General features: G+C 65.0%; 54 protein-coding genes. 25 read left to right on the top strand and 29 right to left on the bottom strand.

From position 1 onward, the window contains the following. Positions 1-2: 2 nt before the first annotated feature. From NLI84_RS11165 to NLI84_RS11155, 3 genes are all read left to right on the top strand, one after another. A complete protein-coding gene (locus NLI84_RS11165) occupies positions 3-632 on the top strand; it encodes a hypothetical protein (protein ID WP_255990182.1) in 630 nt (209 codons plus the stop codon). 110 nt (positions 633-742) lie between these two features. Further along, positions 743-1,945: an amino acid aminotransferase gene (locus tag NLI84_RS11160; RefSeq protein ID WP_255990181.1), complete on the top strand. Its 1,203-nt coding sequence runs from the start codon at positions 743-745 to the stop codon at positions 1,943-1,945. Positions 1,946-2,072: 127 nt separating this feature from the next. Next, positions 2,073-4,982 (top strand): HD domain-containing phosphohydrolase, encoded by a 2,910-nt coding sequence (locus NLI84_RS11155; RefSeq protein ID WP_255990180.1) that lies wholly within the window; start codon positions 2,073-2,075, stop codon positions 4,980-4,982. A gap of 27 nt (positions 4,983-5,009) precedes the next feature. On the opposite strand, the gene murJ is transcribed toward NLI84_RS11155, so the two are convergent. Next, positions 5,010-6,548, bottom strand: a complete 1,539-nt coding sequence (murJ, locus tag NLI84_RS11150) for a murein biosynthesis integral membrane protein MurJ (RefSeq protein WP_255990178.1) — start codon at positions 6,546-6,548, stop codon at positions 5,010-5,012. A gap of 185 nt (positions 6,549-6,733) precedes the next feature. Between murJ and rpsT the strand changes: the two genes are divergently transcribed. After that, positions 6,734-7,000: a 30S ribosomal protein S20 gene (rpsT, locus tag NLI84_RS11145; protein ID WP_255990177.1), complete on the top strand. Its 267-nt coding sequence runs from the start codon at positions 6,734-6,736 to the stop codon at positions 6,998-7,000. 60 nt (positions 7,001-7,060) lie between these two features. On the opposite strand, the gene NLI84_RS11140 is transcribed toward rpsT, so the two are convergent. After that, the gene (locus tag NLI84_RS11140; RefSeq protein ID WP_255990175.1) at positions 7,061-7,411 is read right to left on the bottom strand and encodes a hypothetical protein; all 351 of its coding nucleotides are present in this window, start codon (positions 7,409-7,411) and stop codon (positions 7,061-7,063) included. A 126-nt stretch (positions 7,412-7,537) separates the two neighbouring features. Here NLI84_RS11140 and NLI84_RS11135 point away from each other — a divergent pair, with 126 nt between their 5' ends. Both NLI84_RS11135 and NLI84_RS11130 read left to right on the top strand, forming a co-directional pair. Further along, on the top strand, positions 7,538-8,647 hold the full coding sequence (locus NLI84_RS11135) for a diguanylate cyclase domain-containing protein (protein ID WP_255990174.1): 1,110 nt from the start codon (positions 7,538-7,540) through the stop codon (positions 8,645-8,647). Between the two features lie 357 nt (positions 8,648-9,004). Next, positions 9,005-9,601 carry a TetR/AcrR family transcriptional regulator gene (locus NLI84_RS11130; protein WP_255990172.1) on the top strand — a complete coding sequence of 199 codons (597 nt, stop codon included), beginning with the start codon at positions 9,005-9,007 and terminating at the stop codon, positions 9,599-9,601. Between the two features lie 65 nt (positions 9,602-9,666). Here NLI84_RS11130 and NLI84_RS11125 read toward each other — a convergent pair whose 3' ends face one another. From NLI84_RS11125 to gpmI, 8 genes are all read right to left on the bottom strand, one after another. Next, positions 9,667-11,280, bottom strand: coding sequence for an NAD+ synthase (locus NLI84_RS11125; RefSeq protein WP_255990170.1), 1,614 nt, complete (start codon positions 11,278-11,280; stop codon positions 9,667-9,669). Between the two features lie 150 nt (positions 11,281-11,430). Beyond that, positions 11,431-12,399, bottom strand: a complete 969-nt coding sequence (locus tag NLI84_RS11120) for an E3 ubiquitin ligase family protein (RefSeq protein ID WP_255990169.1) — start codon at positions 12,397-12,399, stop codon at positions 11,431-11,433. A gap of 3 nt (positions 12,400-12,402) precedes the next feature. Continuing rightward, positions 12,403-12,993: a LemA family protein gene (locus NLI84_RS11115; RefSeq protein ID WP_255990168.1), complete on the bottom strand. Its 591-nt coding sequence runs from the start codon at positions 12,991-12,993 to the stop codon at positions 12,403-12,405. Between the two features lie 79 nt (positions 12,994-13,072). Next, on the bottom strand, positions 13,073-13,861 hold the full coding sequence (locus NLI84_RS11110; protein WP_255990167.1) for a HesA/MoeB/ThiF family protein: 789 nt from the start codon (positions 13,859-13,861) through the stop codon (positions 13,073-13,075). Positions 13,862-13,922: 61 nt separating this feature from the next. After that, entirely contained in the window at positions 13,923-14,294 is a 372-nt protein-coding gene (locus tag NLI84_RS11105) for a hypothetical protein (RefSeq protein WP_255990166.1), read from the bottom strand. 86 nt (positions 14,295-14,380) lie between these two features. Continuing rightward, positions 14,381-15,856 carry a S41 family peptidase gene (locus NLI84_RS11100; RefSeq protein WP_255990165.1) on the bottom strand — a complete coding sequence of 492 codons (1,476 nt, stop codon included), beginning with the start codon at positions 15,854-15,856 and terminating at the stop codon, positions 14,381-14,383. A gap of 26 nt (positions 15,857-15,882) precedes the next feature. Continuing rightward, positions 15,883-17,178, bottom strand: a complete 1,296-nt coding sequence (locus NLI84_RS11095; protein ID WP_255990162.1) for a murein hydrolase activator EnvC family protein — start codon at positions 17,176-17,178, stop codon at positions 15,883-15,885. A 39-nt stretch (positions 17,179-17,217) separates the two neighbouring features. Continuing rightward, the gene (gpmI, locus tag NLI84_RS11090; protein WP_255990161.1) at positions 17,218-18,765 is read right to left on the bottom strand and encodes a 2,3-bisphosphoglycerate-independent phosphoglycerate mutase; all 1,548 of its coding nucleotides are present in this window, start codon (positions 18,763-18,765) and stop codon (positions 17,218-17,220) included. Between the two features lie 159 nt (positions 18,766-18,924). Here gpmI and NLI84_RS11085 point away from each other — a divergent pair, with 159 nt between their 5' ends. Continuing rightward, positions 18,925-19,239 (top strand): ArsR/SmtB family transcription factor, encoded by a 315-nt coding sequence (locus NLI84_RS11085; RefSeq protein WP_246120830.1) that lies wholly within the window; start codon positions 18,925-18,927, stop codon positions 19,237-19,239. 297 nt (positions 19,240-19,536) lie between these two features. Further along, positions 19,537-19,680, top strand: coding sequence for a hypothetical protein (locus NLI84_RS11080; protein ID WP_255990159.1), 144 nt, complete (start codon positions 19,537-19,539; stop codon positions 19,678-19,680). 87 nt (positions 19,681-19,767) lie between these two features. Here the strand turns inward: NLI84_RS11080 and NLI84_RS11075 are convergent, their stop codons facing one another. From NLI84_RS11075 to argJ, 4 genes are all read right to left on the bottom strand, one after another. Further along, the gene (locus NLI84_RS11075; protein ID WP_255990158.1) at positions 19,768-20,607 is read right to left on the bottom strand and encodes an AraC family transcriptional regulator; all 840 of its coding nucleotides are present in this window, start codon (positions 20,605-20,607) and stop codon (positions 19,768-19,770) included. Between the two features lie 239 nt (positions 20,608-20,846). Beyond that, the gene (locus NLI84_RS11070) at positions 20,847-21,749 is read right to left on the bottom strand and encodes an AraC family transcriptional regulator (protein WP_255990157.1); all 903 of its coding nucleotides are present in this window, start codon (positions 21,747-21,749) and stop codon (positions 20,847-20,849) included. 114 nt (positions 21,750-21,863) lie between these two features. Beyond that, entirely contained in the window at positions 21,864-22,193 is a 330-nt protein-coding gene (locus tag NLI84_RS11065; RefSeq protein WP_255990156.1) for a YnfA family protein, read from the bottom strand. A gap of 192 nt (positions 22,194-22,385) precedes the next feature. Next, a complete protein-coding gene (gene argJ / locus NLI84_RS11060) occupies positions 22,386-23,615 on the bottom strand; it encodes a bifunctional glutamate N-acetyltransferase/amino-acid acetyltransferase ArgJ (RefSeq protein ID WP_255990272.1) in 1,230 nt (409 codons plus the stop codon). Between the two features lie 485 nt (positions 23,616-24,100). Here argJ and NLI84_RS11055 point away from each other — a divergent pair, with 485 nt between their 5' ends. The 4 genes from NLI84_RS11055 (at position 24,101) to NLI84_RS11040 (ending at position 27,976) form a co-directional block, all read left to right on the top strand. Beyond that, positions 24,101-24,631: a riboflavin biosynthesis protein RibA gene (locus NLI84_RS11055; RefSeq protein ID WP_255990154.1), complete on the top strand. Its 531-nt coding sequence runs from the start codon at positions 24,101-24,103 to the stop codon at positions 24,629-24,631. A 124-nt stretch (positions 24,632-24,755) separates the two neighbouring features. Continuing rightward, complete coding sequence (locus NLI84_RS11050) at positions 24,756-25,499, top strand: alpha/beta hydrolase (RefSeq protein WP_255990153.1); 744 nt, start codon at positions 24,756-24,758, stop codon at positions 25,497-25,499. Positions 25,500-25,810: 311 nt separating this feature from the next. Then, on the top strand, positions 25,811-27,058 hold the full coding sequence (locus NLI84_RS11045; RefSeq protein WP_255990152.1) for a 6-phosphofructokinase: 1,248 nt from the start codon (positions 25,811-25,813) through the stop codon (positions 27,056-27,058). A 216-nt stretch (positions 27,059-27,274) separates the two neighbouring features. Beyond that, positions 27,275-27,976, top strand: a complete 702-nt coding sequence (locus NLI84_RS11040) for a MarC family NAAT transporter (protein ID WP_255990151.1) — start codon at positions 27,275-27,277, stop codon at positions 27,974-27,976. Here the strand turns inward: NLI84_RS11040 and miaA are convergent. The 3 genes from miaA to mutL are packed head-to-tail and all read right to left on the bottom strand — an operon-like array spanning position 27,927 to position 31,503. After that, positions 27,927-28,865 carry a tRNA (adenosine(37)-N6)-dimethylallyltransferase MiaA gene (gene miaA, locus NLI84_RS11035; protein WP_255990150.1) on the bottom strand — a complete coding sequence of 313 codons (939 nt, stop codon included), beginning with the start codon at positions 28,863-28,865 and terminating at the stop codon, positions 27,927-27,929. The genes NLI84_RS11040 and miaA overlap by 50 nt on opposite strands. Further along, entirely contained in the window at positions 28,862-29,650 is a 789-nt protein-coding gene (locus tag NLI84_RS11030) for a hypothetical protein (protein ID WP_255990149.1), read from the bottom strand. The genes miaA and NLI84_RS11030 overlap by 4 nt, the downstream gene beginning before the upstream one ends. Continuing rightward, entirely contained in the window at positions 29,650-31,503 is a 1,854-nt protein-coding gene (gene mutL / locus NLI84_RS11025) for a DNA mismatch repair endonuclease MutL (protein WP_255990148.1), read from the bottom strand. Before mutL ends, NLI84_RS11030 begins: the two co-directional genes overlap by 1 nt. Before the next feature lie 186 nt (positions 31,504-31,689). On the opposite strand from mutL, the gene NLI84_RS11020 reads away from it, so the two are divergent. Continuing rightward, positions 31,690-32,022, top strand: a complete 333-nt coding sequence (locus NLI84_RS11020) for a hypothetical protein (RefSeq protein ID WP_255990147.1) — start codon at positions 31,690-31,692, stop codon at positions 32,020-32,022. A 54-nt stretch (positions 32,023-32,076) separates the two neighbouring features. On the opposite strand, the gene NLI84_RS11015 is transcribed toward NLI84_RS11020, so the two are convergent. Both NLI84_RS11015 and tsaE read right to left on the bottom strand, forming a co-directional pair. Then, positions 32,077-33,387, bottom strand: a complete 1,311-nt coding sequence (locus tag NLI84_RS11015; RefSeq protein WP_255990146.1) for an N-acetylmuramoyl-L-alanine amidase — start codon at positions 33,385-33,387, stop codon at positions 32,077-32,079. Next, entirely contained in the window at positions 33,357-33,836 is a 480-nt protein-coding gene (tsaE, locus tag NLI84_RS11010; RefSeq protein WP_255990145.1) for a tRNA (adenosine(37)-N6)-threonylcarbamoyltransferase complex ATPase subunit type 1 TsaE, read from the bottom strand. The genes NLI84_RS11015 and tsaE overlap by 31 nt, the downstream gene beginning before the upstream one ends. Here tsaE and queG point away from each other — a divergent pair. From queG to NLI84_RS10975, 7 genes are all read left to right on the top strand, one after another. After that, entirely contained in the window at positions 33,831-34,907 is a 1,077-nt protein-coding gene (gene queG / locus NLI84_RS11005; protein ID WP_255990144.1) for a tRNA epoxyqueuosine(34) reductase QueG, read from the top strand. The genes tsaE and queG overlap by 6 nt on opposite strands. Beyond that, positions 34,904-35,551, top strand: coding sequence for a 5-oxoprolinase subunit PxpB (pxpB, locus tag NLI84_RS11000; RefSeq protein ID WP_255990143.1), 648 nt, complete (start codon positions 34,904-34,906; stop codon positions 35,549-35,551). The genes queG and pxpB overlap by 4 nt, the downstream gene beginning before the upstream one ends. Then, positions 35,548-36,483 carry a 5-oxoprolinase subunit C family protein gene (locus NLI84_RS10995; protein ID WP_255990142.1) on the top strand — a complete coding sequence of 312 codons (936 nt, stop codon included), beginning with the start codon at positions 35,548-35,550 and terminating at the stop codon, positions 36,481-36,483. The genes pxpB and NLI84_RS10995 overlap by 4 nt, the downstream gene beginning before the upstream one ends. Next, positions 36,471-37,226 carry a 5-oxoprolinase subunit PxpA gene (gene pxpA, locus NLI84_RS10990; protein ID WP_255990141.1) on the top strand — a complete coding sequence of 252 codons (756 nt, stop codon included), beginning with the start codon at positions 36,471-36,473 and terminating at the stop codon, positions 37,224-37,226. Before NLI84_RS10995 ends, pxpA begins: the two co-directional genes overlap by 13 nt. A gap of 243 nt (positions 37,227-37,469) precedes the next feature. Then, entirely contained in the window at positions 37,470-38,279 is an 810-nt protein-coding gene (gene murI, locus NLI84_RS10985; protein WP_255990140.1) for a glutamate racemase, read from the top strand. Positions 38,280-38,363: 84 nt separating this feature from the next. Then, a complete protein-coding gene (locus tag NLI84_RS10980) occupies positions 38,364-38,705 on the top strand; it encodes a CidA/LrgA family protein (RefSeq protein WP_255990139.1) in 342 nt (113 codons plus the stop codon). Then, positions 38,702-39,433 (top strand): LrgB family protein, encoded by a 732-nt coding sequence (locus NLI84_RS10975; protein ID WP_255990138.1) that lies wholly within the window; start codon positions 38,702-38,704, stop codon positions 39,431-39,433. The genes NLI84_RS10980 and NLI84_RS10975 overlap by 4 nt, the downstream gene beginning before the upstream one ends. A 101-nt stretch (positions 39,434-39,534) precedes the next feature. Here the strand turns inward: NLI84_RS10975 and NLI84_RS10970 are convergent, their stop codons facing one another. The 4 genes from NLI84_RS10970 to recG all read right to left on the bottom strand — a co-directional run bounded on the left by NLI84_RS10970 (position 39,535) and on the right by recG (position 45,108). Further along, positions 39,535-40,038 (bottom strand): putative pterin-binding protein, encoded by a 504-nt coding sequence (locus tag NLI84_RS10970; protein ID WP_255990137.1) that lies wholly within the window; start codon positions 40,036-40,038, stop codon positions 39,535-39,537. Then, positions 40,035-42,137: a hybrid sensor histidine kinase/response regulator gene (locus NLI84_RS10965; protein ID WP_255990136.1), complete on the bottom strand. Its 2,103-nt coding sequence runs from the start codon at positions 42,135-42,137 to the stop codon at positions 40,035-40,037. Before NLI84_RS10965 ends, NLI84_RS10970 begins: the two co-directional genes overlap by 4 nt. A 96-nt stretch (positions 42,138-42,233) precedes the next feature. Next, positions 42,234-42,782, bottom strand: coding sequence for a putative metalloprotease CJM1_0395 family protein (locus NLI84_RS10960; protein ID WP_255990135.1), 549 nt, complete (start codon positions 42,780-42,782; stop codon positions 42,234-42,236). 301 nt (positions 42,783-43,083) lie between these two features. Then, a complete protein-coding gene (recG, locus tag NLI84_RS10955) occupies positions 43,084-45,108 on the bottom strand; it encodes an ATP-dependent DNA helicase RecG (RefSeq protein WP_255990134.1) in 2,025 nt (674 codons plus the stop codon). Positions 45,109-45,278: 170 nt separating this feature from the next. Here recG and NLI84_RS10950 point away from each other — a divergent pair, with 170 nt between their 5' ends. Further along, entirely contained in the window at positions 45,279-45,683 is a 405-nt protein-coding gene (locus tag NLI84_RS10950) for a VOC family protein (RefSeq protein WP_255990133.1), read from the top strand. 34 nt (positions 45,684-45,717) lie between these two features. Here NLI84_RS10950 and NLI84_RS10945 read toward each other — a convergent pair whose 3' ends face one another. The 3 genes from NLI84_RS10945 to yiaA form a co-directional block, all read right to left on the bottom strand. Further along, complete coding sequence (locus tag NLI84_RS10945; protein WP_255990132.1) at positions 45,718-46,320, bottom strand: glutathione S-transferase family protein; 603 nt, start codon at positions 46,318-46,320, stop codon at positions 45,718-45,720. Positions 46,321-46,363: 43 nt separating this feature from the next. Then, positions 46,364-46,684: a hypothetical protein gene (locus NLI84_RS10940; protein ID WP_255990131.1), complete on the bottom strand. Its 321-nt coding sequence runs from the start codon at positions 46,682-46,684 to the stop codon at positions 46,364-46,366. A 150-nt stretch (positions 46,685-46,834) separates the two neighbouring features. Then, complete coding sequence (yiaA, locus tag NLI84_RS10935) at positions 46,835-47,260, bottom strand: inner membrane protein YiaA (RefSeq protein ID WP_255990130.1); 426 nt, start codon at positions 47,258-47,260, stop codon at positions 46,835-46,837. On the opposite strand from yiaA, the gene NLI84_RS10930 reads away from it, so the two are divergent. After that, positions 47,259-47,462 carry a hypothetical protein gene (locus NLI84_RS10930; protein WP_255990129.1) on the top strand — a complete coding sequence of 68 codons (204 nt, stop codon included), beginning with the start codon at positions 47,259-47,261 and terminating at the stop codon, positions 47,460-47,462. The genes yiaA and NLI84_RS10930 overlap by 2 nt on opposite strands. A gap of 75 nt (positions 47,463-47,537) precedes the next feature. On the opposite strand, the gene NLI84_RS10925 is transcribed toward NLI84_RS10930, so the two are convergent. Next, complete coding sequence (locus NLI84_RS10925; RefSeq protein WP_255990128.1) at positions 47,538-48,614, bottom strand: rhomboid family intramembrane serine protease; 1,077 nt, start codon at positions 48,612-48,614, stop codon at positions 47,538-47,540. Positions 48,615-48,812: 198 nt separating this feature from the next. Here NLI84_RS10925 and NLI84_RS10920 point away from each other — a divergent pair, with 198 nt between their 5' ends. Continuing rightward, a complete protein-coding gene (locus tag NLI84_RS10920; protein ID WP_255990127.1) occupies positions 48,813-49,586 on the top strand; it encodes a DUF4397 domain-containing protein in 774 nt (257 codons plus the stop codon). A gap of 99 nt (positions 49,587-49,685) precedes the next feature. Here the strand turns inward: NLI84_RS10920 and NLI84_RS10915 are convergent, their stop codons facing one another. Beyond that, positions 49,686-51,470 (bottom strand): ABC transporter transmembrane domain-containing protein, encoded by a 1,785-nt coding sequence (locus NLI84_RS10915; RefSeq protein WP_255990126.1) that lies wholly within the window; start codon positions 51,468-51,470, stop codon positions 49,686-49,688. A gap of 290 nt (positions 51,471-51,760) precedes the next feature. On the opposite strand from NLI84_RS10915, the gene NLI84_RS10910 reads away from it, so the two are divergent. Further along, positions 51,761-52,162, top strand: a complete 402-nt coding sequence (locus NLI84_RS10910; protein WP_255990125.1) for a hypothetical protein — start codon at positions 51,761-51,763, stop codon at positions 52,160-52,162. A 73-nt stretch (positions 52,163-52,235) separates the two neighbouring features. Here NLI84_RS10910 and aceB read toward each other — a convergent pair whose 3' ends face one another. Then, positions 52,236-53,831 (bottom strand): malate synthase A, encoded by a 1,596-nt coding sequence (gene aceB / locus NLI84_RS10905; RefSeq protein WP_255990124.1) that lies wholly within the window; start codon positions 53,829-53,831, stop codon positions 52,236-52,238. Positions 53,832-53,936: 105 nt separating this feature from the next. On the opposite strand from aceB, the gene NLI84_RS10900 reads away from it, so the two are divergent. Next, entirely contained in the window at positions 53,937-54,833 is an 897-nt protein-coding gene (locus tag NLI84_RS10900; RefSeq protein ID WP_255990123.1) for a LysR family transcriptional regulator, read from the top strand. Positions 54,834-54,898: the final 65 nt, after the last annotated feature.

The following is a 54,898-nucleotide window of genomic DNA, read 5'->3' as shown; positions in this document are numbered from 1 at the left end:
CCATGAGCGATCAACCCATCGTCGAAATCATCACCACGGACCAGCCCGTGATCGAGGCTGCGGGCGATGCATCGACCACGCCGTCCGTGCTGCAGCGCTTTCGCCTGCAGCTGATGATCGCCGGTGGCGTGCTTGGGGTGATCCTGCTGCTGGGCATCGGCCTGGCGGTCGGTTATTTCGTGCGGGAGTTCAACGAAAAGCAGTACGTCGACCAGATCACGCTGCTGCGCAGCGCGCTGCAGCGCAATGCCGATGGCTGGCGCGAAGCGCGGCTGGCCACCGAAGCGATGCAGGGCAAACTGACCGAACTCAACGCCACTCACGCCGCGACCGAGGCCTCCTACGCCGTGCTCAAGGGCGAGTTCGAGGCGCTCAAGGCGCAAGTTGCCGCGGCCAGCGCGGCTGCGCATGCCGCTACCCAGCCACCCGCGGCGGCCGCGGCACCCGCCGACAAGGGCTACTTGCGTTTTGGCAACACCCGTTGCGTGGTGCGCCCCGGGCAGAAATTGAGCGAGATGGCCGGTTGCCTCAAGCGGGAGCCGATCACCTCGGGCACGTCGAATGCCATCAAGCCGGTTCCCGATGCTGCGGCCACGCCGGCGCCTACCAAGCCGCATGCGCCGGCGCCCTGATTTACCCGCTGTTACGCCGGCCCCCTGTCAGCGCGGGCGGCGGGCTGTGTAGAATGGCGTTTTCATTGTCGATGGGCGAAGTTGCGCCCGAAAACGCCTTGGAGCACTGCATGACCGCCTCGATCTTTGCCGCCGTGGAAATGGCGCCCCGTGACCCCATCCTGGGTCTGAACGAAGCCTACAACGCCGACACCCGCAGCAACAAAGTGAACCTGGGCGTCGGCGTGTACTACGACGACAACGGCAAGCTGCCGCTGCTGGCCGCCGTCAAGGCCGCTGAGGACGCCCGGCTGAAGAACGCGCCGCCGCGCGGCTACCAGCCGATCGAAGGCCCGGCCGTCTACAACAACGCCGTGCAGAACCTGCTGTTCGGCGACAAGAGCGAGCTGACCGACGCCGGTCGCGTCGTCACCGCCCAGGCCCTGGGCGGCACTGGCGCGCTCAAGATCGGCGCCGATTTCATCAAGCGCCTGTCGCCCGATGCGACGGTCTACATCAGCGATCCGAGCTGGGAAAACCACCGCGCACTGTTCGAATCGGCCGGTTTCCAGGTCGAAAACTACCCGTACTACGATGCCGTCACCCGCGGCGTGAACTTCGCTGCGATGAAGGCCGCGCTGCTGTCGTACGCGCCGGGCTCGGTCATCATCCTGCACGCCTGCTGCCATAACCCGACCGGTGCGGACCTCACCGACGCGCAATGGGGCGAAGTGGTCGAAGCCTGCCGCGAGCGGGGTTTGGTGCCCTTCCTCGACATGGCCTACCAGGGCTTTGCCGACGGCATCGACGCTGACGCGGTCGCCGTGCGCGCCTTTGCTGCCTCGGGCTTGCAGTTCTTCATCTCCAGCTCGTTCTCCAAGAGCTTCTCGCTCTATGGCGAGCGCGTTGGCGCGCTGTCCATCATCACCAGCGGCAAGGAAGAGTCGGGTCGCGTATTGAGCCAACTGAAGCGCGTGATCCGCACCAACTACTCCAACCCGCCGATCCACGGTGGCGCGCTGGTGGCCGCCGTGCTGTCGAGCACCGAGCTGCGTGCGCAGTGGGAAGCGGAGCTGGCCGGCATGCGTGACCGCATCCGCGCAATGCGCTCGGGCCTCGTCGACACGCTGAAGGCCCGTGGCGTGGCGCAGGATTTCTCCTTCGTGGTCAATCAGCGCGGCATGTTCTCCTACACCGGCCTCACCGCAGCCCAGGTCGAGGTGCTGCGCGCCGAGCATGGCATCTACGCCGTGTCGACCGGTCGCATCTGCCTGGCCGCGCTCAACAGCGGCAACATCGGCTACGTGGCTGACGCGATCGCCCAGGTGGTCTGATCCCGCACAGGTCGTGCCGGAAACGCCCCGCCTTGTGCGGGGCGTTTTGCTTTGTGGCGGGGCGAACGGTGGGCGAAACGGTGATGCGCCTTCTAAACTCAAACAGCGCCCGCCCGATGCCACTGCCATGTCCCAGACCGAACGTGTCCGCTATCCACTGCATATCCATATCTCCTGGTTGTTCCTGCTGCTGATCGCCGTGTTTGCGACGATCAGCATTATCTACAACGACCGCCAGGCCAGCCGCATGTTGCTGTCGGCGTCGCAATCGCTGTTTGGCCGCATCGGCGAGCAGACCACGCAGCGGGTCAGCGCGCTGTATGGTGGCAGTACCACGGTGGTCGATCTCTTGGCGCAGCACGATTTTGCGCGGGCGGGCTCGCTCGACGCTCGTCTAATCAACCTGCCTTATCTGGTACGCGCGTTGCAGAGCCAGCCGGCACAGTCGGCGATCTACGCGGGCAACACTCGTGGCGATTTCTTCCTGTTGCGACACTATGACGCGGCGACGATGCGGGCCCGTTTCTCACCGCCCCCTGGCACGGTCTGGCTGGTGCAGAGCGTGGAGCGGCCTGCCGGCAGCGTGGTTGGGCGCTATCTGTATTTCGACGCTGCCTTGCGCCGGCTGGGCGAACAGCTTGATCCGGCCTACCTGTTCGACGCGCGCCAACGACCCTGGTACGGCGCGGCAGTGGCGCAGGATCTGGTGGTGGCCACTGCACCGTACGTGTTCTTCACCACGCGAGAGGTCGGCACCACGCTGGCCCGGCGCACGCCGGATGGCAATGCCGTGGTCGCGGTCGACATCACGCTGTCGGCATTGTCGACGGCGCTCGCCGCCGAACGCATCACACCGGGGGCCGAGCTTGCGCTGGTCGACGCCCAGGGTCGGATGGTCGCCTACCGCGATCCGGCCCGTATCCTGCGCACCGATGGTGCGAATGGTTTCAAGCTGGCTGACGTTGAGTCGTTGGGCGTGGCCGTGCTGCCGGCGACGCTGGCGCTTGGCGCCGGCACCCATCGTGTCAAGGCGGAGCGACGGGATTGGCAGGGGCATGTGGCGAGCATCGCTGTACCGGGCGGCAAGCAGCAGCTGTCGCTGGTCCTGGCCGCGCCCGAGGATGAATTGCTGGCCGACGCGCGTCGCTTGCGCCGCGAAACCGTGATGATCGCCATCGGCCTCTTGGCGTTGATGATTCCGCTGACGGTGTGGCTGTCCCGGCTGGCGTCTCGCCCGCTGGTCGCCTTGACCCGCGAGGCGCGCGATATCCAGGCGCTGCATTTCGAGCGGCCGATGACCGTGAGCTCGTTCATCTCGGAAATCGACGAGCTGGCGCAGGCCATGAGCGTGATGAAGTCGACCATACGGCAGTTTGTCGATATCGGCGCCGCGCTGGCGTCCGAGCGACACTTCGATACGTTGCTGGCACGCATCCTGGGCGAAACGATTCATATCGCCGCGGCCCATGGCGGGGTGATCTATCTGCGCGAGGCCGATGGCCGGCTGGCGCCAGCGCAGGTGCGCTGGGAGGAGGGGCCGGCGCAGGGTTTGCCGCCCTGGGTGGCGGTGGACGCAGAGCATCCGGTGGCCGAGGCCGCACACAGCGGGCGGACGGTGACGGTGACGCACGGCATCGCCACGCTGGCCGAGTGGTTCGAAGGCATGGCCGAATTTAGCCGGCCGATGACGCTGATCGCGATCCCGCTGATAGACCGGCGCGGTGCGTCGCTCGGGGTATTGCTGATCCTCGAGGACGATCGTGATGCGCTGGGCGCCAAGCGCGAGGTCAGTCCTGAGCTTGTGGCGCTGATCGAGGCGCTGTCCGGCAGTGCGGCGGCCGCCATCGACACGCAGAAGCTGATCGCCGAGCAAAAGGCACTGCTCGAGGCTTTCATCCAGCTGGTGGCCGGCGCCATCGATGCCAAGAGCCCCTATACCGGCGGCCATTGCCAGCGTGTTCCGGTGCTGACCCAGATGCTGGCCGATGCCGCGTGCGATGCAGAAACGGGACCCTTTGCCGGCTTCACGCTCGATACTGACGAGCGCGAAGCGCTGCGCATCGCCGCCTGGCTGCACGATTGCGGCAAGGTCACCACGCCGGAATACGTGGTCGACAAGGCGACCAAGCTCGAAACGCTGTACGACCGTATCCATGAAATCCGTACCCGGTTTGAGGTGCTCAAGCGCGATGTCGAGCTGACCTACTGGCAGGGCGTTGCGGCCGGTGGCGATGCGTCGGCGCTGGCCGTGGCGCGCGACGCCGAGCTTGCCCGGCTGGACGATGATTTCGCCTTTGTCGCCGCCTGCAACCTCGGCAGCGAGTTCATGGCGCCGGACAAGATCGAGCGCTTGCAGCGCATCGCGACTCGGAGCTGGCGCCGCACGCTGTCCAATCGATTGGGTGTCTCGCACGAGGAGCACCTACGCATGGCGGCGTTCCCGGAGCCGTCGCTGCCGGTGGACGAGCCCTTGCTGGCCGACCGCCCCGAGCACGAAATCGCGCGCTCGTCCCATGATGTGCTGCCGGACGAATACGGCTTCACCATGCGTATGCCCGAACATCTGTATCACCGTGGCGAGCTGTACAACCTGTCGGTGGCGCGTGGCACGCTCACGATGGAGGAGCGCTACAAGATCAACGAACATATCGTGCAGACCATCGTGATGCTGGAGAAACTGCCGTTCCCGCGCCATCTGGCCAGCGTGCCCGAGCTCGCCGGCGGCCATCACGAGAAAATGGATGGCACCGGTTATCCCAAGGGGCTGAGTCGCGACGAGATGAGCGTGCCGGCGCGCATGATGGCGATCGCGGACATCTTCGAAGCATTGACCGCGATCGACCGGCCGTACAAGGAGGGCAAGAAACTCTCGGAAGCGCTGGCCATCATGGCGCGCATGGCGCGGGAGGCGCATGTCGATGTGGCGCTGTTTCGCCTGTTCGTCGAATCGGGCGTCTACCGGCGCTATGCCATGGTCTATCTGCAGCCGGGGCAGATCGACACTGTCGACGAGGCTGCGTTGCTGGCCAGCGTGTAGCGACGGTGCGGCCGGCCGATGGCCGGCTTACTGCACGGCGCGGCGCGAGAAGTCGCGTGGCCGAAAACCCAGCGCGGCCAGCGTACCGAAATAAGCCACGAGACCGGCTGCGACCAAGATGCCCAGCCAAGTGAGGCGCAGCAACAAGCCCGCGCTATGAAAGGCCGGTAGCAGCCATTGCGCCGCGATCAGCACGGCGGCCATCACAGTAACGGCGGTGACGAGTTTGGCGAAGAAGCGTGGCCAGCCCGGCTGCGGGGTGTAGATGCCGTGGCGGCGCAGTTGCCGCAGCAGCACGCCGGCGTTGAAGCAGGCGCCAAGGCCGATGGCGAGCGCGAGGCCCGCGTGCTTGAGGTGCCAGACGAAGGCGAGGTTCATCAGCTGCGTCAGCGTCAGCGTGACGAGTGCAATCTTCACCGGCGTCTTGATGTTCTGCCGTGCATAAAAGCCCGGCGCCAGGATCTTCACCATGATCAGGCCGACGAGGCCGACCGAATAAGCGATCAGCGCCTGCTGCGTCATCGCCGCATCGTGCAGGGTGAATTCCTTGTACTGGAACAGCGCGATGGTCAACGGGCCGGAGATCACCGCCAGCGCGACGGCCGAGGGCAGCGCCAGCAGCAGCGCGAGACGTAGCCCCCAATCGAGCAGACGCGAGTACTCGGCGGTATCGTTGCTGGCATAGGTCTTGGAAAGTGACGGCAGCAAAATGGTGCCGAGCGCCACGCCCAGTACGCCACTGGGAAATTCCATCAGGCGGTCCGCGTAGTACATCCATGATACCGAGGCCGAAACCATGAATGAGGCGAAGGCGGTATTGATCAACAGCGAGATTTGCCCGACCGAAACGCCGAACAGCGCAGGGCCCATTTTCTTCATCACCCGCCAGACTGCGGGATCGCGCAGCTTCACCCGCGGCAGCACCAGCATGCCGATCTCTTTGAGGGCCGGAAACTGCCAGACCAGCTGCAGGATGCCACCGGCGAGCATGCCCCAGCCCAGCGCCATCAGCGGTGGGTCGAAATAGGGCGATAGCCACAGCGCGAACACGATCATCGCCACGTTGAGCAGCGTGGGCACGAAGGCCGGTACCGAAAAGCGGTTCCAGGTATTGAGCACCGCGCCGGCAAGCGACGAGAGCGAGATCAGCAGGATGTAGGGGAAGGTGATGCGCAACAGATCGACGGTGAGTGCGAACTTGCCCGCTTCCTTGGCAAAGCCGGGCGCCGAAATCCACACCACCAGCGGCGCGGCGAGTATGCCCAGGGTGGTGACCACGGCCAGGATCAGCGTGAGCATTCCCGATACGTGCGCCAGGAACACCCGGCTGGCATCGTCGCCCTGCTGGTTCTTGTATTCGGCGAGGATGGGCACGAAGGCCTGCGAGAACGCGCCCTCGGCGAAAACGCGCCGCAGCATGTTGGGTAGCTTCTGCGCGACGAAGAAGGCATCGGTGCCGGCGCTGGCACCGAACAGTCGCGCAATCAGCATGTCGCGCACAAAGCCCAGTACGCGGGAAACCATGGTCATCGAACTAACGGCGGCAAGCGATTTGAGCAGGTTCATGGCGCAAGGCGGCGGGGAGATGCGGCATGTTACCCTGCGTGGCCTGTCGCGCGTAGAACGTTCTGCGCAGCGTTCGGCCTTGCAAGCGGCGGCGGCTTGCTATATGATCCGGCGTTTCCGAATCGACTTACCCGGCGCCTTGAGGCTTCGGGTGGTTTAAGACCACAGCTTCAGGAGTTATTCAAATGGCTAACAGCGCCCAAGCTCGCAAGCGTGCGCGTCAGGCTGAACAAGCCCGCCAGCACAATGCCAGCCAGCGTTCGGCTTTCCGCACCGCGGTCAAGAAGGTGCTGAAGGCTATCGAAGCCGGCGACCAGAGCGCCGCAAAATCGGTGTTCCAGCAATCGGTTTCCGTGATCGATGGCATCGCCGACAAGAAGATCTTCCACAAGAACAAGGCCGCTCGCCATAAGAGCCGCCTGTCCGCCGCCATCAAGGCCATGGCTGCTTAAGCTGCCATGTGGAAGATGAAAACCCCGGTTCGCCGGGGTTTTTTTTATTGCCCGTGATTTTCAGGCGCGGCGCTTCATCAGGCGGAACGCCTGCATCAGCCGGCGATAGTCGTCTTCGCCATATTCATACCACAGCTCCTCGTCATCGCCCTGCTGCCAGCTCGCGCTGATCCGGGCGTAGCGGCCGATCTCGTTCCACATGCCGGCGGCGAGTTTTTCCAGGCACCACACCGGGCTTTCGTCCTGCACCGTGCGCTCGGCCTCGATGACGGCAAGGCACAGCTCGCCGCCCAGCGGCTGCCGGATCACGCGGACCACCTGCGTCTGCAGCGCGGCGAGCGCCTGCACCGCGGCGTCGGTCTCGGCGCGGGTCAGGGGAGCGATGCAGAGGTTGAGCTGGGCGTGATGCATGGTGACAGTGTATGCCGCAGGCAGCAGTTTGCGGTAGCTGGCTGGCGTATGTCCGACCCCGGCTCGGCCAATTGTGCTCGAGTGTGCTAGATTGGGCGGGATTTGTAAGCAAAGGTCCCAGTACAAATGCAAGCAGCCAATGAACTTGCCGGTCGCCCGCGCATCCTGATCGTCGACGATTCGCGCATCGTGCGCGCTACGGTGCGCAAGCATCTTGGCGACCAGTTCGATGTGATCGAGGAAGGCGATGGCGAGGCGGGCTGGCGTACCGTGCTGGCCGACGAATCCATCCAGTTGCTGCTGTCCGATCTGACCATGCCCGAGCTTGACGGCATAGGCTTGCTGACGCGCATCCGTGCTTCCGGCGACGAGCGTCTGCGTCGCTTGCCGATCATCATCATTTCCGGCGAAGAGGACGAGGCGACGCGGCTGCATTGCGTAGAGCGCGGCGCCAGCGATTTCGTCACCAAATCGACCGACCGTGCCGAGATGCTGGCGCGCGTGAACGCCAATATCGAACGTGCGGTGTCGCAAAAAGCCCTGCTGGAAACCCGTAGCGAGGCGGCGCGGTCGACCACCGTGGATGCCAAGACCGGTGCAGGCACGTCGCACCTCTTGATGCTGCAGACCGAGCAGGCGCTCGCCTTCGCCCAGCGGCATCAGGGCGAGGTGACACTGCTGCTGGTCGAAATCGACCACTACCAGCCGCTGTCCGATCAGCTCGGAAGCCGTGTCGTGGAGCAGATGCTGAGTTTGCTGGCCAAGCAGCTTGCGGCCAAACTTCGACGCGAGGACACGCTGGCCCACGTGGAGGGACCGCGCTTCGCCGTGGTGTCGCCGGGAACCACGCTGAGCGAGGCACGCATCCTTGCCGAACGGCTGCGCCAGGCGCTTGCTGGCGCCAAGATCAGCTTCCGTGGCAGCCAGCTGGCGGTGACGGCGAGCGTGGCCATCGCCAATTCACGCGAAGACAGCGGTGACGATGCCGCCGCGCTGATCGCGGTTGCCAATGATCGTCTCTACGCCACGCCGGGGGAAAACCGGGTGTTGGCACCCGAGGCCGCTGACGCTACGCCAGCGCCGACGCTGGCCGAAGCGCTGTTGATGCTGCACAAAGGCATGCACGAGGAGCTGCGTCCGCACCTGCCGGCTTTGCTCGCCGGGCTGCAGCCCTTCCTCGAATACGCCGACCAGGAGCTGGCGCTGGGGTGGTCGTTCGATCGCCTGCGCCGCTGAGCTTGGCTGGGTGCCGGGATTCAGATCGTCGCGCCCTGCGCATGGTCACGGTGTCCCCCCACTCGCAAAGGAATCCGGCGCACCTGGGCCAGGGCCGGGGGCGAGGCGCAGCGACTGGTCGCGAGCGGCGTAAGGCCAAGGCGATGGCATCATGAGACGGGTCTTGAACAGCATGCCTCGCTATCAAACCCGCAGTTTTTGTGCCGTGCAGAATGCGCTGGACTGAGGCAGCTCGCGGGCTGGACGGTGTAACGGCGCCTGAGGGTGATGCGCATTTGCAGTGAAAAACGAGACACATACGCCGTATGTAATGCTCATATTGTGGTGTGTTTTTCGCGCTCGGTTAGAATCGGCCACATGGCAACCCAAGCACAACGCTCCTCTTTCACGCAGAGCCGGCTTATCGAGGCGACTACCCAATTATTGGCCGAGCAAGGCTATGCCGCGCTTGGCGAAGCGCGGGTTTGCGAGCGGGCCGGCGTCAGTCGCGGCGCTTTGCGACATCACTATCCCAAGGGCCGCTACGACTTGCTGCCGCTGGTGGTGCAGGCCCTGCTCGACGAGGAATGCCGCCGTCTCGACGAACTTGGTCCGCTCACGCCCAAGGAGCGGCTGTTCGTGATGCTCAATGGCTTCCTGCTGGAGCCGGATCGCAATGCGACCATCGCCATCCTGGAAATCTGGATGGCCTCGCGTGGTGATGCCAAGCTCTCGGAAAGCACGGCTGCTGCCTTCGATGGCACCATTGAACGCCTGTTTGGCCACGATGCCCTGCATCCGGCAGATGCCGAAGAAGTCGCGCTGCGCTGCTTCCTGCATGGGGTGACGCTGCATCGTTTCTCGGTCGATTACGATGTCGAGCGGCTGGCCAAGGCCGTGCGCTGGATGCTAGATCAGCTGACGGCGCCACCGCGCATCGCTGAACTGTTGGCGGGCTGGCAGGCCAATCTCTGATTTGGATGAAAAACAAAGCGCCGGAGTGATCCGGCGCTTTGTTTTAATTTATGCATGCAGCAAAGTCAGTTGGACCAGCGATTGGTGATCGGCATGCGCCAGTCCTTGCCGAACGCACGATGCGTCACCCGCGGCCCAACCGGCGCCTGGCGGCGCTTGTATTCGTTCACCTTGAGTAGCCACACCACGCGATCGACATCGATCGCGGCGTAGCCACGGGCGACGATCTCGGCCTTGGAGCAGTTCTCCTCGACATAGGCCTGCAGGATGGCGTCGAGCACTTCATAGGGCGGCAGGCTGTCCTCATCCTTCTGGTCGGGTCGCAGTTCGGCCGAGGGTGGTCGGGTGATAATGCGCTCGGGGATCACGTCGGTGAGCGCATAGGCGCCGGTGGTATTGCGCCAGCGCGCCAGGCGGAACACCAGCGTCTTGGCCACGTCCTTCAGCACCGCGAAGCCGCCGGCCATGTCGCCGTAGAGCGTAGCGTAGCCGGTGGTCATCTCGCTCTTGTTGCCCGTGGTCAGCACCAGGCGGCCGCTCTTGTTGGAGAGTGCCATCAGCAGCGTGCCGCGGATGCGGCTTTGCAGGTTTTCCTCGGTGGTGTCGACGGCGGTGCCGGCAAACTGTGGAGCGAGGCCGTTCATGAACGCCTCGTACATCGGCCAGATCTCGATCTCGGAATACTGGCAAGCCAGGCGCGCGATCATCTCGCGCGAATCGTCCACGCTGATGTCGGCGGTGTAGCGCGAGGGCATCATCACCGCGTGGACCTTGTCGGCGCCGAGCGCATCGACGGCGATGGCCAGGGTCAGGGCGGAATCGATGCCGCCCGACAAGCCCAGCAGCACGCCGGGAAAGCGGTTCTTGGTGATGTAGTCGCGCACGCCGAGCACCAGCGCGCGGTAGACGCTTTCCTCCTCGGCGTATTCGGTCACGCGGGCGGCGGGCTTGAGATCGCCCTCGGCGAACTCGACCAGCTGCAGTGCCGGCTCGAACGCCGGCAGCTCGGCGACGACCGCGCCGGCGCGATTCACCGCGAACGAATGGCCATCGAACACCAGCTCGTCCTGGCCGCCGACCAGGTTCACATACACCGCGGGCACGTCGTTTTCGGTGGCGCGATCGCGCAACACCGCCTGCCGGGTCGATTGCTTGGCCTGGTGATAGGGCGAGGCATTGAGCACCAGCAGCAACTCGGCGCCCTCGTCGCGTGCGGCGGCGGCCGGGTCGAGCTCCCAAACATCCTCGCAGATCAGCACGCCGGCCTTCACGCCCGCTACCTCGAACACCAGCGGCGCGTAGCCCGGCGTGAAATAGCGCACCTCGTCGAACACCGTGTCGTTGGGCAGCAGCATCTTTTCGTAGCGCCCCAGCACGTTGCCATCGCGGATTACGGTCGCCGCGTTAAAGCACTCGTCGCCCGAGCCGTAAGGGTGGCCGACCACCAGTGTGATGCCGTCGACTTCGTCGATCAGGCGGCCGATGGCGCGCGCGCAGTCCTTGAGGAAGGCGGGGCGCAGCAGCAGGTCTTCTGGTGGGTAACCGGTGAGTGCGAGCTCTGGCGTGACCAGTACGTCGGCGCCCTGGGCGTGCGCGTCCGCCGCCGCGGCGAGTATCAGGTCGAGGTTGCCGGTCAGGTCGCCGACGACGGGATTGAATTGGGCGAGGGCGATGCGCATGGGCGGGGCCGTTGATGGAGAAACCACTATTTTATCGTGGCGCGGCACTGCGGCGTGGAGCGCATTGGAGAAAGAAGCCGCCGGCTGCGCCCAGCATCGCGCTGCGTTTTCACCGCACGCGGCTCCGGGCTTGCGCGGCAGGGTTACGCCTCAGTCGCCGAAAAAGCGGATATACAGCGGTGGCTGCAAATGCAGCTCAACGAAATCGGGTGAGTGCCCCAGCCACCACAGCCCGTGCAGCGCCAGCACCCCCAGTGCGAAGTAGGTCCACGACCAGCGTTGGTGATAGCGCGCCAGCGCATCGAGCTCGCCGGTTACGATGTAGAAGGGAGCACGCCGGGCCGGCTTGCGTACGAGGTGGGTACCGGTCTCGCGGGGGGCGCTGACCGTTTCCTGCATCACTTCGCGCTCGGCGGCGCGGCGGACCGTATCCCATTCCGCCTGATCGATCTCGCCATTGCCGTCGGCATCGAAACGATGGAGCAGGCCGGCTTTGTCGTGCTTCCATTCGGCCAGCCGGCCCGAGACGCGCTCACGCTGATTGCGCAGCGAGCTATCGTGCAGCAGCGTAGCGAAGTCGCCGAGCACCTCGATGCGCTGGCCAGGGAAGATCCACCACTCGGTACGCCGCACCTCGCCGTAATAGGTGATGCTGGCGTCGCCCACGCGCAGGTCGGCGCCATCCGGATCGATCAGACAGTGGCCACTGCCATCGTCGAGCGCGAAGGTATCGCTGCTGGTCACGTCGCTAAGCTTGGTCCAGCCCCGGTTGTTGCCAGGGCCGCCCTGGCGCTCCTCTTCGATGCAGTGATACCAGACGCAGCTCGTGCCAAATGGTGATACCAGCGGCACGCCATCGCTGGCGCGGGCGATGCCGGCAAGGCGGACATAGCCCTGGCTCGTGCTCGCGACGCGGGTGAGGGGCGTGTTGTATATGGCCAGATAACGCGCACGTTGTGTGTGCCAGCCGGCGATGCCGAAGAGGGTGCTCAGGCCCCATCCCCAGTACCAGCCGGTATTCGACCACGATATCCACGCGAGTAGCAGCAGCCCGGCGCTGAGTGCGGCGGCGATCCAGTCCGCCCAGGCGCGTTGCAGCGCGGTGAGGTTGAACAGCATCGCTTATTGAGCAGGGCCGACCTGGTCGGGCTTGAACAGCGTCTTGAAGTCGACGTCGCGTTTTTCGGCGTCGTTGAAGTGCAGCAGGCGTGCCTCGCCGAAGCCCAGGCTGCGTGCAATCAACACGTCCGGGAACTGGTCGATACGCACGTTGTTGAGGTTGGTCGCGTCGTTATATGTTTCACGACGATCGGCAATGCCGTCTTCCAGCTCGGTGATGCGCGCGAGCAGGTGGCGGAAATGCTCGTTGGCCGACAGCTCCGGATACGCCTCGACTGTGGCGAACAATTGGCCGAGCCCCGCGCGCAGCGCCGTTTCGGCCGTGCCCAGCGCCGGAATGTTGCGCGTTTCGCGTGCGCTGGCCACCTGGGCGCGCGCCAGCATCACCCGCTCCAGCGTCTCGGTTTCGAACTGCATGTATTGCTTGCAGGTTTCGACCAGCTTGGGCAATTCGTCGTGGCGCTGCTTCATCAGCACGTCGATATTGGACCAGGCGCGCGCCACGCCATGCTTGAGCGTGACGAGGTTGTTGTAGATCGAGATCACGTACAGCGCGATCACCACGATCAGCGCCAGAAAAATCATCAATGCCATATGCCCCTCCCCGTTCGCGCAATGATAACGCGCCTCGCCACTTCCGGCAGTCAGCAAGCCTGCAGTGTGGCGCAGATGCTCAATGCGCCGCGCCGCAGACCGGGCACAGCGGATCGCGCCGGTAGCGCAGTTCACGCCACTGCATGTTGCGTGCATCGAGCAACTGCAGCCGCCCCACCAGCGGCTCGCCCAGCCCGACCACGAGCTTGAGTGCTTCCGCCGCCTGCGCGGTACCGATGATGCCGACCAGTGGCGCAAATACGCCAAAGGTGGCGCAGGGGCCGTCGCCGGCTTCGCCTTCCTCGCCGAACAGGCAGTGGTAGCACGGCGCATCGGGCTGGCGGGCATCGAAGGTGGTGAGCTGGCCGTCGAAGCGGACCGCTGCGCCCGAAACCAGCGGCGTTTGCAACGCGACGCAGGCCCGGTTTATCGCATGGCGGGTGGCGAAATTGTCACTGCAATCGAGCACCACATCGGCGGCTGCGACCAGCTCGCGCAGCTTCTCGCCCGTCGCGCGTTCCTGCAAGGCCTGGACGCGGGTATCCGGATTGAGCGCAGCGAGCGTCGCGGCGGCCGAGGCCACCTTGGGCGCGCCGATGCTGTCGTGCCGGTGCGCGATCTGCCGCTGCAGGTTGGTGAGCTCAACTATGTCATCGTCGACCAGCGTCAGCGTGCCCACACCCGCGGCGGCGAGATAGAGTGCGGCCGGGCAGCCCAGGCCGCCCGCACCGATCACCAGCACATGGCTGGTGGCGATGCGCTGCTGCCCTTCCACGCCGATTTCATCGAGCAGGATATGGCGGCTGTAGCGCAGCAGCTGGGTGTCGTTCAGATCGATCTGGGCGGAGCGGGTGGTGCAGGCGGTCATGGCGGCATACCGGAAGGGTGGTCGATTATACCCGGTGGTCTGCCCCTATCGCCGTACCCGGTCAAAGGTAGCGGCGCAGCTCCTCGGGCGTGTCGTCCCGATCGCCGTGCGCATGGTGCTGCCATACCTGGCGATAGACGCCGTCGGTCTTGAGATTGTGTTCGGGGACGCCAAGGTTGTCGCGCGCGAGGCGTTCGGCGTAGTGGGCGAGCGAGCGGCGCAGCCGCGCGACCAGGTGTTGATCGAGCGTCCAGCCCTGTGCCATCAGCGCGGTTTCGAGGCTGGCCAGCTCGCAGTCGGTCAGGCGGTAGCGCAGCAACACAATGTGGTTGCCCCAGGCCTGTGCGTGCAGCACCGATTGCGTGGCGAGCCAGGCGGCCGCGGCTGGCGCGTCGCCGCTCAGGTCGATCCGGGCATGGCGTTCCGTATTCATGGCGGGCTCCCGCTTTACGCTTCAGCGTAGACGACGCGCATGAAAAAGCCCCGCCGTGTGGCGGGGCTGCGGCGGATCGCGAGGCCCTACTTCTTGACTGCGGGCTTGGCCGGCTGTTTTTGCTGCAGCAGCAACTGCTGCACCTTGAGTACCGACAGCGCCTGTTGCAGCTGGAAGTCACTCTTGGAGGCAAGCTCGCGCGGGTTGAACTCGGCTTCCTCGGTGCCCGAGGCCGGCTTGGCGGCAGGCGCCTTGACTTCAGGCTTGGGTAGGATGGCCGGCTTGGGGGCGGGAGCCGGTCCAGATTCACCGCTCGGATTGTCGAGGTGGCGTTGCAGATCCGCCTCGCGCAGCATCAGGCCGCTCTCTTCCTTGCCGTTGACCGTGGCTTCCTCGACGACGATGTCCGGCGTGATGCCCTTGGCCTGAATCGAGCGGCCGTTCGGCGTGTAATAGCGCGCCGTGGTGAGCTTGAGCGCGGACTTGGCGTCGATCGGCAATATGGTTTGCACGGAGCCCTTGCCGAAGGTCTGGGTGCCAACGACCAGCGCGCGCTTGTGATCCTGCAGCGCACCGGCGACGATTTCCGACGCGGACGCGGAGCCGCCATTGACCAGCACCACCAGCGGCACGGTCTTGGCATCGGCCGGCACGTTCTTGAAGTAGTCGTCCTTGCCGCCGCGCTGGTAGTTCTCACGGCTGGCGGTCAGCTTGATCTTGGCGTCCTCGGTGCGGCCCTCGGTGTAGACGACGAGGGCGTTGCTCGGCAGGAAGGCGGCGGAAACGCCGACGGCGCCGTTGAGCAGGCCACCCGGATCGTTGCGCAGGTCGAGCACCAGACCCTTGAGCGCACCCTTGTTGTCCTTGTAGAGCGTTTCGATCGCCTTGGCGACGTTCTCGGTCGTGTGTTCCTGGAACTGGGTGACGCGGATGTAGCCGTAGTCGGGCTCGGCGAGCTTGGACTTCACGCTCTGCACCTTGATCACGGCGCGCTTGAGGCTGAGCACCATGGGCTTGGCGGCGCCCTTGCGCAACACTGTCAGCGTGACCGCGCTGCCGGGCTTGCCGCGCATCTTGTTCACCGCTTCCGATAGCGACAGCCCCTGCACCTGGGTGTCGTCGATCTTGACGATGTAATCGCCAGCCTTCACCCCGGCGCGGTAGGCGGGCGTGTCCTCGATCGGCGAGACCACGCGCACGAGGCCATCTTCCATGTTTACTTCGAGCCCGAGACCGCCGAACTCGCCCTGGGTGTTCTCCTGCAGATCCTTGAAGGCTTCTGCATCCAGATAGGACGAGTGCGGGTCGAGCCCGGCCACCATGCCCTTGATCGCTTCCGAGATCAGCTTCTTGTCTTCGACCGGCTCGACGTAGTTCTGCTTGATAAGGCCGAACACCGTGGAAAAGGCGCGCAGATCCTCGATCGGCAGCGGGGAGGCCACCGTATCCTTGTCGGCCATGACGTTGAACGACAGGCTGATCGCTACACCGAGGCTGGCGCCGGCTGCGAGCAGGGCAATTTTCTGGAACTTCCCGTTTTTCTTGGAAGAATGAGCGGTCATACCGTGTGGAACTCCGTGTTCTCGTGTCAGCCGGTCCAGGCTAGCGGGTCGATAGGCTGGCCGTTTTTTCTGAGCTCGAAGTATACGCCCGATTCGGCCATGCCACCGCTGTTGCCGCTGGTGGCGATGGTGTCTCCCGGGCCGACCCGATCGCCGACCTGCTTGAGCACGCTTTCGTTGGCGGCATAGAGGCTGAGAAAGCCATCACCGTGGTCGACAATGATGAGATTGCCAAAGCCACGCAGCCAGTCGGCAAACACCACTTCGCCACCGGCCACCGCCTTCACGGGCTGCCCGCTGGAGGCGCGGATGAATACGCCCTTCCAGGTGGTGCCTTCCGCGCGCGCGGCGCCGAAACGGCCGATCACCTCGCCCTTGAGCGGAAGGCGTAGCCGGCCCTTGAGCGCGGCGAATTGGCGACCGTTGAGGCTGGCATCGGGCTCGGCCTGGTTGACGGCGCGCACCGGCTCGATCGCTGGCTTGCTGCCCGGGGCCGGTTTGCCGCCCTGGGCGATCTTGGCGTTGGCGGCCTTGACGCGGCGCTCCGCCTCCGCTCGGACGCGGCGCTCCGCATCGGCGCGGCGTTTGGCGGCTTCGCGCGCGCGGCGCGCCTCCTGCTGCTTGATGATGGCCTCGAGCCGCTTGACGAGGTCCGAGAGCCGTTTTTCATCGGCGGACAGCTTCTGGATCTGGGTGCGTTGCTGGCTGATTTCGCGATTGAGGCTGGTGACCAGCTGCTGCTTTTCGGCCTGCTCCGAGACCAGCAGCGCCTTCTGCCGTGCCTTCTCGGCCGCGATGGCCTTGAGCTCGGCGTTCTTGTCGCGGATTTCGGCGGCGAGACGGTTGAGCTCGGTCAGTTGGGCCTCGAGCCGCGCGGCAAGCTGCTGCTGGGCGCGGGCGAGGTAACGGTAGTAGCTGAGATCGCGGCTCGCCTGGCTGGGGTCTTCCTGATCGAGGATCAAGCGCCAGGCTTCGAGTTCGCGTGTCTTGTAGCGCGCGCTCAAGAGCGCGGCGAGCCGGGCCTGGCTGGCGCGGATGCCGGTGCGCGCGCTGGCGATGTCGGCTTCCAGCTGCGCCAGTTCCAGCGCGGTGAGCTGACGCTCCTCGGCCAGGGTACCGAGCACGCGATTGGCTTCGGAGATCGCGCGCTCGGAATCCTTGAGCGCGTCCGCCGCTTCCTGGCGGTTCGATTCGTTGGTGGCGAGGTCCTGCTTCAGCGCGTCGATCTTGCCGCGCAAATCCTTGAGCTCAGCCTGGTGCTTCTGGCTGTTGGCACGCGAAAGAGTCTCCGGGGCGGCATGCGCCGCACCGGAGAGTGCCATCAGCAGGACAAGCGCAACGGCGCGCAAGATTGGCAGGCGTCAGGAGAACTGGACGAGCGAGTGGCCGCTCATCTCGGCCGGCTGCGGCAGCCCCATCATTGCCAGCAAGGTCGGCGCGATGTCCTTCAGTGAGCCTTCGCCGCGTGCGGCGAGCCGGGCTGGCCTGCCCACGTAGACGAAGGGCACGACGTCGGTGGTGTGCTGTGTATGCGGCTGGCGCTCGGCGTGATCGAACATCTGCTCGCAGTTGCCGTGATCGGCGGTGATCAGCACTTCGCCGCCAACGCGGGCCATCGCTTCGACGCAGCGGCCGACGCAGGCGTCGAGCGCCTCGATGGCCTGCACGGCGGCATCGAACACGCCGGTATGACCCACCATGTCGCCATTGGCGTAGTTGCAGATGATGGCGCCGTACTGCCCCGATTCGATCGCGGTGACGATCTTGTCGGTGACTTCGGGCGCACTCATCTCCGGCTTGAGGTCATAGGTGGCGACCTTGGGGCTGGGCACCAGCACCCGATCCTCGCCCGGGAATTCCTTTTCCTCGCCACCGGAGAAGAAGTAGGTCACGTGCGGGTATTTCTCGGTTTCGGCGATGCGCAGCTGCTTGATGCCAAGGTGCGCGATGTACTCGCCGAAGCTGTTGCTGACCTTTTCCTTGTCGTAGGCGACCGGGAACGGGTAGGCCTCGGCATAGCGGGTGGCGGTGACGAAGCTGGCGAACCGGGCCACGCGCTGGCGCGCAAAGCCGTCAAATGCTGCGTCGGTGAGTGCCACCGAGATCTGGCGGGCGCGATCGGCGCGGAAGTTCATGAAGATGGCAACGTCGCCATCCTCGATACGGGCCGGGGCACCGATGTGGGTGGCGCCGACGAACTCGTCGTTCTCATCGCGGGCGTAGGCGGCCTTGAGACCATCGAGCGCGGTCTCGGCGTGATGCAGACCCTGGCCGTCGACGATCAGGTTATACGCCGGCTCGACGCGCTCCCAGCGCTTATCGCGATCCATCACCCAGTAGCGGCCGACGATGCCGACGATGCGGGCGACCCCGGCTTCGCGACAGGCGGCTTCCAGCTTGACGAGGTACTTCTCGGCGCTGCGCGGCGGGGTGTCGCGGCCGTCGAGGAAGGCATGGACGTGGATGTTGGCGACGCCAGCCTTGGCGGCGTCCTTGATCAGCGCATGGATATGCGCCTCGTGGCTGTGCACACCGCCATCGGAAATCAGGCCCAGCACATGCAGCGTCTTGCCGGTGGACTTGGCCAGTTCGATCGCGCGAGCAAATTCAGCGTTCTGGCCGATCTTGCCTTCGGCAACGTCGACGTCGATGCGGCTGATGTCCTGCAGCAGCACGCGACCGGCGCCGATGTTGAGGTGGCCGACTTCCGAGTTGCCGAACTGTCCGTCGGGCAGGCCGACATGGCGTTCGGACGCGTTGATCGTGGTCCAGGGGTGCTGGGCGAAGATGCGATCGAGGTTGGGTTTGTTGGCCGCAGCGATCGCGTTGTCCTGTTTTTCCTCGCGATAGCCGTAGCCGTCGAGTATCAATAACAGGACCGGCTTAATTGCAGGTGTGGCTTGCGTCATACTGGGGTGTACCTCAAGCAAAAACGGCGCTGTCGCGGGCGGATCGCCCGTTGCAGTGGGGTTCCAAAGATGGGTAGTATTCTACCGCAACGACATAGGCTTGCCTTGTCACAGATCCAATAATATGAACGTCTGATGGACGGCCAAAAAGTGCAGAGGATGATGCTTCCCCCCACCGAATTGATGAGCGACGAGCACATCCAGCAGGCGTCGCGCGCGATGAAGGCCATGTCGCACCCGTTGCGACTGAAGATCCTCTGCGTACTGGGCGAGCACGAGGTCAGCGTGCAGGACATCGTGGAGCAGGTTGGCACCACGCAATCGAACATTTCGCAGCATCTGGCGCTGATGCGCGAAAAGGGCGTGCTGCGCACCCGCAAGGACGCCAACCGCGTCTATTACCGCGTTGGCGATACCCGCACGCTGGAAGTGATCGCCATGCTGCGCGACGTGTTCTGTGCCTTTTCCAAGTAGGCGCAAAGCCACTACGAGCCCCAAACAGCCACATAAGTGGCTGTTTTTGTTCATATTGACGACATACGGTGTTTGACGCTGTGTATTAGTGGCTGCTAAATTGACAGTGCCATCACGACAATCTGGTCGTGGCGGACGTTCGGTTGTGTTAACAGGCCGGCAGCCCCACAGGCTGTCCGCGCGGTCGGAGACGACACTCCGGCAACGAGTTGCCCGATCCGGTTTCCCGGTGGGGGCGACACCTGTCAGCAAAATCTGCGACGTAGTTAGTGAAACCTTCGAAACAAGGAGATCGCAATGCGATTCGACTTCCTGGAAGGCTTAGCGAGTACGGTCAACGATGCGTTGATGAACTTGTTCCGGGCCTTCAAAACCCCTACCAATCTCGACCACGACGATACGAGGAATCTTGCCCTCGAAGTCGCCGAACCGTATCGGTAGCTACCGGAACCTGAGACCTAATCCGTAAGGGCGAAGGGGCGTTATGCCCCTTTGCTCTTTTTTACGCCTGCCGCACGTCGGCGTTTCTCAAACGAGCGGCAGATGGATCAGCGTGAGAAGCTCGGCCGGCGGCGTGGTCTTGGGGTCGTTCATGTACTCCTCGTAGGCCGGAAAATCGCGCGGTTCCTCCCCGCTTTGCGGCAGCCAGTGGCCGAACAGCCAGGCATAGGCTTCGGGCAGATCGGAGTAAGGGCCGGTATAGCGCAGCGTCGCAGTTCTGCCGGCGGGGATGGCCAGGCCCTCGAATGGCGTCGGCAAGGGATCGGGCACGGCGGCGATGCCGATGGCAGCGTGCGAGCGTAGCTTCTCCTCGGGTACCTGGTTGGGGTCGTCGTAGAACAGGCCGATGCAGCGCGGCATGGGCTGCATCCAGCCCGCGTTGCCGGCGTGCAGGAACAGCTTATTGAAGGCGAGACCGATCTGGTGATAGTCCCCGTGGTGGGCCAACCCGACCAGGGGGGTGCCGGATTCTTCGGTGATCTCGATGGGGTACATGTCCTGCTCCTCTGCATAGGGGAAAGGCAGCGCGCGGATCGCGCGGTAACGCCCGGGCGATGCGCCGTAACGCTGCTGGAAAGCCCGACTGAACGCCGGCAAGGAGCCGAAACCCGCGCGCTCGGCGATGCGGCTGAGCGGCACACGAGTGCGCGCCAGCTCGCCCGCCGCCTTGCGCAGGCGAATTTCCTTCAGCGTGTCCCCCAGCGTTTCGCCCATCAGCCCGCGGTACACGCGATGAAAGTGATACGGCGACAGGCAGGCCACATCGGCCAGCGTATAAAGATCGGGCTCGCTGTCGCTATGCGCGTACAGGTAGTCGAGCACCTTGCAGATACGCTCGGTGTAACGGGCCAGGGTGTCAGGTTTCATGCTGTGCTCCTCGACCCGGATGCTAGCCGGGCCGGATTGATCGCATTTGCGCTTTTGGCCGCGTTGAACCGCATGGTGCGAGTCGCCAGCCAACTTGCTCGCATCATTGCGCCGCTTCCCGAGTGTGGAACCCTGTTGCCTCGATAGCGGACCCTAGGGGTGACCTCAAGCGCTGGAAGATTGAATCTTGATGATCCGCAGGAGTGTGCGTCAAAGGGTGTGCTTGCAACACGCTTGACTCAAAGGCGTGGGCTGGGCGCCTGGTGCACGGTTTCCTCTCGAAGAGGAATGTAGACCTTGATGCGCAGGTCGTCGGGAAAGCATGAGGCTGGGACATCGGTTACTTCGAAATCCGGGCCGTCGGTGCGTTCATAGCGGCTATTGGGGAGCCAGATGCCATAGATATAGTCCCGGATTCGAGGAACCGTATCGATCGGGCCGGACGCATCGAATTCTGCATACCAGCCTGCTGGCAGGCTGACCGCGGTAAAGCCTTCCGGCAATGCGGTTGCCGGCTGGATCACTTTTTCGCCGATCACGAAATCGAACTGGCCATCGTCCTGGTAATGGCAGGAAACACCATGACACAGGCCCGGCTGCGCCCTGTCGGGAATATTTAGATAGCTGCCGCTTTCGCCAAAATCCCGATAGAAGCCACCGATGTCGGCATAGAAATTCCCGCTTTCCAGGTGGGTGCGATAGACCTTGCCGATGACGGTGCGGGTTTCCAGAAAACGGATGTCTGGCGCCTTGCCACCGACGCCGTCGCGAAAGGGCGCGCCGGTGCACAGATCCAGTTTGCGTTGTCCGGCGGGTTTGTTGCGCTGTTTACGGTATTCGGAAGGGGGTACGGCGAAGCAGGCTTCGAATGCCCGGGTGAAGGCTTCGTGCGAGCAATAGCCATAGGCGACGGCAGCATCCAGGATGGTGGTTTGTGGGTTGGCCAGCATGCGCGCCGCTTCGGTGAGGCGACGCTGACGTATGTAGGATTGAACCGAAAATCCGGAGATCGCGCGAAACAGACGTTGGAAATGGAAAGCCGAGTAATTGGTCGGTGCCGCGATGGTGGCCATGCTCATCTTTTCCCGCAAGTGAGCTTCGATGAAGTCGATGGCGCGTTGGATACGTTCGAAGGGGGTCATGGGTGGCCAGTTCATTCAAAAAAAGATGCCGTCACTATGCTGCGGCTTTGGCCCTTGCGCTTGATCGCCCGTGCTGAGGTTGGCTTGAACGTGCGCGCGCATCTGCGGCGGAGTTTAGCTTCGCGGCGCCAGCATGATGATGGCCATGCCGGTGAGTGCCACCACGCCACCGACGAGGTCCCAGGCCGTGGGGCGGATGCCGTCCACCGCCCACAGCCAGATGAGCGCCACGACGATGTAGACGCCACCATAAGCGGCGTAGGTGCGGCCCGCCGCGGTCGGGTGCAACGTCAGCAGCCAGGTGAACAGCGCCAGCGAGAACGCGGCCGGCAGCAGCAGCCACGGCGAGCCATCCTTCTTCAGCCAGAGCCACGGCAAATAGCAGCCGACGACCTCGGCGATGGCGGTGGCGATGAAAAGCAGGGTGGTATGCAGTAGCGGCATCGTGGGATGTCAAAACGGGCGCCGTGGCGCCCGTTTCTCTTATTTAGAGCGGTGAACAAAACCTAGCGTAGCGTTTCTGGCAAGAAGTGCGATACGTCCTGAAAGGCGATGAATCGGACTTCCTCCGGCCGCAGGCACTACGAGGTATGGCCAGTGAGCGCGACACTGCCAGCAAGGTTTTGTTAGCCGCTCTTAGCTGCGGTAGTCCGCGTTGATCTTCACATAGTCGTAGCTGAAATCGCAGGTCCACACCGTGGCGGCTTCGCTGCCGCGGCCCAGCTTTACGGTGACGGTGATCTCGGCCTCGTTCATCACGCGCTGGCCCTGTTCCTCGGTGTAGCTGGCGGCGCGGCCGCCCTTTTCGGCGACCAGCACATCGCCCAGCCACACTTCCAGCTGCTCGACATCGAGATCGTCCACCGACGAGTAACCGATCGCGCACAGGATACGGCCAAGGTTGGGGTCGGACGCGAAAAACGCGGTCTTGATCAGCGGGCTCTTGGCGATGGCGTAGCCGACGGCCTTGCACTCATCCCAGTTCTTGCCGCCCTCGACCTTTACGGTCATGAACTTGGTCGCGCCCTCGCCGTCGCGGATGATGGCCTTGGCCAGCGTCTGCGCCACGTCGAGCAGCGCATCGCGGAAGGCGGCGAAGTCGGCACTGGCTTCCTCGTCGATCTCAGCATTCCCGGCAGCGCCGGTGGCGATCAGGATGTAGCTGTCGTTGGTGCTGGTGTCGCCATCGACGGTGATCGAGTTGAACGAGCGATCGGCCGTCCATTTCGCCAGCTTTTGCAGCACCGCCTGCGACACGGCGGCGTCGGTTGCCACATAACCCAGCATGGTCGCCATGTTCGGGTGGATCATGCCGGCGCCCTTGCTGATGCCGGTGATGGTCACGGTCTTGCCGCCGATCGCAACCTGTCGGCTGGCAGCCTTGGGCGCGACATCAGTGGTCATGATGGCGCGTGCGGCCTCGGCCCATTGCGCGGGCTTGAGATCAGCCACGGCCGCCGGCAGCGCGGCGACGATCTTGTCGGCCGGCAACGGCTCCAGGATCACGCCAGTGGAAAAGGGCAGCACTTGCTCGGGCGCCACGCCCAGTTCGCCCGCGAGCGCCGCGCTCACCTTGCGGGCGCGGGCAAGGCCGTCGAGGCCGGTTCCGGCGTTGGCATTACCGGTGTTCACCACCAGCGCGCGTACCCGGTGGCCGGCGGCCAGGATCTCACGGCACACGCGCACCGGCGCGGCGCAGAACTTGTTCAGCGTGAACACCCCCGCCACCTGCGTGCCTTCTGCCAATCGCATCACCAGCACATCGCGGCGGCCGGGCGTCTTCACGCCGGCGGAGGCGATACCGAGTTCCACACCGGCGACGGGGTGGAGCTGGCTGGGATCGAGTTCGGGCAGGTTCACGGGCATGGTCAGCTTCCTCAGGCGTTCGGTCAAAACGGCGATTGTACCCGTCATGGATGACAGCCGGGAGGCGCCGCATCGCTTGCTCAGGCGCAGGTCGATACCAGCTCGTGCCGCGCCTGTCGCAGTACCTGGAATGCCGTCGATAAAGCGAGCATCGCCATGATCCCGGCCACAGCCAAGTCAGGCCACTCTGTGTCGGTGCCGAACACGCCCATCTCCGCCAACAGTGCCGAGCGGGCCGGGCGCATCATTGCTGGGACACAGCCGTATGCTCACATATTGCCTGTGCTTGACATCAGGTGGTCGGGAAAGGGCGGCAGAAGCCCATGCGCTACATGTCAGCGAGTGTGGGTTGGCGATCGGCCGATCGAATGGGTAGTGCCGTCAGCGCCTGACGGCCCCGTCCTACAGCATTCGCATGGGCCCGCCGACAGTGCGCCACCGCTTACGGACGCACAATGAGCAAACAGGGTGCATGGAGCGAGATCATGCTGAGCAAACTTATATCTGGAGAGCATGCGCTGACCAAGGTGGCGGCGTTGTTCGATTCCGAGACGGGTGCGCAGGCGGCGGCGGAGCAGGTGCGCATCGCCACCGGCGTGCAGGAGGATCAGGTGCAGCTGGTTGGCCCCGGTGATGGCCAGTTCGGTCGCAAGCTGGAGCCGGAGTCGCGTGGCATCGCGCACACCGCCGTCCGAGCGCACCTGACGCTGGCGTTTGCCGGCGCGCTGATTGGCGTGACAGTGTTCGTCGCCTTGTATTTTTCCGGCGAGCGCGCCGTGGTCAGCAGCCCGTTGGCGGCTGCGGCCGTGCTGGGTGCGCTGGGCTTGGTGTTCGGGCTGCTGGCGGGCGGATTGATCACAGCGCGGCCAGACCACCTGGCGGTCGTGGCGCCAGTGCGCAAGGCGGTCCGAGCCGGACGCTGGGCGGTGGTGGTCCATCCGGTATCGACGCGTCAGACCGACGAGGCGCTGCGCGTGCTGCGTGGCGCATCGCACGAAGTGGTGCGCACGATCTAAGGCCTGTTCAGAGTCTTTTCGCCGCTACGTCGGTCATGCCCGGCTTGCGCTCTGGTCGTCGCGTACTGGTTTGCGGGCAGTACAGCCGCTATCGTCAGGCTTTCTTTCGGGTAGCGGAGGCGGCATGGCGATCAGCACGGTGGTCTACGACGACAATGGAGTCGATCTGATCGGCAGTATCGACACCCCGATCCAGCCGTCGGGCCATGTGATGCTGCTGTTGCATGGGTTCACCGGGCATAGGCTGGAGCTGGCCTACTACTTCGTCGACTTGGCTCGGCGGCTGAATGCGCTGGGCGTGACGGTGTATCGCTTCGATTTTCGCGGTTGCGGCGAGAGTGGCGGGCTGTTCGATGCCATCACGGTGGCCGATCAGGTCCGGCAGACGCACCGTCTGCTTGAATTCGTCCGCGCCCGCCATCCTGTCATGCGGCTGCATCTTACTGGCTTCAGCATGGGGGCCCTGGTGGCAAGCCTCGTTGCCGCCGAGCTGGCCGATGACGATCTGGTGACGTTGTCGCTGCTGGCGCCGGCCGGCAATCTCGCCGATGTCATCGCGCGCAGCTGCGCTGCGGGTTCGCCGCTGCGCGATGGACGCTACGACCTGCTCGCCTTGCCCATAGGCTTGCCGCTGCAACGCGAAGCCGCCGAGCTTGATCCATGGACACCGCTGACGCACATTACCGTGCCGACGCTGGTGGTGCATGGTGGTGATGATGCGGCTGTGCCGGTCGAGATCGGCCGGCGCTATGCCAGCGCGATCGCGGGTGCTCACTGGGTGGAGGTCGCGGGGGCCGATCATGTATTCGGCAGTATGGCGGCGCGCGACGCGCTGGTAGACGCATTGCGGCAGCGACTGGGCCTGTAAGCGCCAGCTCGCGTCGTGGTGGAACCGTCGGCAGCGACAGCGCCAGTACCGCAGGGTCCGCGGCCGGGTGCAGCGCGATCGCTCGAATGATGCCGGCGGGCGCTGCTGACTCGTGAATCTGCTGCGTGGCGCGCTTGGCATCGCGTGCCGGCGTTGCTACCGACCACGCCCGAGGGGCATCGCGGTGCCACGCTGACATGCCATCGCTTCAAGCAGGGGCATCGCGACTTTTCCCTAGCTGAAACTCCCGATGCCGCCGATGCTGCGCTGCGCAAAACTGGCAGGGTCGAACTCCAGCCTAGGATGCCTACATGCCCAAGAACGCGCTTTATGCCCAATCGGGTGGCGTCACCCCGGTGATCAATGCATCGGCCTGGGGGGTGATCGCCGCGGCGCGTCGCCATCCGGAAGCGATCGGCACCGTGTATTGCGCGCAGAACGGCATTTTGGGTGCGCTCGACGAAGTGCTGGTCGATACCGTGCAGATGCCGGATGAGCTGCTGGCGCGGCTGAAGCACACGCCGGGCGGCGCGTTCGGTTCGTGCCGGCACAAGCTCAAGCACGGCGCGGAACTGAAGCGCCTGTTCGAGCTGTTCGAGGCCTACAACATCGGCTACTTCTTCTACAACGGCGGCGGCGATTCGGCCGATACCTGCCTCAAGGTGGCGGAGTTCGCGCAATACCACGGCGTCGATCTCACCGCGGTGCACGTGCCCAAGACCATAGACAACGATCTGCCGTTGACCGACAACTCGCCTGGCTTCGGCTCGGTGGCCAAGTATGTGGCCACCTCGGTGCGCGAGGCCGGGCTCGATACCGCGTCGATGGCCGCGAGCTCGACCAAGGTGTTCGTGCTGGAGGTGATGGGCCGGCATACCGGCTGGATTGCCGCCTCATCGGGCCTGGCTGCCGATGTGCCGCATGCTGCACCGCATGTCATCCTCACCCCGGAGGTGCCGTTCGAGTCCGGGCGTTTCCTCAAGGCGGTGCAGGCGGCGGTTGACCGCGTCGGCTACTGCGTGGTGGTCGCGGCCGAGGGCATACGCGATGCACATGGCGTGTTCCTATCCGAATCGGGTGGTGCCGATGCCTTTGGCCATGCGCAGCTCGGCGGCGTGGCGCCTATCCTCGCCAACCTCGTCAAGGCGGAGCTCGGCCACAAATGCCACTGGGCGGTGGCCGATTACCTGCAGCGTGCGGCGCGTCATATCGCCAGCGCCACCGATCTCGCGCAGGCGGTAGCGGTGGGCGAGGCCGCAGTGAGCTACGCGATTGCGGGGTTGAAGAGCGTAATGCCGGCCATCGTGCGCGAAGATAGCGAGCCCTATCGCTGGCGCATCGAGGCGGTGCCGCTGGCGGACGTGGCCAACCGCGAGAAACCGCTGCCGCTGGAGTACCTCACCAGTGACGGTCTGCACCTGTCTCCGGCCGGGCGCGAGTACTTCCTACCACTGATCCAGGGCGAGGCGCCGCCGCCGTTCCGCGACGGCCTGCCCGATTATCCGCACTGGGGCTGGGTGCAGATGGAGAAACGGCTGGCGCCGTTCAATCGCTGTTGAGAGCCCGCTAACAAACCCCAGTGAAATGGTGCTGGCAAGGCGCGCGAAACGTCCTGAAAGGCGATAAACCGGACTTCCTTCGGTCGCCGGCAGTACGAGATGTACGACCAGTGAGCGCAACGCCGCCAGCAGGATTTTGTTTGCGGCTCTAGGCGCTATCGGCAGCGGCGGGCGATCTGGTCCATGCTGTGGCATACCCGGCACCTTGGAGGCCGCATGCTGCAGGAACTGATCGCCACCTTCCTTGCCACGATCACGGCCTTGCTGCCCATCGTCAACCCGCTCTACACCGCTACCGTGCTGCCGACCATGGTGGCTCACCTCTCGCCCGAGGAGCGTGAGCGCCAGCTCACTCGCGCCTGCTATTTCGCCGCCGGCATCCTGATCACCTTCTTGCTGGTCGGCGCGCTGATCATGGATTTTTTTGCGATCTCCATTCCCGGCCTGCGCATCGCCGGTGGGCTGATTGTCGCCTACATCGGCTTCACCATGCTGTTCCCCACCGAATCGAGCACCTTGCCCGATGCCGCCCAGCGCGAGGCCGAGTCCAAGCGCGATATCTCGTTCACGCCGCTGGCGATGCCGTCGATCGCAGGGCCGGGCTCGATCGCCGTGGTGGTGTCGATGTCGTCGTCGATGCACAACAACACTGATCTGCCGGTGTGGTTGGGGTACCTGGTGGTGATCGTCGGCATAGTCACCGTGATGTGGCTGTCGTGGCTGAGCCTGCGCGCGGCCAAGCGGCTTTACGCGCTGCTGGGGGAAAACGGCATCAATGCCGTGTCGCGGGTGATGGGCTTTTTGCTGATCTGCATCGGCGTGCAGTTTTTGATCAACGGCGTGCGCGATCTGTTGCACGATCCGGCCTTCATCCCGCAGCGCCCAGCAGCTGCCGTGTCCGCGCCAGCACAGCTGTGACGAGGTCGGGCTGCAGGCAATCGAGGGCTTTCACGTCGTCCATGCCGCGCAGCCAGGTGAGCTGGCGCTTGGCGAGCTGGCGCGTTGCGGCAATGCCCTTGTCGCGCAGCGTGGCCAGGTCGATGTCGTCATCGAGGTATTCCCAGGCCTGGCGGTAGCCGACGCAACGCATCGACGGCAGATCGAGCGACAGCGTATAGCGGCTGCGCAAGCCGGCCACTTCGTCGACGAGGCCCTGCGCCAGCATGATGTCGAAACGCTGTGCGATGCGCTGGTGCAGCACTGTGCGGTCGTTCGGCAACAGCGCGAGCTTGGTCAGCGCATACGGCAGTGGCTGCGAGGCCGGTTGCGCCAGCAGCTCGGACATAGCCCGGCCGGCAGTGAGGCAGATCTCCAGCGCGCGCTCGATCCGCTGCTGATCGTTGGGCGACAACCGCGCCGCCGTCGCCGGATCAAGCGCGGCCAGGCGCGCATGCAGCGCCGGCCAACCGAGGCGCTCGGCATCGGCGTGCAGCTCGGCGCGCAACGCCGGATCGGCCTGCGGCAGATCGTGGATGCCGTGCTGCAGCGTGTTGAAGTAGAGCATGGTGCCGCCGACCAGCACCGGCAGGCGGCCGCGCGCGGTGATGTCCGCCATCAGCCGCAGCGCGTCGTCGCGAAACTGCGCGGCCGAATAGGCCGCTTCCGGGCTGATGATGTCGATCAACTGGTGCGGCGCGCGCTCGAGCTCGGCCGCCGTGGGCTTGGCGGTGCCGATGTCCATGTCGCGGAACACCAGTGCGGAGTCGACCGAGATCAGCTCCACCGGCAGGCCGGCCTCGACCAGCGCCATGGCGCAGGCAGTCTTGCCCGAGGCGGTTGGGCCCATCAGAAAGAGGGCGGGGCTCATCGCGCCATCCGCTGCATCAGCCAGTTGGCGCCGAAGCCGCTGAAAATGGCGATCACGATGGCGACGGGGGCGGCCCAGGCGTCCAGATAAATAGTCAGCGGTGCAAGGCTGAGCAGGCTCGTGCCCATGCCGACCAGCCCGATCAGGAAGCCGCGCATCTGCAGCAGTACCGCGTCGCCGCCGGCGTTGGCCATGGTGAAGGCGGGCAGCACGGTGGCGACCACCGGGCTGGGCGCGAGCAGGCCGGTCAGGCTCGGGCCGAGCAGTTGTGTCAGTCCGGTCAGCACAGAGACCAGCAGCAGGGCGGCCATCATGCGTGCGAATAGTTCGATGCGCGGCAGCGGTACCACGCGCGGGGCGGCCTTGGGGGACGGCAGCAGATAGCGCGCCGACAGCAGCAATGACGGGAGTACCGCCAGCCCCCAGAACAGGCTGCGCTCGATGCCAGCGTGCACGACCAGTAGCGCCACGGCCGCATAGCTGGCCCAACCGCACAGCAGGATGCCCAACCAGCTCCAGCGCCTGCCGTCCAGCCATTGCGCAGCATGACCGACCACCAGCATGTAAACCAGATTCCCCCACAGGCCGACCGGCGATGCGCCCGCCACGTGGGTGGCGTAGTCCTGCCCGTATTGCAACCACAGCGCAGCGATCACGCAACCGGAAATCAGTGGCATGCCACCCAGGAGACCCGCAACACCCGGTCCCCAGCGCTTGCCGACCAGACTGGCAAGAGCGATGACTGCCGGCCCGGCGAACAGCTTGACGGCGAGTACAGTGCTCATCATTGCCCCCGCATGAAGAGCCCGTCGAGCTCCTTCATCGTCAGGCGGAACCAGGTGGGCCGGCCGTGGTTGCACTGGCCGCTGCGCTCGGTGGCCTCCATCTCGCGCAGCAGCGCGTTCATCTCGGGTATGGTCAGGCTGCGGTTGGCGCGCACGGCGCCGTGGCAGGCCATGGTCGCGAGCAGCTCGTTCTGCCGGCCGGCCAAAACGCGGCTCGCGCCGACCTCGCGGATGTCCTTGAGCACGGCGCGGGCGAGCTCGATGGCGTCAGCATCCTTCAGCAGCATGGGCACCGAGCGGATTGCCAGTTGGGTGGGCGAGGTGGGCGATAGATCGAAACCCAGTTGCGCCAGCACGTCCTGATTATCCTCGACCGTTGCGACATCGAGCTTTTCCGCAGGGAACACATGCGGGATCAGGAGCGGTTGCGTCGGCATGCGATCGAGATCCAGCGCTGTCTTCAGCTTTTCGTACACCACCCGCTCGTGGGCGGCGTGCATGTCGACCACGATCAGCCCATCACGCGATTGCGCGAGGACATATACGCCATGGATCTGCGCCACGGCGAAGCCCAGTGGCGGGATGCCATCCTCGTCGGTGGCGGGCAGCGCCGCCGGCGCGGCCGCGACGACGCGATCGAGCACGGCGGTGTTCGCCGCCGTCGGATCACGCTTGAGGTCGCCAAACAGCTTATCGTAGACGGCCAGCGGTTCCTGCACCACGGGCAGCGGCATCGCCTGCTGGCGGTAGGCAGCGGTCACGTAGTCCTGCGGCTTCATCGCCTGCGCGGGCGATGGTGCGAAGCCGGAGGGCTGGAAGGTGATCTCGCCGGTCTCGGGGTCGACTTGGCCCGGTGCGCTGCCGGCGCGCGTGGCCGAGAGTGCGCGGGTCAGCGCGGAGAGTACGAAGCGGTAGATGGCCTGGCTTTCGCGAAAGCGCACCTCGATCTTGGTCGGGTGCACGTTGACGTCGACACCTTCCGGATCGAGTTCCAGGAACAATGCGTAGGCCGCGTGGCGGTCGTGATGCAGCACGTCGCGATAGGCTTCGCGCAGCGCGTGCTGGATCACCTTGTCGCGCACGAAGCGCCCATTCACGAAGAAATACTGCGCATCGCGACTGCCCTTGGATAGCGTCGGCGAGCCGGCGATACCCCACAGCCGCAAGGGGCCGACGCGCTCGTCGACCACCACGCCCGATTGCACGAATTCCTCACCCAATAGCTCGCCCGCGCGGCGCGCCAGATCGCCGCGCGTAAGGCGCAGCTGGGCACGGCCGTTGTGCAGCAGCGTGAATTGCTTGTCCGGATGTGCCAGCGCCAGCCGCTTGACCGCATCCTCGCAATGGGCGAACTCGGTGGCATCCGACTTCAGGAACTTGCGGCGCGCCGGCGTCTGGTAATAGAGCTCGTGCACCTCGATGGTGGTGCCGACGGCGAGGGCGGCCGGTTCCGGCTCGGAGAGGCCGCCATGGTCAGCCTCGACGCGCCAGGCGTGGCCGCTGCCATCGAAGCGGCTGGTGAGCACCAGCCGCGAGACCGAGGCGATGGAGGCGAGCCCCTCGCCGCGAAAGCCCAACGTGGCGACGCGGGACAGGTCGTCGAAGCTGCGGATCTTGCTGGTGGCGTGCCGGTGCAGCGCCAGCGCAAGGTCGTCCTGCTCGATGCCGCCGCCGTCGTCGATCACCTTGATCAGCTTGGTGCCGCCGGCCAGTAGCTCGACGTTCAGGTTCTGCGCGCCGGCATCGAGGCTGTTTTCCAGCAGTTCCTTGAGCGCATTGGCCGGGCGTTCGACCACTTCGCCGGCGGCGATCTGGTTGACGAGGGTATCGGGCAGGACCTGGATGCGGGGCATGGCGGCAACGAAAACGGCGCAAAGGCCGAGTATATCAGCGCCCTGCGCCGCCCCAGACCGGGACAGACGGTGGCTTTCCTGCGTCGATCCGACAAATGGTGATTATGTGGCTGATTCATAACAACAATTCACTTCGCATTGTTTGCTGTGGCCACTAGAATTCGTAGCGTATCGAGGAGAACCGTCATGAACGTCTCGCAGTTGCCGTCGACCCCTACCGCGCCGCTTCGCCCCACCCAACTTCCCGTTGTGGAGCGCCAGCCCGAGCTGGCTGCCAAGCAGGAACCGAAGACGCTGTCGTCAGACCAGAAGGAAATGGTCGAAACGATGTACATCGGTAACCAGCAGCAGAACCAGGTTGATATCTACATGGCCGTGGCCGCCGCGCAGCAGGACGCCGAGGCGACGGTGACCGTGCAGCAGGACGACAACCTTGACATGTCGGTCAACATCAACCGACCCAACGGCGAGCAGGTCTACCCCTACCAGAGCGGCAGCGTGCTCGACACCCGCGCCTGATCGATCTGTTCGATGCAGTGAAAAGCCCCGCAGTGCGGGGCTTTGTCTTGGGCGCTACTTGGTGGCGACGCGGGTGCGCGCCAGCGGCGGGTTGGCTGCGAAATAGCGCTTGATGCCGGCAAACAATGCCAGCGCCATTTTTTGCTGATAATCCTCGCTGATCAGGCGCTTTTCCTCTTCCGGATTGGAGATGAACGCCGTCTCGACCAGCACCGACGGGATATCCGGTGCCTTCAGCACGGCGAAACCCGCTTGTTCGACGTGGGCCTTGTGCAGGCGGTTGATGCCGCCAAGCTCGCCCAGCATATGCTTGCCGACCTTGAGGCTGTCGTTGATGGTCGCCGTCTGGGTCAGGTCCATCAGCGTGCGGGCGAGGTGGGCATCCTTCACATCGAGCTTCACGCCACCGATCAGATCGGCGTCGTTCTGCGTCTGCGCCAGCCAGCGCGCGGCGGTCGACGTGGCGCCGCGCTCGGATAAGGCGAACACCGACGAGCCGTTGGCCTCGGGCCGGGTGAAGGCATCGGCATGGATGGAGATGAACAGATCGGCCTTGGCGGCGCGCGCCTTGCGTACCCGCGTGCCCAGCGGCACGAAATAGTCGCCGTCACGCGTCAGCACCACTCGCATGTTCGGCTCCGCCTCCAGCAAGGCCTTGAGCCGTCGCGCGATCTCCAGCACCACGGTCTTTTCGTGGTTGCCACGCGGTCCGACCGCACCGGGGTCTTCGCCGCCGTGGCCAGGATCGAGTACCACGGTGACCAGGCGATCGACCTTGAGGTCTTCACGCCGCACTGGCGCGTCAGTTGCCGGTTGATTGGACCGCGCCGTTTCCGGCTTGATCGGCTCAGGAATGGCGGCGGTGGGCGGCGTCTGCTGATCGTCGAGAAAGGCGAGCAGCGGATCGGTCTGCACGGCGGGATAGGCATCGACGACCAGCCGGTGCTGGTAGTCGCTGACCGGCGGCAGCGTGAATACCTGTGGCTTGATCTCGGTCTTCAGATCGATCACCAGCCGCACCACGCCCGGTTTGAAGCGGCCTGCGCGCAGCTGCTGGATATAAGGATCGTCCGCGCTCACCTTGCCGGCCAGACTCTGCAGCTCGTTGTTGAGATCGATGCCTTCGAGGTCGACGACGAGCCGATTCGGGTTCTTCAGCAGGAACTGCTTGAACGTGAGCGGCGCATCCGATTCGATGGTGACGCGGGTGTAGGCCTGCGCCGGCCACATCCGCACTGCCACCACCGACGGCGTAGCAGCACGGGCGCCGACTGGCAGCACCGAGAGCAGCAGCACGCTGCCTGCGGCGCTCAGCAGCTGGCGGCGGGTCGGGTTCAGGTCGGCAGGGCGAGGCGGGCGAGGCATGCGGTTCCGTGGGGTGTTCTGGCGGCGATCTCGGCGATTCGTCCTTCAGCCTGCGGCGCCAGCTGGATCAACCAATCCGGCTCGGGCAATAACGCTGCGGCCTTGTCGGCCCATTCGATCAGGCAAACGCTTTCCGGATTGAAGTAATCACGAAAGCCTGCGTCTTCCCATTCGGAAGGGTCGTGAAATCGATACAAATCAAAGTGATACAAGTATAAATTCGAAACCACATAAGGTTCAACCAGCGTGTAGGTGGGGCTTTTCACACGACCGGTGTGGCCGAGTGCACGCAGCAGACCGCGCGTGAGTGTGGTCTTGCCGGCGCCGAGGTCGCCTTCGAGGAATACGACGAGGCCGGCTTCCAGCGCGCCGGCCAGCGCCGCGCCCAGCGCCAGCGTGGCCGCTTCGTCGGCGAGAAACAGCTTTCGCGTATCATCTGGGGTATGCATAGGCAGCTCGACGTTCTGGATAAGGAAGAGGTGGCGGCGCAGCTCAAGCGCTGGGCCGAGGAGCTCGGGTTTGCCCGCGCGGCCATCACCGGCACCGATCTTGGCCACACCGAGGCGGGCCTCGTGGCATGGCTGGACGCCGGTTTTCACGGCGAGATGGATTATATGGCACGACACGGCCTCAAACGCGCCCGCCCGACCGAGCTGGTACCGGGCACGCGCTCCATCGTCAGCGTGTTCCTGCCGTATCTGCCGCCGTCGTCCGCGCAGAGCGAAGCGGTGCTGGCCGATGGCAGCAAGGCTTACCTGTCGCGCTACGCGTTGGGGCGCGACTACCACAAGGTGCTGAGAGCCAAGCTGCAGCAGCTCGCCGACCGGCTCACCGCGCTGATCGGCCCCTACGGTCATCGCGTATTCGTCGATTCGGCGCCGGTGCTGGAAGTGGCGCTCGCCGAGCGGGCGGGCCTGGGCTGGCGCGGCAAGCACACGCTGCTGATCAACCGCGACCATGGTTCGTTCTTCTTCCTGGGCGAGCTCTTCACCGACCTTGACCTGCCGCTCGATCCGCCGACCGAGAACGAGCACTGCGGCCGCTGCACCCGCTGCCTCGATTTCTGTCCGACCCGCGCCATCGTCGCGCCATACACGGTCGATGCGCGTCGTTGTATCTCCTACCTCACCATTGAACTCAAGGGCAGTATTCCCGTCGAGTTGCGGCCCATGTTGGGCAATCGTGTCTATGGGTGTGACGACTGCCAGCTGGTCTGCCCATGGAACCGCTTCGCGGCATTGACCGGGGAGAACGATTTCCATGTGCGCCACGGCCTCGACGATGTCGAGCTGGTCGAACTCTTTGCCTGGAGCGAGGCCGATTTCCAGCAGCGCATGGCCGGCAGCGCCGTCTACCGCATCGGCTACGAACGCTGGCTGCGCAATCTGGCGGTCGGCCTCGGCAACGCGCCGACCAGCGACGCCGTGCTCAATGCACTGCGCGCGCGCCAGGACGACAGCAGCGCACTGGTGCGCGAGCACGTGATCTGGGCTTTGCAACAACACGGAGTGCAGGCTTGAGCGAGGCACCGCTGACCATACAGGCGCTGGGCGAATGCGCGCTGACGCTGACGGTAGGCACCGACCTGCCCAGCCAGCGCCGGCTGTGGGCAGCCTGGCATGCACTGCAGCAACGCCTGCCTGAGGTCGAGTGGGTGCTGGGCATGGGCAACCTCAGCGGGCGCTTCGATCCGCTGGTCACGGCGGCGCGTTTGGTCGAAAAGGCGCTGGAAGGCGCGTGGACCCATAGCTTGGGCGGCAAGTTCGGCGAGGGGCGGGTGATCGAGATCCCGGTGCGTTATGGCGGCGAGCAGGGGCCGGATCTTGCCGTCGTCGCCGCGTTGCTCGATCTGGCCGAATCCGAAGTGATAGAACGGCATACGGCGGCGGAATACGTCGTCTACTGCCTGGGTTTTCTGCCAGGCTTTGCCTATCTGGGTGGGCTCGATGCGCGCATTGCCGTGCCGCGGCGTGCCGAGCCGCGCCGGCGCGTACCGGCAGGCTCGGTCGGCATTGCCGGCAACCAGACCGGCGTTTATCCGCTGGCGTCTCCAGGTGGCTGGCAATTGATCGGCCGCAGCGACATACAACTATTCGATCCTTACCGTGAAACGCCGGTGCTCCTGGCTCCGGGCGATACGGTGCGCTTCGTGGCGGTGCCATGAGCCTCACCGTGCTCAAACCAGGCCCGCAAACCACGGTCGAGGATCTGGGGCGCCCGGGCTATCGGGCGCTGGGCGTGCCTGCCGGCGGCGCATGCGATACACCCGCGTTGCGCATTGGCAATCGGCTGGTCGGCAACCCGGAAGGCGCTGCCGCACTCGAAGTGACGCTGGGTGGCTTGCAACTGGGCTTCGAACAAGATTGTGTCTTCGCGCTCACCGGCGCCATGGTGGCGGCGCAGCTCGATGGCATCCCGGTGCCCGGCTGGCAGAGCGTGCGTGCGTCGGCAGGTAGCGTGTTGTGTCTGGGCTATGCCAACGCGGGCGCGCGCATTTACCTGTGCGTGGCCGGCGGCATCGACGTGCCACCGGTGCTGGGCAGCCGCGCGACTGCATTGCTGGCGGGGCTCGGCGGTTACGCCGGTCGCGCGCTGCGCGCCGGCGATGTGCTGCGCGTGGGCAAGCCGGACCAACCGGCAAGGGCTGGCGCCGCGGTGCGCGCGCCACAGCGCGGCGAAGTGCTGCGGGTGCTGCCGGGCCCGGAATGGCCGCAACTTGCACGTACGCAGCAAAAAGCCCTGCTGGGCGCGGTGTGGACGTTGAGCCCGGATAGCAACCGCATGGGTGCGCGGCTCGCAGGGCCGACGCTGGCGCTCGATGGTTCCGGCGAGCTGGCGTCGCACGCGGTGCTGCCGGGCGTGGTGCAACTGCCGCCGTCGGGCCAACCGATCATCCTCTTGGCCGATGCGCAGACAACGGGCGGTTATGCCAAGCCGCTGGTGGTCATTGCCGCTGATCTATGGCGGGCCGCGCAATTTTCGCCCGGTGAACGCGTGCGCTTCGCCGAGGTCAGTGGCCAGGGGGCGTTGGCGGCTCTCTTGGCACAGCGAGACTGGATCAACCGCATTACAAGGAGCTTGGCATGGCCGCTGTGATCGATCTGAATGCAGACCTGGGCGAAGGCTACGACTACGACGAAGCGCTGATGCCGCTGATCTCGTCGGTCAACGTAGCGTGCGGCGGACACGCCGGCGACGTGGACACCATGCGCCGTACGGTGAGGCTGGCCAAGCAACACGGCGTAGCCATCGGCGCCCATCCGAGCTACCCGGATCGCCAGCATTTCGGCCGGGTCTCGCTCGATCTGTCGCCCATGCTGCTGGTGGAGGTGCTGACGTCGCAGTTGTGGGCGCTCAATGCCGTCTGTATCGAGGAAGGCGTCAGCATCGCCTACGTCAAGCCGCATGGCGCGCTTTACAACGACGCGGCCCGCAATCCCGCGCTGGCGCAACTCCTGGCCGAGACCATACGCGAGATTGACCCGGAGCTTGCTCTGATGGGCATGGCAGGTTCGGTGCTGCTCACGGCGGCCGCGGCGGCGGGTTTGCGCCCAGTGGCGGAGGCCTTTGTCGATCGCGCCTACCAGGCCAACGGGCAGCTGGTTCCGCGTAGCCACCCCAATGCGGTGCACGACGACGCAGCCATCGCCGTTGGCCAGGCGTGCGATCTGGTGCTCAAGGGAGGCTTGCGCGCCGAAAACGGAAGCTGGCTGGCCATCGTTGCGCAGAGTCTTTGTCTGCATGGCGACACGCCGCTGGCGCACCGGTTTGCCGAGCGGCTGCGCGCGGAATTCGCCAGCCGGGAGATCACGGTGGCACCGGCCTGGTTGCTGGCTTAGCGCCTGTTTGGGGGCTTGCCGGCTTGACCCCAAGGATACTGGGCATTTCCGGCGCGTTGCCGCCGGGGCAAGCCACCCCAAGTTATTTATCGCGCCACGCGTCCTGCGCCTTGCCGCATGCCGGCACAGCCCCGAGCGCGGTCGCGATCGGATCGTAAACGACCACTTCGGCGATCGACCAAGCTCAGTGGCTTGGGTACGCGGTGCCGAGCGCGTAGAATCCCGCCTTTCGGGAGCCGTTCCATGTCCACCCCCCAAGCCCATCATGCCATTGGCGTCTTCGATTCCGGCGTAGGCGGCCTTACGGTCGTGCGCGCGCTGATGGACAGACTGCCGTTCGAGCACATCACTTATTTTGGCGATACCGCGCGCGTGCCCTACGGCGTGAAATCGGTCGCGACCATCGAGCACTACACGCAGCAGATCGCCGATTTCCTGCTGCAGCGTGACGTGAAGATGCTGATCATCGCCTGCAACACCATGGCCGCCGTCGCCGCCGAAGCGGTGCGCGCCAGCGCCAGCGTGCCGGTGCTCGACGTGATCGAGGCCGGCGCTAAGAATGCCGTCGCTCATACGCTATCGGGTGGCATCGGCGTGATCGGCACGCCGACCACGATCAATTCCAACGCCTATGCCCGCGCCATCCACCAGCTCAACCCGGATTGCCGCGTCTACTCGCAAGCCTGCCCGCTGTTCGTGCCACTGGTGGAGGAGGGCTGGCTCGATCATCCGGTCACCCGGCTGACCGCGCAGGAATACCTGAAGCCGGTGTTCGTCGAGCGCATCGATACGCTGGTGCTCGGCTGCACCCACTATCCGCTGCTCAAGCCGCTGCTGCTCGATGTCGCCGGCAGCCGCACCGGCCTGGTCGATTCGGCGATCTCCATCGCCGACCAGGCGGCCGAATTGCTGCAGCAGCAGGGTCTTGCCAATCCGAGCCGCGAGCGCCCGAGCTATCGCTACCACGTGACCGACGTGCCGGTGAAGTTCCAGACCATAGGCGAGCGCTTTCTCGGCCGCAGCCTGGGGCAGGTCGAGCTGGTGCAGTGGTAATTGTGGTCTGAACGCATGATTGCCCTGCCACCGGCCAGCCCACTCGGCTAAGGTGGCAATGTCCCACTGCCGCGTCGTCTTGCCATGCTCTACGGCCTCACTATCCTCTGTGCCTTCCTGCTCGCCGGCGAGATGATCGCCCGCATCGCCGGCCTGCCGATACCCGGCAGCGTGCTAGCCATGCTGTTGCTCACCGGCTGGCTGCTGATGCGGCGTGGCGTCGAGCCCCGGGTGGCGCGGGTTTCGTCGGGGTTGTTGCGCTATATGCCGCTGTTCTTCGTGCCGGCTGGCGTCGGCGTGATGGAGCTGGGCCCGCGTCTCGCGACCGAGGGCTGGGCGATGGCGGCGGTGATCGCATTGTCCACCGCGATCACGCTGGCAGTGACGGCACTGACGCTGCAATGGCTGCTGAGGCGGCGGCGATGAACACATTGGCCGCGCACTGGCAGCAGGCATGGGCCTGGCTGCATGACTTCCCCGCCTTGTGGCTGGTGGTGACGGCCGCCGTGTTCCTGCTGGCCGACAAGGCATTCCGCCTGACTCGTCACTTCCCGCTGTGCAACCCGCTGCTGCTGACGATGGCGGGCCTCGCGCTGGCGCTGACGCTGTTTCAGGTGCCCTATGCCGATTATTTCCGCGGCGCACGGCCACTGCACTGGCTGCTCGGGCCCGCCACGGTGGCGCTGGCGGTGCCGCTGTACCTCAACCTGCATCACGTACGCGCTTCGCTCGCGCCATTGACCATCGCCTTGGCGGTGGGCGGCCTCACCGGCATCGCCAGCGCGCTGCTGCTGGGCCAGCTATTCGGCCTATCAGCCGTATCGTTGATCTCGTTTGCGCCCAAGTCGGTGACCACGCCGATCGCGATGGCGATTTCGGAGCATCTGGGCGGCTTGCCGGCGTTGACCGCCAATGTGGTCATCGTCACCGGCATTTTCGGTGCGGTGATCGTGGCGCCGATGATGCGCTTGCTTGGGGTGAAGGACTTGATGGTGCAAGGCTTCGCGCTCGGCGTCGCCGCCCATGGCCTGGGTACCGCGCGTGCGGTGCAACTCTCTCAGACTGCTGGCGCGTTCTCCGGGCTGGCGATGGGGCTGAACGCCGTGCTCACCTCGCTGGCGCTGCCGCTGATCCTGGCGGTGTGGCCGATGTAAAGCGGCGTGCGTGCTAAAAACCGCGAACCCGAAGGCGCCCTGGCCGTGCGCAGCAGGGCCAGACGTTGCGCCACGTGGCTGATCGGTTGCGTTGGCCGCGCTTATTCGACAACGATCTGCATCAGTTGCCAAGCGCAACGCCGGTAGTACTCGGTGTTGCGCAGCTCGACGTGCGTATCGAACGGATACATCACGAATAGCGGCCCCTTGTCGCGCACGGTCATCAGCTTGCCATTGCGCTTGCGCGCGAGGATCACGTTATAGCGCTGGCTATCGTCGATCGGAATGATCGTGACATAGTCGTTCAGCGCCCTCAGCGACAACTGCGTGCCACGCATACCCACTGCGGCCAGCACGTCGCGCAGCAACGGGCCTTCGAAGGTCTGGGGCTGCGGATACCAGGGGGTCGGGACGGTGAGGCGGTATTGCTTGAAACGCTGCAGCATCGCGTCGTCGAACAAGGCAGGGCCTGGCTGGCCGTGCTCGATGGCGCTGGAAATGGTCAGCACCACCGGCCCTTTCGGCGTGTCCCGCGCGCCCGAGAGCGGGCTGAGCAGGGCCAGAAGGCAGGCCAGCAGCCAACGGCGGGTCAGAATGTCGGTCATGGCGGATCGATTTCGGTTGGTTGGATGCTCAAAGCGCCCCGGGTGGTGGCGCAAAGCTGGCTGGCAGCAGCGTGCAGTGCATCGGAGGGCGTGGCTTCCAGCTCGGCGAGCCGCTGTGCGAGTAAGTTGGCGCCGATCTGCAGCGCGATGCCGCGAGCACTGTGGGCATGCCGCCGCCGCGTGTCGGCGTCGTCGCTGGCGGTGTAGTCGGCAAGCAGGGCGTCGATGCGCGCGAGGCCGCGCTGGGCCAGCTCGCGCCAACGCTCGGCGGTGCAGCCCAGCTGCTTGCACGCTTGTTCCTCGTCGCACAGCAAAGGGCTGGGCGCGAGCGAGGCAGGTTCGCTTTGTCGTGCGAATACCGCGTCGGTGAGCGATCGGATCGTGAACGGCTTGGCCAGCCACAGGTTCACGCCCTGCGCCGCCAGCTCGCCTTGCGGTTTCAATCCGGCGCTGACCAGCACGATGCGACCGGCCCAACCTCGCGCGCGCAGTGCGCGGCTGGCGGCCAGGCCATCGAGCCCCGGCATGTTGTAGTCGAGCAGCACGCAATCGCAGTCCGGATCGGCCGACAGCTCGTCGAGCACCGACAAACCATTGTCGACGGCGCGGACCTCGGCGCCGGCGGCGGTGAGGATATCGCGCATCAGCTGCAGATTGATGTCCTGGTCATCGGCGATCAATAGCTTGAGGCCGTCCAGCCGCGTCGGGCCTGAATCGGGGACGGTCGGTGCCGCCGCCGCCGCGGTGGCGCGTACCGTCAGCGTAAAGGTCGAGCCGTGCCCCTGCGTGCTGTCCACGGTGATCTCGCCGCCCATACGCCGTGCGTAGTCCTGGCTGATGTACAGGCCCAGCCCGGTGCCGCCGACGAGCTTGCCGCTCTGCGTCTGCTCGAACGGGTTGAACAGCCGCACGAGCTCGTCCTGGCCTATGCCAAGGCCGGTATCGCGGATGCGGGCGCGTAGCAACAGGCCATCGGCATCCTCCTGCCCGTCGAGCTGGGCCACCACGATGCCGTTTGCGGTGAACTTGAGCGCGTTGCCGATCAGATTGATCAGGATCTGCCTCAGCTTGCGACCGTCCAGCGCGAGGTAGGGAGGCAGCTCGTTGCTGACGGTCAGCGAGAAATGGGTGTGCTGCGCCAGTGCCTGCGATTCGAAAATGGCGTGGAGATCGTCTGCCAGTTCTGAGAGCGTGATCGTTTCCTCGCTCAGCTGCACACTGCCGGCTTCGATCTTGGCAACGTCGAGCACATTGCCGATCAGCCCCGAAAGATAGTGGCTGCTCTGGCGCACGTGCTCCAGATGGCGGCGTTGCTCCGGCGCGAGGCCGTCGTTGTTCAGCAGCTGCTCTGAATAACCGATGATGGCAGTCAGCGGCGTGCGCATTTCGTGGCTGATACTGGCAAGGAAACGGGTCTTGGCGGCGCTGGCGGTCAGGGCGTCGGCGCGGGCCGCATCGAGCTCGCCACTGCGGCGTTCGCTGCGCCACACCTCGCGCAGCGCAATCGCGGCAAACAGCAGCATCAGTAGGAACTGCAGCAGCTGCAGCGCGATACGCCAGTCGCCCAACGTCACGATCAGCTTCTCGTTGTGCAACAGCCGATCGCTGAAACGGGCCTGCAGTTCCTGGATGGCCAGGTGAACCTGAGGTTCGATGCGATCGAGTGTCCTGTTCAGCGCGACAAGATCAGCCGGCGTGAGCCCGCGCACGATGCGGGGATCGAATTCGGTAAACAGCCGGTTTATCGGGGCCAGCAGCTCGCTGTAGGTATGCCCCTCGCCAAACAGGCTTTTCATTGCGCCGTTCTGCGTGCTGACGACCCGGCTGACCAGGATGTCGTAGCGCAGGGTCAGCTCGGCCAAGCGTTCGGGCTCGTGGCGCGCCAGCCGTGCCGCGGTGCTGAAGCGCATGAACTCGCGATTCAGCGAGAAGGTATTCCACGATTCATCCTGGGTGCTGAAATCGGTGACGCCGGCGAGGCGCTCGCGCAGCTGATACTCGCACCAGATGGTCAACGCAAGAATTCCGCCCAAGACGCAAAGCGTGACCCAGAATGCCGTGCGGACCCGACGGGGGATAGGCTGGCGCAGTGTGGTCATGAGCACCTAGGGGAAAACCTGTACGGAACGCGATTTTATCCGTAAGACCTGCGAAATGCGAATGCCGTGTGGTGGAAAAGAAGCACAGGCTTCCGTTCAGGCCGCTGCATCGACCACGCGGGCGTCGCTGGCATTGCCATTGTCATAGGCATTGCCCAGCTTGCGCTGCTTGGTGGACTGCTGGGCCAGTTCGGCCTGTGCCTGCAGTTCCATCGCACGGCCTTGCGCCGCGATGGCGCGGTCGGCGTTGGAAGGATCGGCGGGTGCCAGCGCGGCAGCCTGGATGACACGGGCTTTGCGCAGCGTTTCCTCCGGTGTGTTGCCGGGCGAGAGATCGATGCGTACTTCGCCGGCGACCGCGTAGCGTTGGCCATCGGGGCCGGTGACCAGCTCGAAGCTGGCACCGCTCATCGCCAGCCCGGACGCCGCCGCCAGATGGGCCTGTTCATGCGCCCGTACTTGGCGGTCTGTCTGTGTCAGCGATTGCACCAGCGCTTCATCCTGCGGGCTCAATTCCTGGTCGGGCGTGATGCGATGTGATGCCGTGTTGGCATAACGCGACGACGAGGTCCCCAGGCCCGTCCATGTGGAGTAGGCGCTGTCGGGCCCATGTAGGGCATAAGAGGTGGCGCTGCCGATTTCCATCGGTGGGTGCTCGACATCCAAGTAACTGAATGTTAAGCACAAGTCGGCGTTGGGCGCAGCGTAAAGCACGCGTGCTGGTGCGATGGATGCGCCGTTCGTCGCAGGCCGCCGACGATCGGTTAGGCGTGGCTAAAAAACGCCGGCAAAGCGGTTCTGGCCATCAGCGCGAAGCGCCCGCAAAGGCGGCGCATTGCACTTCCGTCGGTTGCCCTGAAGGGCGATGACCGGAACCCCTTCGGTTGCAGAAAGTACACGACGGATGGCCGGCGAGCACGAAGCCGCCGAGGATCTGTCGGCGGTGCTAAACACGCAACAGGGCTTCACGCCCGGGCAGCCAGCGATCCAGATGAGCGATCGTGGCCGGCAAGTCGTTGGCGAGCAGCCCTTCGGCCGCTTCACGGGCAGCTTCGACGAGGTCGGCATCGGCCTCCAGATCGGCAAAGCGCAGCATCGGCACGCCCGATTGCCGCACGCCGGCAAGCTCGCCCGGCCCGCGGATGCGCAGGTCTTCCTGGGCGATGACGAAGCCGTCGGTGTTCTCGAAGATCACCCGCAACCGCGCCTTGGCCGTGTCGCCCAGCGGCCCGCTGTAGAGCAGCACACACAGGCTGGCGTGGGCACCGCGACCGACGCGGCCGCGCAGCTGGTGCAATTGCGCGAGGCCCATGCGCTCGGCGTGTTCGATCACCATCAGGCTGGCGTTGGCGACATCCACGCCAACCTCGATCACCGTGGTCGCCACCAGCACCTGGATGCGGTTGGCGATGAATTCGGCCATCACCGCCGCCTTCTCGTCCGGCTTCATCCTGCCGTGCAACAGGCCGACGGCCACGCCTTGCAGTTCTTCCGACAACTGCGCGTGGGCATCGACCGCCGTCTGCAACTGCAATGCTTCGGATTCCTCGATCAGCGGGCACACCCAGTACACCTGGCGACCCTCCATCACCTTGGCGGCAATGCGCGCTATCACCTCGTCGCGGCGGGCGTCCGAGATCAGCTTGGTCACGATGGGCGTGCGCCCCGGTGGCAACTCGTCGATCACGCTCACGTCCAGATCGGCATAGAAGCTCATTGCCAGCGTGCGCGGTATCGGCGTGGCGCTCATCATCAGCTGGTGAGGGCTTGAACCCTTGGCACGCAGCGCCAACCGCTGCGCAACGCCGAAGCGATGCTGCTCGTCGACGATGACGAGGCCCAGGTTTTTGAATTCCACCTGCTGCTGGAAAATGGCGTGGGTGCCGACCACCAGCGGCGCGGTGCCGAGGGCCGCATCCTCGATCGCGGCGCGCTTGTCCTTGGCCTTGAGGGAGCCGGCCAGCCACACCACTTTGATGCCCAGCGGCGCGAGCCAGCTCGAGAGTTTGCGATAGTGCTGCTCGGCCAGGATTTCGGTCGGCGCCAACAGCGCCACCTGGTAGCCACATTCGATCGCATGGCAGGCGGCAATGGCGGCAACGATGGTCTTGCCCGAACCGACGTCGCCCTGCAGCAGCCGCTGCATCGGATGCGGCGTTTTCAGATCGCGTGCGATGTCGAGCAAGACCCTGTTCTGCGCGCGCGTCAGTGCGAACGGCAGGCTGGCAACGAGTTGCGCGGCGAGGCGACCGTCGGCCGCGATCACCGGTGCGTTCTTCTCGCGCCGCGCGGCGCGCGCCATGCGCAGGCTGAGCTGCTGTGCCAAGAGCTCGTCGAACTTCAGCCGGCGCCAGGCCGGGTGGGTGCGGTGCTGCAGCAGCACGTTGGGGATGTCCGGCGTGGGCGCGTGCAAGAGCTGCACGCTGTCGGCAAAGGCCGGCAAGCCGTAGTCGGCCAGCATCGCGGCGGGCAGCGTATCGGAGAGCCGGCACTCGCGCAGCGCCTTGCCGATCAGCTTGGCGATCGCCGCCTGGTTCATGCCAGCCGTGGTCGGGTAGACGGGGGTCAGCGCCTCGGACAGCGCCGCGCCGTCGCCCACGCTCTTGATCTTGGGGTGGACCATTTCGTCACCCCAGAAGCCGCGGCGGATTTCGCCGTACAGCCGCACCCGCTTGCCGACAGCGAGCTGCGCCGCCTGGTTGGGGTAGTAGTTGATCAGCCGCACCACCAGCATGCCGCTGGCGTCCGCCACGCGCGCCACCAGCTGCTTCTTGGGGCGGAACATCACATCCAGCGTTTGCACCTCGCCCTCGACCAGCACGCTCGTGCCCATCAGTGCATCGGCGATTGGCAGCAGCTGGGTCTCGTCCTCGTAGCGCAGCGGTAGGTGCAATACCAGGTCGAAGGCACGATTGATCCCGAGCTTGGCCAAGCGCGACTGAAGGGTAGGGGCGAGGGCGGCGAAATCCATAGTGGAACGGTCGTTCTGCGTGCGGCTACTTTAGCCGGTTTACCGGGGGGCGCAAAGCCACATCAAACCGTCATCGGCCGGTTTCAAGATGTCTGCCGCACCGGCTGCTATGGTGACACCCGGGCCGTGGGCGGCGGGATCCGACAACAACACGATCGAAAGGAGTGCATATGCAAGTCCAGAACTATCTGTTTTTCGCCGGCCGCTGCGAGGAGGCGTTGGCCTTCTACCACGATGTACTCGGTGCGCAGATTGGCTACCTGATGCGTTTTTCCGATGCGCCCGAAGGCCAGCAAGGCGACGTGGCCTGGCGCGAAAAGGTGATGCACGCCAACGTGACCATCGGTGAAACGCAATTGATGGCATCCGATGGCATGCCAAGCCAGCCGGTGGCCATGAGCGGTTTCAGTCTGTCGCTGAGCCCGGCCACGCAGGAGGAAGGCCGGCGCCTGTTCGATGCGCTGGCCGAGGGCGGCGAGGTGCAGATGCCATACGGCCCCACCTTCTGGGCGCAGGGCTTTGGCATGCTCCGCGACCGGTTCGGCGTGCCGTGGATGGTGAACGTCGAGCGTTGATCATGGCCGGGGCCGCAGCCCCGGCTTCGCGGGGTCAGGCCTGCTGCATCGTCACATGGTGCGGATGGCTGGCGATGCGATCGAGCCAGGCGCGCACGGCGGGGAAGCTATCGAGCGAGAAGCCGCCCTCGTTCGCCACGTGGGTGTAGGCGTAGAGCGAGATGTCGGCGATGGTGTAGTCGCTGCCGGTCAGGTAGGGCGTCTTCGCCAGTTGTTGCTCCATCACTGCCAGTGCCTTCAGGCCACCGGCCTGCTTGGCGTCGAACTCGGCGCGGCGCGCCTCGGGCAGGCCGAGGTAGTGCTTGATGAAGCGCGCCACCGCGATATAGGGCTCGTGGCTGTATTGCTCGAAGAATTGCCATTCGAGCACACGGGCACGGGCGAGGCGCTCACTCGGCAGGAACGGCGTGCCCTCGGCCAGGTAGTTGAGGATGGCGTTCGATTCGCTGATGCACTCGCCACTGGGCAATACCAGCACCGGAATCTTGCCGTTGGGATTCAGCTGCAGGAATTCGGCGCTGCGGGTGTCGCCTTGCAGGATGTTCACGTGGCGCCATTCATGCGCGAAGCCCAGCAGGGTCAGCAGCAGCTTGATCTTGTAGCAGTTGCCCGAAGCGATATCGCCATAGACGATCATGATGTGTTCCTAGGATTGCGCCGAGGGGCCGATCACGCCGGCTTCATTCTTCGTAGTAGGTACGGATGGCCTGCAGCACCTTGGGTTGGCTCTTGTAGCGCGTCTTGATGCGGCTGATGTCACTATCGACGGTGTCACAGCGCAGCTTGGTCAGCTCCCGGTTGCGCTTCTTGTCCGCTTCCGAACCATCGCCGTTGAACTCACCGGCGAGATGGTTGCAGGTCACGCCGCGATCGAGCACGGCGGCGGCATCCTTGGGCAGGGTCTTCAAGGTCTTGTCGTAGTGCTGCCAGGGGTCATACTCAGCTGCCGCATGGCCGGACAGCAGGAGCAGCAAGGCAAGGCCGGTGCATTGCGCCATCATGGTTGTGGCTTCCTCAGTGCGGGCACCGCAGGCAGGTCACGCAATCCCCGGGCTTCTTCCGGATGGCGGGCCCGTTCGGCGGACGTCAGGCTGGGCGTAGACTTGGCGATTCGGCCCGATCGCAGCCGGTGCGATCGGGCAGCGAAACGATTAGAAGGGTTGGGTAGCCGGACCCGCGCTCTTGAAGCCCTGGATATCGCGCACGTTCTTTTGCACGGCCACGGCGCCGAACAGGCTCAGCAAAAAGGCCATGGCGTAAAAGCCCTTTTCCGAATTGGTAAGCGTGGCGTTCCACAGGCCGATGGCCAAGAGGGCGACGGCCAGGATCACCGATACCCACGCGAGGCTGTAGTACATGCCCGTGACAGGAATGTCTTCCAGTCGATCACGCACCGATTTTTGCAGCGATACGGCGGCAAACAAGCCATAGCTCAGCAGCACGAAGTAATAACCCTTTTCGTTGAGCTGCATCTGGGCATTCCACAGCCCGAGCAGATAGACCACGGCACCGATCAGCAAGGCGGCCCAAGAGGCTGCGACGAAGGCGCCGGACGGGCGCTGGATGGATGCGGACATGGATTTCCTCCTGATTTTGATGGTCATGGGCGCGGCGGCCCAGCTCGTCTGCGTCACTGCGTGCACGCAGCCGCGCGGGAGCAGTTTTATCACGTCGCTACAGGTGTGGCGAGATTTTTGTCAATTTGACGTCAGAAAAACAAATCAGTCAGGTAACGCCTGCGTGCTCCATCTCGTGCCGGTAGCTCGCTCGCTTGTCTGACATGGCGCCACTTGCAGGGCACAGCCTTGGCCGGTCATGCGTGGCAGCGCCAGTGTCCCGTCCGGGCAACGATGCCTAGTCGCGCCGCCCCACCAGCTGCAGGCGCTGCAGCGCCAGCGTGGCGCGTGGCTCGAAGTTGCCCCATAGCGCGGCGCGCAGCGCGTCGGCCTCGGCGGCGTAGCGGGTATCGAGCAGGGCGGCGCTGCCCTGTTCTTCCCACTGCGCTCGGTTGACGCGGTATTGCGCCAGCCTGAGGTTGCAATAGTTCGCCAGCTGGCTGGCCAGCGCCCGATCGGCCTGGTTCAGCCGCCACGGTTGCTGCATCGCCACCACGCACTGCTGCCACGATTGCTGCGCGGCTTCGAACTGCGCAAGCCGGGCGTCCTCGTTGCCTGCGAGCCAGAAGCCGCGAAAATCGCCGTAGCTGTTGTTGGCCACGATGGCCTGCTCGATGGCGCGATCGAAATGCAGCGCGTCGCTGCGGCTGGTCCAGGTGATCGCGGCCAGCAGCAGTGCACAAGCGAGGCTGATCGCAGCGTAGTTCAACCACGGCCGTGTACGCCCTGCTGCGCCGGCGTAGACGGCGGCCAGGAGCGCACCGCCCGCCAGGCCGCCGAGGTGACAGGCATTGTCGATGCCGGGAATGGCAAGCCCCATGCCGATATTGAGCGCAATGATGACGGCCAGCTGCCGGATCCTGGTATCGGCACGGCGTATGCGCTGGCGAAACAGCAGCAGCAAGGCCAGATAGGCCCCCGCCAAGCCCATGATGGCGCCGGACGCACCGGCACTGATCACCAAGGGGTTCCACCATGCACTCGCCAGGCCGCCGATCAGGCCGCCGCCCAGATAGATGGCGCCATAGCGGGCACGTCCGACAAAGCGCTCGACCAGCGGGCCCAACACCAGCAGCGAATACATGTTCACCGCCAGGTGCAGTGCGCCGATGTGCAGGAACATGCTGATGAAGAGTCGCCAGGGCTCGTCGCCCAGCGTGAGCACGGAGAAGTTCGCTCCCCAGTTCACCAGCGTGCTGCCATGCGCACCATCGAGCGGCACGCCCATGGCCAGCTGTACGACAAAGACCGCGACATTGGCCGCGATCAAGAATGCGGTGACGGGAAAACGGCGTGACCAGGTGGCAAGGAGCATGAAGAAGATCCGGGAGCGGGCAAGCGATGCTAGCGGTCCGCCGGGGCGGCGACAAGCGTCCACGCGACTGGCATACGCTGTGGGAATAGGCCGACGCCATGATCCGAGATGAGCCGGCAGCCCGCCAGCCGGTGCGGCTGTACTTTTTCCTCACTGCGGCAGGGCGCCGTACCGGATCACTACAAAGGAAAAACAATCATGAAACTACTGAAGCTGCTATTGCTGGGTATCGTCTCCGCCACCTTGCTATCGGCCTGCGGTGGCGGGGACGATGATATCGACGATCGACTGGATATTGCCGACCCCAAGGTTCGCTTGGTCCACGCCATTCCGGCCGGGCCGAACGTCACGATCTATCGCAATGGCGCTGCCGTGGCCGATGCGACCGATGTGGGCTACAAGTTCGCCTCGCAGTATTTCGATGTGGATAGCGGCCAGACCGAGCTCGCGGTCAAGAGCCCGGACGGCACCACCAGCTATGGCGCGGTGGCGCTGGATGCCAAGCGCGGCGACAAGTACACCGCGGTGGCGCTGATCGGCGATGGCGCGGCCGATGTGCTGCTGATCGAAGACCCGTACAACAAGGGCATAACCAGCGACGACGCCCGGGTGCGCGTGGTCAACGCCGCGTTCAATGCGCAGAACATCGATGTTTACCTGACTGCGCCAGGCGTGGATATCAACACCGTCAGCCCGGATTTCGCCGCAGTCACCTACAAGACCGCCAACCCGTCCTCGGGCAACGATTCCAAGGAGCTGGAAGGCGGCGACTACCTGCTGCGCATCACCACCGCCGGCAGCAAGACGGTGATCTTCCAGTCCACGGTGACGCTCGCCAAGAACGCCGACTGGCTGTTGCTGCCGATTCCGGCCGATGGCATCGGTGCGCTGGTGCCGGAAAGCATCAAGGTACTGGTCGCCAAGTCCGATGACGCGTCCAAGGCCACCCTCGAGCTGGTGAATACGCCCTAACCTTGCAGCTTCGGGGTAAACAGAAAAGCCCGGCTTCGGCCGGGCTTTTCCACATTGCGGCGCGCCACAAGGCGTACTGGCCGGCCCCGTATTCGCCCTTCACACCATTCTGTGCGCTTCGATCGGCGCACCGTCAGCGAACTGCAGTGCTGCCAGCCTGGCATACAGCGGCGAGCTCGCCAGCAGTTCGGCATGGCTGCCTTCGGCAACGATGCGGCCGTGCTCCAGTACCACGATGCGATCGGCCTGCTGCACGGTGGCCAGGCGATGCGCGATCACCAGCGTGGTGCGGTTGTGCGCGGCATTGTCGAGCGCCTGCTGCACCGCGCGCTCGCTCGCGGCGTCGAGCGCGCTGGTGGCTTCGTCCAGCAGCAGGATGGGCGGGTTCTTGAGGATGGCGCGGGCGATGGCGATGCGCTGACGCTGCCCGCCCGAAAGACGCACGCCGCGCTCGCCGAGGAAAGTGTCATAGCCTTCGGGCAAGGCATCAACGAAGTCGCTGGCGGCAGCCATTTCGGCGGCGGCGCGCACTTCGGAATCGCTAGCGTCCAGCCGGCCGTAGCGGATGTTGTCGGCCACGCTGCCGGCAAAGATCACCGTTTCTTGCAGCACCACGCCGATCTGCGAGCGCAGCTCGGCCAGCGCGAGATCGTGGGTGGCAATGCCATTGAAGGTGATGCGGCCGTGCTGCGGGTCGTACAGCCGCAACAGCAGCTGGAACAGTGTGGTCTTGCCCGCGCCGCTCGGGCCCACCAGCGCCACGTGCTCGCCGGGCTGGATATGCAGCGTCAGGTCGTCCAGCGCGGCAATGCCGGGGCGCGACGGGTAGGCGAACCCCACTGCCTCGAAGCGCAGGCCTTCACCCTGTTGCGGCAGGGGCAGCGGCAGCCCTGTATCGGCTACCGGCGATTGCAGCGCCAAGAGCTCCAGCAGCCGTTCGGCCGCGCCGGCGGCGCGTTGCAGATCGCCCCATACTTCGGCGATGCCGCCCACCGCGCCGGCGGTGACCACGGCATAGAGGATGAACTGCGACAGCTCGCCCGCGCTCATGCGGCCATCCATCACCGCCTGGGCGCCCAGCCACAGCACGAACACCACGGCGGCGAACACCAGCAGGATCACCACCGCAGTCAGCCACGAACGGGCGCGGATGCGCTGCAGCGCGGTGGCGTAGGCCGACTCGACCGAGGCGGCGAAGCGCGCAGCCTCGTACGGCTCGCGGGTGAACGACTGCACGGTGGGCATGGCGTTGAGGATTTCACCGGCCAGCGCGCTGGCATTGGCCACCTTGTCCTGGCTGGCCTTGGAGAGCCGCCGCACCTGGCGGCCGAACACCAGGATGGGTGCGATCACCAAGAGCAGCGTCAGCAGGATGTAGCCGGACAGCGCCGGACTCGTGACGATTAGCATGGTGAGCCCGCCCAGCAACAGGAAGGCATTGCGCAGCCCCATCGACAGGCTGGTGCCGACCACGGTCTGGATCAGCGTGGTATCGGTGGTGAGCCGCGACAGTACCTCGCCGGTCTGCGTGGTTTCGAAAAATTGCGGGCTCATCCGCAATACGTGCTCGTAAACCGCGCGGCGCAGATCGGCCGTGGTGCGCTCGCCCAGCCACGATACCCAGTAAAAGCGCAGCGCGGTGGCGGCGGCCAGCACCATCGAGACCGCGAACAGCGCGATGAAATAGCGATCGATATGCCCGCGGTTGCCTGCAGCAAAGCCCTGGTCGATCAGGTGGCGAAACGCCACCGGTAGCGTCAGCGTGGCACCGGCGGCCACGGCCAGCGCGGTAAAGGCGGCGATCCAGCGGCCGAGAAAGGGCCGCAGGAAAGGCAACAAGCCCAGCAATGGCGTGATACGGCGGGTCGGGGAAGGTGAGGGCATCGGGATTCCTGGCTCGATTACTCGGCTGCGGTGCCTACCATGAGGCCGCAGCTGTATAGGCGGGTTTGCGAACAGGTGAGGGTGAGGCCGCGCTTTTGCGAGTACCGGCGTATCAAGCGGTAAGCTGCCGCGTACGGCGCTCAGGCTTAGAATGGCGGCGCCGTTGTCCTGCCGCTCTTTTCACGATCGTCCGTTCCCCAATACGAGCTACACATGATGTTCATAGGGCACGGCCCAATTGCTGCCACCGCCGCTCCTCCCAGTTGGCGATTACGTCCTCAGGTGAGCCCATGATTCTGCGCGCAGTCCATTACCACTTGTTCGATCACGAGTTGCCAACGATATGGCCTGATGCGAGTTCGGCTTGGCACCAGATCGATGGCGAGGTGGCGTTGTGGTTCGATGGCGACGAGGTGTGCTTTGTCTCGTGGGCCAGCGCGCCTGGGGGATATTGCATCGAGCTGCAAGCGCAGTCGTTTGTCAACGAAGGTACGCTGACCGCTGTGGAGATGACGGCGCATCCCTACTGGGCGCCGCTGATAGGCCGGCCCATCGACACGCGATACGCAGATGCGCTGCGTGAGGTGCTGGTGCTGGAAGGCGGTGAAGACAGCTTGTTCCTGGCAGCGCAATACGGCGACGGCACGTTGGGTGGGGACTGTGTGCGAATCGCGAAGCAGCCGCCTTGCTGATGCTGGCCTCACCGGCCAGTCCAAACAAAAAGCCGACCCTCAGGGGTCGGCTTTTTGCTGGCAGCGGTAACGGTCAGATTTCCTCGTACAGCGGCAGCGTGAGGAATTCGGCGAACTCGGTGCTGGTGCTCATTGTTTCGAAGATGGCGGCAGCGCGGGCATAGGGCACGCGTTCGAACTCCGCATCGCCATGCTCGGCGCGGATGGCGTCCAGCACCTGCGGGATCATCGTGCGCACCAGCTCGGCGGTCACCTTGCGGCCGTCGTCGAGCACGCCCTTGGGCGAGCGGATCCACTGCCACACCTGCGAGCGGCTGATCTCGGCGGTGGCGGCGTCCTCCATCAGGTTGTGGATAGGCACGCAGCCATTGCCGGACAGCCACGAGCCCAGGTACTGGATGCCCACGTCGATGTTCATCCTCAGGCCCGCCTCGGTGATCGGCGTTTCGGGCTGGAAGTTGAGGATGTCGGCTGCGCGGGTTTGCACATCGTCGCGCTGCTTGGCGATCTGGTTGGGCGCGTCGCCCAGCACCTTCACCCATTCCTCCATCGCGATCGGCACGAGGCCCGGGTGGGCCACCCAGCCGCCGTCGAAGCCGTCGCCGGCATCGCGCGTCTTGTCGGCGCGCACGGCGGCCATGGCCTTTTCATTGGCGGCCGGATCGTTCTTGATTGGAATCAGCGCGCTCATGCCGCCGATGGCGGGGGCGCCGCGCTTGTGGCAGGCCTTCACCAGGTTCAGCGCATAGGCGCGCATGAAGGGCACGGTCATGGTGATCTGCGCACGGTTGGCCAGGCAGAAATCGGCGTTGGTCTTGAACTTCTTGATGCAGCTGAAGATGTAATCCCAGCGCCCGGCATTGAGCCCAGCCGAATGCTCGCGCAGCTCGTAGAGGATTTCTTCCATCTCGAACGCGGCGAGGATGGTCTCGACCAGCACGGTGGCCTTGATCGTGCCCTGGGCAAGGCCAAGCTCGGCCTGGCCGGCGACGAAGATGTCGTTCCACAACCGCGCTTCCAGGTGCGATTCCATCTTGGGCAGGTAGAAATACGGCCCAGTGCCGCGCGAGAGCTGTTCCTTGGCGTTGTGGAACAGGAATAGCGCGAAATCGAACACCCCGCCCGATACCCGTTCACCATCGACGGTCACATGCTTCTCATCGAGGTGCCAGCCGCGCGGGCGCACCACCAGCGTGGCGATCTTGTCGTTGAGCCGGTATTCCTTGCCCGACTCGTTGCGAAACGCCAGCGTGCGGCGCACGGCGGCCTTCAAGTTGAGTTGACCCTGGATCTGGTTGGACCAGTTCGGGGTGTTGGAATCCTCGAAATCGGTCATGTAGCTGTCCGCGCCGGAATTGAGCGCGTTGATGATCATCTTGGCCTCGACGGGGCCCGTGATCTCCACGCGCCGCAGCGCCAGATCGGCAGGCACCGGCGCGATCTGCCAATCGCCATTGCGGATGTGTGCCGTTTGCGGCAGGAAGTCCGGCAGCTTGCCGGCATCGAGCTCGGCCTGGCGCAGCGTGCGCGCGGCCAGCAGCTCCTGGCGGCGGCCGTTGAAGCGGCGGTGCAGCTTGGCAACGAAAGCCAGGGCATCGGGCGTGAGGATCCCGGCAAAGGCGGGGGTGATCTCGGCGTGGACTTGAACGCCGGCGGGCAAGGTGGACATGCGGTACTCCTGGGTTGCGGCTGGATGTTGCATTGCAGTGTAGTGCGCTGCGCCATCACAAAAAAGCGCTAAACTGCGACAGGTTCTTTTACTTTTAAGTACATAATGGATGCGCTCAAACAGCTACAGACGTTTGTTTCGGTAGTGAATCTGGGCAGCCTGTCTGCCGCCGCCCGTGCCGAGGGCGTGGTGCCGGCCGTGATCGGCCGCCGGCTCGATGCACTGGAAGAGCGCCTCGGCGCCAAGCTGCTGGTACGTACCACGCGGCGCGTCACCCTCACGCAGGAAGGCGCTGCTTTCTTCGAGGACGGCCAGCGCATTCTGGCGGATCTGGCCGACGCCGAAGCCGCCGTCGGCTCGGGCAGCGCCCGGGTGCGCGGCCACCTTCGCATCAGCGCCCCCGCGGGCTTCGGCCGCCGCCATGTGGCGCCGCACGTGGCCACCTTCCAGCGCCAGCACCCGGAACTGCGCGTCACGCTTGATCTGTCGGATAGGCTGGTGGACCTTGCTGGCGAGCGCATCGATTGCGCCATCCGTATCAGCGAGCTGGCCGATTCCAGCCTGGTAGCGGTGCGGCTGGCGGAGAACCGCCGCGTGGTGGTCGCCGCGCCGAGTTATCTGTCCACACGTGGCGTGCCGCAGACGCTGGACGATCTGGACCGCTTCGAGTGCCTATCACTCGGCGCGAGCCAGGCCCGCGGCTGGACCTTCAAGCAGGATGGCGAGCTTATCAGCCGCAAGGTGAGCGGCGTGCTCGAATGCAACGACGGCGCCGTGCTGCACGAGTGGGCGCTGGCGGGCTATGGCCTTGCCTGGCGCTCGCTGTGGGAGGTGAAGGACGATCTTACCGATGGCCGGCTGGTGACAGTGCTCGATGGCTACGCCTCGCCCGATTACCCGGTCTACGCAGTGATGCCGCAGCGCAAGCACCTCCCACAGCGGGTGAGGCGGTTTGTGGATCATTTGAAAACTGCTTATGGGGCGGTGGGGTATTGGGATTAAGGGGGCGTAGCGCTTTCAGCGCGTGTTGGGGCGATTTGCGCCTGCGGCGCGGTGGTTTAGGTGCG

Source organism: Chitinolyticbacter albus (genome assembly GCF_024437655.1).
GTDB classification, from domain to species: Bacteria; Pseudomonadota; Gammaproteobacteria; order Burkholderiales; family Chitinibacteraceae; genus Chitinolyticbacter; species Chitinolyticbacter albus.
This window is presented reverse-complemented; position numbering and strand designations above follow the sequence as displayed.

Coding starts and splice junctions, on each gene's coding strand:
- NLI84_RS11165 (WP_255990182.1), top strand. CDS start 3: ATGAGCGATCAACCCATCGTCGAAATCATCACCACGGACCAGCCCGTG.
- NLI84_RS11160 (WP_255990181.1), top strand. CDS start 743: ATGACCGCCTCGATCTTTGCCGCCGTGGAAATGGCGCCCCGTGACCCC.
- NLI84_RS11155 (WP_255990180.1), top strand. CDS start 2,073: ATGTCCCAGACCGAACGTGTCCGCTATCCACTGCATATCCATATCTCC.
- murJ (WP_255990178.1), bottom strand. CDS start 6,548: ATGAACCTGCTCAAATCGCTTGCCGCCGTTAGTTCGATGACCATGGTT.
- rpsT (WP_255990177.1), top strand. CDS start 6,734: ATGGCTAACAGCGCCCAAGCTCGCAAGCGTGCGCGTCAGGCTGAACAA.
- NLI84_RS11140 (WP_255990175.1), bottom strand. CDS start 7,411: ATGCATCACGCCCAGCTCAACCTCTGCATCGCTCCCCTGACCCGCGCC.
- NLI84_RS11135 (WP_255990174.1), top strand. CDS start 7,538: ATGCAAGCAGCCAATGAACTTGCCGGTCGCCCGCGCATCCTGATCGTC.
- NLI84_RS11130 (WP_255990172.1), top strand. CDS start 9,005: ATGGCAACCCAAGCACAACGCTCCTCTTTCACGCAGAGCCGGCTTATC.
- NLI84_RS11125 (WP_255990170.1), bottom strand. CDS start 11,280: ATGCGCATCGCCCTCGCCCAATTCAATCCCGTCGTCGGCGACCTGACC.
- NLI84_RS11120 (WP_255990169.1), bottom strand. CDS start 12,399: ATGCTGTTCAACCTCACCGCGCTGCAACGCGCCTGGGCGGACTGGATC.
- NLI84_RS11115 (WP_255990168.1), bottom strand. CDS start 12,993: ATGGCATTGATGATTTTTCTGGCGCTGATCGTGGTGATCGCGCTGTAC.
- NLI84_RS11110 (WP_255990167.1), bottom strand. CDS start 13,861: ATGACCGCCTGCACCACCCGCTCCGCCCAGATCGATCTGAACGACACC.
- NLI84_RS11105 (WP_255990166.1), bottom strand. CDS start 14,294: ATGAATACGGAACGCCATGCCCGGATCGACCTGAGCGGCGACGCGCCA.
- NLI84_RS11100 (WP_255990165.1), bottom strand. CDS start 15,856: ATGACCGCTCATTCTTCCAAGAAAAACGGGAAGTTCCAGAAAATTGCC.
- NLI84_RS11095 (WP_255990162.1), bottom strand. CDS start 17,178: ATGGCACTCTCCGGTGCGGCGCATGCCGCCCCGGAGACTCTTTCGCGT.
- gpmI (WP_255990161.1), bottom strand. CDS start 18,765: ATGACGCAAGCCACACCTGCAATTAAGCCGGTCCTGTTATTGATACTC.
- NLI84_RS11085 (WP_246120830.1), top strand. CDS start 18,925: ATGATGCTTCCCCCCACCGAATTGATGAGCGACGAGCACATCCAGCAG.
- NLI84_RS11080 (WP_255990159.1), top strand. CDS start 19,537: ATGCGATTCGACTTCCTGGAAGGCTTAGCGAGTACGGTCAACGATGCG.
- NLI84_RS11075 (WP_255990158.1), bottom strand. CDS start 20,607: ATGAAACCTGACACCCTGGCCCGTTACACCGAGCGTATCTGCAAGGTG.
- NLI84_RS11070 (WP_255990157.1), bottom strand. CDS start 21,749: ATGACCCCCTTCGAACGTATCCAACGCGCCATCGACTTCATCGAAGCT.
- NLI84_RS11065 (WP_255990156.1), bottom strand. CDS start 22,193: ATGCCGCTACTGCATACCACCCTGCTTTTCATCGCCACCGCCATCGCC.
- argJ (WP_255990272.1), bottom strand. CDS start 23,615: ATGCCCGTGAACCTGCCCGAACTCGATCCCAGCCAGCTCCACCCCGTC.
- NLI84_RS11055 (WP_255990154.1), top strand. CDS start 24,101: ATGCTGAGCAAACTTATATCTGGAGAGCATGCGCTGACCAAGGTGGCG.
- NLI84_RS11050 (WP_255990153.1), top strand. CDS start 24,756: ATGGCGATCAGCACGGTGGTCTACGACGACAATGGAGTCGATCTGATC.
- NLI84_RS11045 (WP_255990152.1), top strand. CDS start 25,811: ATGCCCAAGAACGCGCTTTATGCCCAATCGGGTGGCGTCACCCCGGTG.
- NLI84_RS11040 (WP_255990151.1), top strand. CDS start 27,275: ATGCTGCAGGAACTGATCGCCACCTTCCTTGCCACGATCACGGCCTTG.
- miaA (WP_255990150.1), bottom strand. CDS start 28,865: ATGAGCCCCGCCCTCTTTCTGATGGGCCCAACCGCCTCGGGCAAGACT.
- NLI84_RS11030 (WP_255990149.1), bottom strand. CDS start 29,650: ATGAGCACTGTACTCGCCGTCAAGCTGTTCGCCGGGCCGGCAGTCATC.
- mutL (WP_255990148.1), bottom strand. CDS start 31,503: ATGCCCCGCATCCAGGTCCTGCCCGATACCCTCGTCAACCAGATCGCC.
- NLI84_RS11020 (WP_255990147.1), top strand. CDS start 31,690: ATGAACGTCTCGCAGTTGCCGTCGACCCCTACCGCGCCGCTTCGCCCC.
- NLI84_RS11015 (WP_255990146.1), bottom strand. CDS start 33,387: ATGCCTCGCCCGCCTCGCCCTGCCGACCTGAACCCGACCCGCCGCCAG.
- queG (WP_255990144.1), top strand. CDS start 33,831: ATGCATAGGCAGCTCGACGTTCTGGATAAGGAAGAGGTGGCGGCGCAG.
- tsaE (WP_255990145.1), bottom strand. CDS start 33,836: ATGCATACCCCAGATGATACGCGAAAGCTGTTTCTCGCCGACGAAGCG.
- NLI84_RS10995 (WP_255990142.1), top strand. CDS start 35,548: ATGAGCCTCACCGTGCTCAAACCAGGCCCGCAAACCACGGTCGAGGAT.
- pxpA (WP_255990141.1), top strand. CDS start 36,471: ATGGCCGCTGTGATCGATCTGAATGCAGACCTGGGCGAAGGCTACGAC.
- murI (WP_255990140.1), top strand. CDS start 37,470: ATGTCCACCCCCCAAGCCCATCATGCCATTGGCGTCTTCGATTCCGGC.
- NLI84_RS10980 (WP_255990139.1), top strand. CDS start 38,364: ATGCTCTACGGCCTCACTATCCTCTGTGCCTTCCTGCTCGCCGGCGAG.
- NLI84_RS10975 (WP_255990138.1), top strand. CDS start 38,702: ATGAACACATTGGCCGCGCACTGGCAGCAGGCATGGGCCTGGCTGCAT.
- NLI84_RS10970 (WP_255990137.1), bottom strand. CDS start 40,038: ATGACCGACATTCTGACCCGCCGTTGGCTGCTGGCCTGCCTTCTGGCC.
- NLI84_RS10965 (WP_255990136.1), bottom strand. CDS start 42,137: ATGACCACACTGCGCCAGCCTATCCCCCGTCGGGTCCGCACGGCATTC.
- NLI84_RS10960 (WP_255990135.1), bottom strand. CDS start 42,782: ATGGAAATCGGCAGCGCCACCTCTTATGCCCTACATGGGCCCGACAGC.
- recG (WP_255990134.1), bottom strand. CDS start 45,108: ATGGATTTCGCCGCCCTCGCCCCTACCCTTCAGTCGCGCTTGGCCAAG.
- NLI84_RS10950 (WP_255990133.1), top strand. CDS start 45,279: ATGCAAGTCCAGAACTATCTGTTTTTCGCCGGCCGCTGCGAGGAGGCG.
- NLI84_RS10945 (WP_255990132.1), bottom strand. CDS start 46,320: ATGATCGTCTATGGCGATATCGCTTCGGGCAACTGCTACAAGATCAAG.
- NLI84_RS10940 (WP_255990131.1), bottom strand. CDS start 46,684: ATGATGGCGCAATGCACCGGCCTTGCCTTGCTGCTCCTGCTGTCCGGC.
- NLI84_RS10930 (WP_255990129.1), top strand. CDS start 47,259: ATGGATTTCCTCCTGATTTTGATGGTCATGGGCGCGGCGGCCCAGCTC.
- yiaA (WP_255990130.1), bottom strand. CDS start 47,260: ATGTCCGCATCCATCCAGCGCCCGTCCGGCGCCTTCGTCGCAGCCTCT.
- NLI84_RS10925 (WP_255990128.1), bottom strand. CDS start 48,614: ATGCTCCTTGCCACCTGGTCACGCCGTTTTCCCGTCACCGCATTCTTG.
- NLI84_RS10920 (WP_255990127.1), top strand. CDS start 48,813: ATGAAACTACTGAAGCTGCTATTGCTGGGTATCGTCTCCGCCACCTTG.
- NLI84_RS10915 (WP_255990126.1), bottom strand. CDS start 51,470: ATGCCCTCACCTTCCCCGACCCGCCGTATCACGCCATTGCTGGGCTTG.
- NLI84_RS10910 (WP_255990125.1), top strand. CDS start 51,761: ATGATTCTGCGCGCAGTCCATTACCACTTGTTCGATCACGAGTTGCCA.
- aceB (WP_255990124.1), bottom strand. CDS start 53,831: ATGTCCACCTTGCCCGCCGGCGTTCAAGTCCACGCCGAGATCACCCCC.
- NLI84_RS10900 (WP_255990123.1), top strand. CDS start 53,937: ATGGATGCGCTCAAACAGCTACAGACGTTTGTTTCGGTAGTGAATCTG.